This is a genomic window from Mesorhizobium sp. WSM4312, assembly GCF_002294875.1.
In the GTDB taxonomy this organism is placed as follows: Bacteria; Pseudomonadota; Alphaproteobacteria; order Rhizobiales; family Rhizobiaceae; genus Mesorhizobium.
Genome location: NZ_NSFU01000015.1, coordinates 171,413 through 214,026 on the forward strand (window position 1 = coordinate 171,413; position 42,614 = coordinate 214,026).

A 42,614-nucleotide genomic window follows, 5' to 3' on the forward strand; every position below is an offset into this window, starting at 1 on the left:
GCAGGTGGAAGTCGCGGTGGCGGAATTGGCGGAGATCGTGCGGGAGGTCGTTCCCTCCGATTCGCGAGACGCGGAAAGGCTGCAGGACGTGGCCGGGCTGCTTCGCCGCGAACCCGGCGCGTTTGCCAAGTTGCGGGCGACGGGCGAGGCCGTTCGGCACGTACGCGATCACCATGAGACCGGTGCCGCTGTCGTCACGCGGCTGGCCACGAGCTTCGATGCGGCCGCGGCTATTTCGGAAGCAGCGAGTGTCCAGCTCGCATCGCTCGGCGATGACGGAAGGCTGTTGGCCATGACCGAGGACGTCGCTGCATGGCTCAAGGAGCAGGACTTCACTGGAACCGACCGGGATATTCTGGACATTGGTTGCGGCATCGGCCGTTTCGAGCGCGCGCTTTCCAAATCATTCAATCGGATAGTCGGCATCGATATATCCTCACGGATGATTTCCATCGCCTCCGAACGATGCGCCGCGCTGGGCAATGTCGAGTTGCGGCAAACCTCCGGTCTCGATCTGACCGAATTCGACGATGGTAGTTTCGATTGCGTGCTGGCGGTCGACAGCTTTCCCTATCTGGTTCTGGCCGGCATGGCCGAGCGGCACTTCGATGAGATCGCACGCGTCCTGAAACGGTCGGGCTGGCTGGCCCTTCTGAACTATTCCTATCGCGGATCTCTTTTTTTGGACCGCGCCGACATCGGCCGTCTGGCGGAAACTCACCAATTGCGGGTTGTCATCAACGGCGAGAAGCCATTCCGGTCATGGGATGGAGACGCATTCCTGCTCGCTCGCCGCGGTGGAACATTACCGCGCGCCGCCAGTTCCGACGTCGAACCAAGAGGCTGAAGACCGTCACCGACCCGAAGAGGAAACTATGGCATCCGGCAAGCGCAAGGGAACCGGGCTGACGCGATGACCGTACCAAAGACAAGGTCGGAGAAAACGTGATTCGCCAATCGCGACAAAAAACAGCAAAGCAAAGTGCGCGGACCTGATGGCAATCGCCTCAAGTCCGACCAATATGAGGACCATGCCGCGAACTAATTGCCTGAGGATTGAACGCTGTCACATCGCATTTTGGCCCCCAGCGATATCAGGCCAAGGGAATAAACCTGTGCAAGGGCCACTGGCAATCATGCCGGCGGCAGACATCCCCTTGTAATCTCGGGCATTTGTCGCCACACTGAGTTCAAGGAACCGCTCTTATCAAGAGAATTCGGATGTCTCGTTCGAGGGATGATATGATCGACTCCCAGTTTGGTCTGGCCATGGATCGAGAGATCGCTTCTCTCCTCGATGCCATAGAGCGGGAAAGCATTCCAGACCGGCTGACCAGGCTGGCAATGGAGCTGCAAAACGCGCTGATCGAGAAGCGTCGACGTGACCTGAAGAACTGACTATCTGCGGCTGTCCATACCGAGTTGCCCATCGGATAGATGATTTCGTCTTTCCATCAATGTCTGCAGCGAACTCTCCCCAAGCAACTCGAGAATATTGGCGCGCGCGCGGTTCAGCCGACTTTTGACCGTCCCTACCGCGCAGCCGCATATCTCGGCCGCTTCCTCATAGCTTACTCCCAGAACGCCAATCAGCATCAGAACCTCGCGTTGGTGCTCCGGTAGCTTTTGGATGGCGCAATGCACTTCCCTGCTCTGAACGCTCCATTCCTGGGTGGCTTCCAAAAACGGCCTGGATGACGCGCAGTCGAGCAGGCCTGGCGCTTCCCGGGCGGCAATCTTGATCCGCGTATAATACGTATTGCGCATGATGGTGAAGAGCCACGACTTCATGCGTGTGCCAGGTTCGAACTTGTCGATATTGGCGAGACCCTTGGTCAGCGTCTCCTGTACCAGATCGTCGGCATCGTCGGGCACGCGACAGAAGGTACGTGCGAAAGCCCGCATGGCCGGTATGAGCCCAACTATGGAAACTTCATTGGTTTCCTGATCGGCCGAAATGTAGCCTTCGGATGACAAGGGTCCAGCTCCCCGAAGAAGAGTGTACGAATGCAGCCCCTGCTAAATGCATGGAAGTTTGGTTCGTTCCTCGCATGCGAGACAACTCTGCAGAAATTCGGCGTGGATCGAAACAGCTATCATCCTGTCGGGAGGACGCCTACCTAAGAGGCGAGGTCTCCTCGAATATGGGTGCGCTGCGCACAAAGCCGCCTCCCTGGCGTCGATGTCGACTGGACGATAACGGCCGAGCCTGTATGCGACCACCAATTTTTCCTCGGCGGCGCATAGGCTGAAGCCCCACGCCGCCACCTTAGCGGTGACGCTGAAGCTCCTCCGCCGGCCCTCGGGTCATGTGGCTGCCCGGTTGGCGGTGGAGGTTCCGATGAGAAACCTCTCCTACCGCTCGCATCCAAGTTGAGGCGAGTTATGTCAGGTGAAATGACCATCAACGACGACCCTCGTGGGCGCGGTCGACAGATCGACAATTGGGACTCCCCGCTCGCATTCGCCGGGGTGGGAGGCTTCCTGACCGATTCTGTCGCCCTTGCCGATCTCAACCACAAAAGGCGGATTGCTCAAGATGGGGACCACGAGCATCAAATTTACCTTGCGTAGACGTCGCAGCTAGCGGCCACGCGGGCGGTCACATGGACTGCCTTTAGCGCGATCAGGTGCCGACACTGACCCTCTCGGCTTGGGCGAGCATCTCCACAAATCGCGTCACCTTGGGCGGCCGGAAGCGGGCGGCCGGATACACAGCATGGATGCCGCCGGAGGGTAGGTTCCACGCGGGTAAAACGGGCACCAGCCGGCCGGCCGCGAGGTGGTCGCCAAGGGCAAAGTCTGGAAGGATGGACATTCCGCCGCCGGCCAGGGTCGCCTCCAGCACGGCCGGGGTGGCGTTGATTGTCAGCCCAAGCTTCATCCGCACTGTGCGCCGATCGTGTTCACCTCGCGTGAAACGCCATACGAGCGGCTCTTTCAGCGCGACATTCGCGATGAAGGGCAACTCGGATAGATCCTCGGGTTCGGCGGGCGATAGGCTCCTCGCCAGATCAGGCACCGCCACGAGAATCTGCTGAAAGGAACCGATCCTGCGTGCCTGAAGACTCGAATCCACCAGCCAGCCCGCGCGGATCGACAGATCGATCTGGTTCGCAATCAGATCGATCCTGATGTCCGAAAGCATCAGTTCGACACGACATGCCGGATAGGTGCGACAAAACCGGGCTGCAAGCGGCGCGATGGTGGTTGTGCCATAATCGTTCGGCGCAGTGACCCGCAGAACTCCCATTGGCTGAGCGTTTGTTTGGGCTAGCTCGTTGAAGGCCGCCTCGGCCTCCCGCAGAATCATGGCGCATCGCGCGTGAAGCTGCCGGCCTGCCTCGGTCGGCTCAACCCGCCGCGTCGTGCGAAGCAGAAGGCTTGTCTTGAGTTCCTGTTCAAGTCGCGCCACCTGCTGGCTCACGACAGTCTTGGTAATGCCGAGACGCTCCGCCGCTCGGGTGAAGGAAGCTGCCTCCACCACCGCGGCGAAGTAGGCCAGCCTATTGAGATTGATCGTTTCCATGGTCGTCGCTCCGCAGGATTGTGTGTCTATAGCTTACATTGAATCCAACTCGTCGGGATTTATCGACCAATCAAGACAATGCATCTTTTGCGCATTGAGTTCAGCCGCCGGCTGATCTGCCCAGCATTCGAAGGGTCCCCGCATGACGACGGCGAAAATGTTTCCGGCTATCGGCCACCTCTATGAGGCCCGCTTTGGCGAACTCGCGTTTCATTTAAAGTTCGATAGCGACGGGGAAACCATGCGGTTTGCCCCTGAGCAAATGGACAACTTCGCCAAGGCGGAGGCAGTGACCTATCGGGCAATCCCCATTCGGCAGGGCGTGTTCATGGTGACCTGGATTGAGGCTGACGGGACGACCGTGACCCACGTCGAGGATTTCGAGAATGGGGTCATCCATACCAACATCACCAAGCCCGATCGCAGCTTCCTCAATTTGTCCGGCACTTGGGCCCGGTTGACGTAGTCCTGGCCTCGAGCGCGCAGACCGATTTCTTTGCCCATCACAAAAGGAGTTTCAAAATGCTCACCAGGAGACAGATCATGAAAACTTCCGCTGCCATCGCCGCGGCCGCTTTTGCTCCCGCCGATCTAGGCCGCGCAAGCGGGACCGGACTCGTCTGGAAGCACTTTCCCGCCGGCTCGAACGGCTTCTTCCGCGCTCCAGTCCTGCTGTCGGGATCATCCGAAGCGTTGCTGATCGACGGCGGCTTCAGCTATCCGGACGGGCGTTTCCTGGCAGACGCAATAAAGGCCAACGGCAAGAAGCTGACGGCAATTTATGTCAGCCAATCGGACCCTGACTATTACTTCAGCCTGAAGCCGATCCGTGAGGCTTTTCCAGATGCGAAGGTCATTGCGGCCTCGGAAACGGTGGCGGCAATTAAAGGCTCGGTCGACAAGAAGCTCGCCGTCTGGGGCCCGCAGCTCAAGGAGAATGGCCCGCAGGTACTGGCCGATATCGTCATGCCTGAAGCTTTTGATGGTCCATCGCTGACAGTCGACGGCGAAACGGTTGAGATCGTTGCGGCTGCAGGTCTTGCCAACCGTCGATATCTGTGGGCGCCTTCGATCAACGCGGTTTTCGGCGGCGTACTGATCTTTGCCGGCGTGCATGTGTGGACGGCGGACACCCCGACCAGGGAATTGCGTGCAGCCTGGATCGACAATCTCGACAAGATCGCCGCCAGGAAGCCCGCTGTCGTCGTGCCAGGGCACCTGATGCCGGAGTCTGCTACCGATATCTCGGCCATAGAGCACACAAAGACCTACCTGCAGGCCTTCGAGGAAGAGTTGGCCAAGGCTGCCGACGCCGCCGCGCTGAAGGCCGCCATGGAGGCCCGCTTTCCGAACCTCGGCATGGGCGTCGCTCTCGACATCGGCTCGAAGGTTGCCAAAGGCGAGATGAAGTGGGGCTGAGGTGAGATGCAATCTCGAGCGGCCGGAGAATGTGGGAATTCCGGCCGCTTGCTTTGACCCTCGCCCGCCCGGAAGGCGCCGCTTCTAAAGCGGCTGATTGATGCGTTCTCGCCGTTGCGGCGAATATAGTTAGCATGTTAAGTTCCTGGCCGTTGCATCGGCGCTGCCGTTGCATCGCAAATCCCGCATCAAGACGGGAGACGAAATGAAGATGGAGGAGACTATGCTCGACCACCACGTGAGCATCGCCGACGGCGAGGCTTTCCTGTCCGCTTCGCGGATGCTGTTCGGCCCTATCACGCAGCGCTTCTCGCGCGGCGAGGCGCCCTCCCTGCCGAAGCTGATCTCGGTCGATCTGGGCTCCTGCCGGCTCTCGGAAATCAGGGCGAAGTCCCACCTAGTCGTCAACGACCGCGCTTTTTGGCGCAGCTTCGATCCGGACGCGATCAAGATCCTGATGCAGCTCAAGGGCCGCAGCCGCTTTGAGCAGCAGCAGACGGCGATAGATCTCGGGCCGCGCGCGGCGATCATCTACGATCCGGTGCGAGCCTATTCGTTGCAGAACCTCTCCGATGTCGATCAGCTCATCCTGCAGGTACCGCGCTCGACCTTTGGCGACGAGACGCTGGCGCGCCTTTCGGTGCCGGTGCCGCTGCCTGGCGAGGGCGACAGCCTGACTCATATCGTGTCCGGTCTGATGCAGATGGCGATTGGCGAGGCACACAAGCTCGACGAAGCCGGCTGCCGCCGCGTCGGCGAAAGCCTGATTCAGCTCGTCAACGGGCTGATACAGGCGAAGCCCATGGCGCCGGCGTTCCGCCGCTCGCCGCTGGAAGCGCTGCGCGAGCGCATCGTCGCCTATATTGACGCCAACCTGGCGCGCAGCAATCTCTCGGCCGAGGACATAGCCCGCCACATGGGCTGCTCCCGCCGCTACCTGCACCGCGCCTTCGAAGGCGAAGGCATGACACTGGAACGTTTCGTCTGGGACAGGCGGCTGGAGCGCAGCAAGGAGGAGCTTTTGTCCCCTGCCCGCGCCTCGGCCTCGATTTCGGAAATCGCCTTCGCCTGTGGGTTCAATTCCAGCGCGCATTTTTCAAGGGCGTTCAAGAGCAAGTATGATGTCGCGCCGAGGGAACTGAGGGAGAGGTTAAGGACGGCGGTGCATTAGGCGCGTGGGTCTGAACGGCGGAGTTCGGGCGCTGCATTCATCGGGAAGCTTATCGCCTACGCCAGCTTTGCCTTGCCCGCAAAGCTGCGCATCAGCCCCTTCGGTAAAAACAGCATCGCCAGGATGATGGTCAGCCCCGAGACCACCGGGTGATAGTCCGGCACCACAATGCGCGCGAGGTCGAAGACGGCGTACATGACCAGCGCGCCGAGGATGGGGCCGAGCAGCGTGCCGGTGCCGCCGACCACCGTCATCATCAGCGGCAGCAGCATCCAGTCGAGATCGAAGACCGAGTCCGGGCCGACATGGAAAATGTAAAAGGTGTAGAGGCTGCCGGCGACGCCGGCGATGAAGGCGCTGCCGGCGAAGGCCGCCACCTTGACCTTCAGCACATCGATGCCGTTGGCCGACGCCGCCATCTCGTCGTCGCGCACCGCGATCAGCGCCAGCCCATAACGTGAGCGCATCAGAGCGCGGATGGCGAGCGCGGTGCCGACCATCAGCCCGAGCGCGACCCAGTAATGCGGACGCAGCGTGTCGAACAGGCCGGCGGGCGCGACGATGCCGAAGGCGCTGCCGGTGAAGTCGCCGCCATTGACGAACAGCACCTTGACGATCTCACCGAAGCCGAGCGTGCCCAGTGCGAAATAGTCGCCGCGCAGCTTGGACAGCAGCGGCACGCCGATGATGGCCGCTGCAAGGGCCGCCACCACGCCGCCCAGCGCCATCGTCACCGGATCGAAATAATAGATGCCGGGGTGCGTGTCATAGAGCGAGCCCCAGATATAGTTGCCGGTCCACAGGATGGCGGTGGTGTAGGCGCCCAGCCCGAAGAAGGCGTGGCTACCGAGGCTGATCTGGCCGCCGTAACCGGCAACAAGGTTCCAGCTCTGCGCCATGATGGCGTAGAGGAAGACGAAGAACAGGAACGAGAAATAATAGGCGTCGACAGCACCTGGCAGGAGCGGCAGCAGCGCGAGCGCCGCGACGACCACAATAGCGATCCATTTGAAGGCTTTGATCATCTCTCAAGCCTTCTTGTAGGGCCGGCTGAACAGGCCTTCCGGCTTGAACATCAGCACGGCCAGGAACACGCCGTAGGCGATGGCGTTGGTCCAGCCCCCGGAAATGAAGAACTGGACGTAGGCTTCGATCAGGCCGAGCAGGATGCCGCCGGCGAGCGCACCGGTGACGTTGCCGATGCCGCCCAGTGCCAGCGCCACCAGCGCCTTCAGGCTGAAGATGAAACCGGCGAAGGGGTTGAACGGGAAGGTGGTGGCGACGGCCACACCGGCTGCGCCCGCCAGCGAAATGCCGATGGCGAAGGCAATGGCGTTGACGCGGTGCGGGCTGATGCCCATCAGCGTCGCCGCGTCCATGTCTTCCGAAGCGGCGCGCACCGCCTTGCCGACAATGGTCTTGCGCAGGAAGAGCATCACCAGCCCGGTGCCGGCAAGCGCGATCAGGAAACCCATCGTGCGGGTGAACGAGGTGCGGACGCCCAGCAGCTCGATGCCGGTCGCCGTATAGCTCGTCACCACGCCGGCGGTGTTGCCGCCCCAGACCACGGTCATCAGGTTCTGCACCAGGAACATCAGGCCGACGGCGATCAGCAGCGAAACGTTGCGGTCTTCCTCGGCAGCCGCCTTGCGGAACAGGCCCTGATACATCAGCCAGCCGACACCGAGCCCGACCGGCACGACAATGAGCAGCGACAGGAACGGGTCGATGCCGAGACCGTAGAACAGCGCCCGCACGAAATAGGCGGCCAAAATGATCATCGCGCCCTGGGCGAGGAAAATCAGCCGCATGGTGCCGAAGATGAGGCTGAGGCCCACGGCGGCGACACCGTACATGGCGCCGCCGAGCGCGCCGTTGAGCGAGAGCTGGAGCAGGATGTCGGGAGGGGGCAATTTGAACATCTGATCTACTCCAACACGCCCATATAGGCTTTCTGGATTTCGGGATCGGCGATCAGCTCGGCGCCGGTGCCTTGCATGGCGAGCGAGCCGGTCTGGAGCACGAAGGCATAGTCGGCGACCTTCAGGGCCTGGTGGATGTTCTGCTCGACGAGCAGGATGGTGACGCCCTGAGCGTGTAAGGTCTGGATGAGCGAAAACATCTGCTGCACGACCAGCGGGCTGAGACCCAGCGACGGTTCGTCAAGGATGAGCAGCGACGGCTCCGACATCGTGGCCCGCGCGATCGCCAGCATCTGCTGCTCGCCGCCGGAGAGCGAACCGGCCTTCTGATGGACGCGCTCCTTGAGGCGCGGAAACAGCGCATAGGCCTTGTCGAGCAATACCTTGGTGCGCGGCCGCGCCTTGGGCTGGAAGGCGCCGAGTTCAAGATTTTCTAGCACAGTCATCTGGCGGAACAGGCCGCGGCCTTCCGGCACATGCGCGATGCCCATGGAGGCAATCTCCTGCGGCGCCTTGCCGACCAGCGATTGGCCGGCCAGCCTGATATCGCCGCTTTTCGGCTTGAGCAGGCCGGAGACGGTCCTGAGCAGCGTCGTCTTGCCGGCGCCATTGGCGCCGACGATGGCGACAATGGTGCCGGGGTCGACATGGAGCGAGACGCCCCACAGCGCGCCGACGTCGCCATAGGCGACCTGGAGATCGCTTACTTCAAGCAGCCGGTTCGCCAAGATAGGCCTCTATGACTTTGCGGTTCTGGGTGACTTCGCGCGGCGTGCCGTCGGCGATCTTTTCGCCATGGTCGAGGACGATAACGCGGCTGCATACTTTCATGATGGCGTCGACCTTGTGCTCGACCCAGAGCATCGAAAGACCAAGCTCGGCGCGCACGCGGCGAATGACGTCGACCATGCGCTTGATCTCGGTCGGGTTGAGGCCCGCCATCGGCTCGTCGAGGAGCAGCAGCGCTGGGTCTGAGGCAACCGCGCGCGCGATCTCCAGCATGCGGCGGTCGGAAAGTGTCATATGCGCAGTGCGCATGTCGCGCCGGGCGGTGAGGCCGACCAGTTCGAGCGCGGCATTCGCCGCCTCGGTCGCATGCTTGACGCGGCCCCCTGCCCCGTAGACGGCGCCGACCATGACGTTCTCGAAGGCGGTCATGGTCAGGAAGGTGCGCACCAGCTGGAAGGTGCGGGCGATGCCAAGCCTGGAGATGCGGTGCGGTGCGATACCGGTGATGTCGTTGCCGCGAAACAGCACCCGCCCTTGCGTCGGCGCATAGATGGCGGTGATGACGTTGAACAGCGTCGATTTGCCAGCGCCGTTGGGGCCGATCAGCCCGATCAGTTCGTTGCGGCCGACGGCGATGTCGACATTGTTGAGCACGACGAGCCCGCCGAACCGCTTCTGGACCGCCTCGAGGCGAAGCAGGGTTTCGTTAGGCTGCATCGTGTTTCCGTTTCTCCGGTGAGCGCAATTGGGTGTGGGAAGCTGCCAGGATACGCGAGGCCCTGTGGCCAGCCCTGTCTCTCCGTCACTATGCGGGGAGAAAAGCCCAGCGGGGCAATGAGGGGCAGCGCCAACGTTCGTAGGGGTGCCTCCCCTTGCGAACGCCCTGCCCCCGCCTGTCAGCGCTTGTCCCAGGCCGGGGCCGGCTTGTAGGTCCAGGTGCCGTCCGGATAGATGAGCTGGTGCTTGCCCTGCCACCATTGCGTGGCGACGCTCGGGATCAGCGCGAAGCCGGTCTCGTCGAACTTCAGGTCGCCGACCACGGTGTCCTTGAACTCCTGGCCGAAGATCGCGTCGTGGATCGCCGCGGCATCGGTGCTGCCGGCCTTCTCGATCGACTGCGCCAACACTTGCGCATTGGCATAGAAGGCGCCGACGGTGACGGAGTCCTTCTTGTACTCGGCCTCGTAGCGTTCGCCGAGTTCCTTGGCGCCCTTGTAGGGGTAGCTCGCCGACCAGAAGCCGTCGGTCATGATGTAGTCGGAGTCCGGTCCCAGCGCTTCATGGAATTCGCCGGTCCAGGTGCCTTTCCAGCCGTGGAAATATGGCACGGAGAAGCCGAGTTCCTTCATTTGCCTGAGCAGCGTGATGGTGTCGGCGGGCGAGCCGAAGACCAGCATGGCGTCGACATCGGCGGCCTTGAGCTTGGTGATCAGCGCCGAATAGTCGGTGGCGCCGATCGCCCAGGGATCGTCGACGGCAAAGCTGTAGCCGTATTTCTTCGCCGCCGCCTGGAAGGCGCCGCCAAAGCCCTTGCCGTCAGGCGAATCTTCGGTGACCAGGGCCGGGTGCTTCGGCTTCTCGCCGGCTGGCAGTTTGTCCCATACCTCGAACGGCACCTCGGCGCCGGGACCAGGATGGAAAAAGAAAAGCGCCGAGTATTTGAGCTTCAACGGCTGCCATTCGAACGGGAAGGCCGTCGTGATCATGTAGAACTTCTTGTACTTCTCGGCGACGATGGCGCCGGCGATGTTCATCGGCCCGGAATGGGTCGACAGCAGCGCATCGACCTTCTGCACCTTGATCAGGTTCTCCAGGGCTGACGCCACCTTGCCTTCAGAGCTTTCGTCGTCGGCGACGACGAGGCGCACCGGCAGCTTCTTGCCGGCGGACTTGACCATGATGCCGCCGGCCTTGTTGATGTCGGCGACCGCCTGCTCATAGGCCCATTTCTGTTCCTTGCCGTCGCCGGCCAGCGGCCCGGTCAGCGAGATCGGCGCGCCGATGACGATTTCGGTGTCGCCGGCATTGGCGGCGACCGTGCCGGCGGCACTGAGCGCGGTGGACAGCAACAGGCCGGCCAGCATTCCCTTCAAAGTGATTTCCATTCCATCCTCCCAGGTTCATCGGGCCAACGCATCAGGGCGAGGCCCGCATTCACAGCGCCAATGCTTCAGCCCATCGCGGCTGCCACCAGCTTGGTGTCGGTGAACTGCTCGAAGCTGACGGCCTTGCCGTCCTGCATTTCCCAGACATGAACGACGCGCGCCGACATCGCTTTGCCTGTCTTTTTGTAGATGCCCGAATAGGTGCCGATGCCGACGATGGTGCTGCCGCCGTCGACCAGTTTGTCGACCTTCAGGGCATAGCCCTCCCACTCCTCTCCGATACGCTTGAAGACGCCTGATATGATGGCGTCGCCACCGACATAAGTTCCGGCATAAGGGAAGCCCGCCATTTCGGTCCAAGCCGTCTTGTCGGTGACTGGCGCCATCATCGCCGCCAGATCTTTGGCGTCGGAGCCGGCATAGTGCGCCTTGATGACCTCGTAATTCCTGCTCATACTACTCACCTGTTTGCTTAGACGGGCGCCTTGCCCGGGCCGTAGACGGTTGTGGATTTCTTCTCGATGAAGGCGCCGGCCGGCTTGTTCTCGATCTTGCCCTGGCTGGTGACGCCAAGGAATTTGCCGGTCGAGCGCATCGTCTCCCAATTGTAGAAGAACAGCGAGGCGACCGGGATGATGAACTCGCGGAAGCCGAAGACGTAGAGACCTTCGGCGAACTTCCAGGTGGTGGCGAGATCGACATCGCCATGGCCGCGCTGGACGCCGACGAGGTTCTGCCAGGCATAGCGTTCAGAGCTCAGATAGATGTGCTCGTAGACGTGGTTGGGGCTGTATGTGTAGTGCGCGGTCAGACCGATCAGATCGCGGGTCGGCGCGGGTTCGGTACCGGCAGGCGGAACCGAGGGATCGCCAAGCACACCTGCAGAATAGACCTGCGCGACGCGCGGCTCGCCGGGCGCCTCGCCAGGCTCACGCACCCGCTCGCGCACCGAAAGCACACGCCGCGTTCCGATGTCGATGATGAAGGCCTCATCTTCCGTCAGCCGCGTGGCGAAAACCATGTTGATGAAGAAGACCTGTGGCGCCACTTCCAGCGCCTCGTACCAGTCGGCACCGGCATCGCTGCCTTCGCTCCAGGCCACGGTATCGGCCGATGTGAAGGCGAGGTCGATGACGCGGCCGGTGTTCAGCGTGATCTTGAAGGTCTGGCCGCGCAACGCGTCCGTCGTCGGCAGACGGTTGGTGGCGATGCCGGCGGCGAAATCGTCGAAGTGCTTCCAGTCGGCAGGTCTGTTCTGGTCGTTCATCGCCATCTCCAAATCAATCGACAAAAGCAAGCGTTGGCAGGTCAACGACGGTGGCGCCGCCGTCGATGGTCAGGATCGAACCGTTCATCATCGCCGCCTCGCCTGAAGCAACGAAGCAGATGACGTTGGACACTTCTTCTGGCGTCGCCGGGCGGCCGAGCGGCACATCCCTGGTGACCATGCGATAGGCTTCCTCGATAGAGTCGAGGCCGTGTTTTTCGACGACGACCTGCATCTGCTCGTCGGCCATGTCGGTCGCCACCCAGCCGGGGCAGATGATGTTGGTGCGCACGCCCTGGCGGCCATAGTCGCGCGCCAGCGATTTGCCGAGGCCGACGCAGGCGTGCTTCATGGTGACGTAGCCGGCCGCCGCCGGGCCGGCGAACAGGCCGGCGATCGAGGCGACGACGACGATGTTTCCCTTCTGCGCGATCAGGTCCGGCAGGCACTCGCGGGCACAGACGAAAGTGGTGTCGAGGTTGAGACGCGTCGCCAGCGCCCAGGTCTCGTCGCTCATCGATACAGTCGGGCCGACGCCGTGGCCGCCGGCATTGGCGACGAGAATGTCGACCGGACCGAATTTGTCATGCACTTGCGCAAGGGCCGCGCGCACGGATTTGGCGTCGGCGGCATCGCCCTGCACAACCAGCCCGCCAATATCCCTGACAACGGCTTCGAGCGGTTCGCGCCGCCGGCCCATCAGCACCACCCTGGCGCCGTCTGCTGCCATGCGCCGGGCGACGGCCGCGCCGATGCCGGTGCCGCCGCCGGTGATGAGTGCCGTCTTGCCGGAAAATCTCATTGGTCCATCCCGAGTGGTGCTGTCGCGCCGGCTAAAGGCCGGTGTTGGCCATGTGCCGATCTTCTCTGAGGATATTGCGCCGAAGCCGTTCCGCAGTCTTGTCCGAGCGGGAACTTTGTTTTGACTGAACGCGCACTTCAGAACCACCTGGCGAAGCGCCGCGCGACATCTGAGCCGCGCGGCGGCCACCACAGGTCCGCCGACTGCAGTGATCTACTTCTTGATCGCTTCCAGATCGATGGCAATGTCTACTTCAGGCCCAAGGCCGAACCCGTCGGCGGCCTTGGCCATCGGGAAGTCCGCGGTGCTCAGTTTGCCGGTGGCGCTGAAGGCCGCCTTGGTCAGTGTCGCATCCCACGGCGCCGGGGCCTCGTTGAGCAGCTTGACGTCGAGCGTGACTTCCTTGCTGACGCCGCTGATGGTGAGGTTGCCGGTGACCTTGCCGGTCTTATCGTCGATCTTCTCGACCTTGGTGCTTTCGAAGGAGATCGTCGGGAATTCGGCTGCGTTGAAGAAATCGGGCCCCTTCAGGTCGCTGTCGCGCTGATCGAAAGCGGTGTGGATGGCGCCGACGTCGAGCTCTGCCTTGACGCTGCTCTTGGTGACGTCAGCCTTGTCCATTACGATCGCGCCCTTGACCGCGTCGAACTGGCCGTGCGCGACGCTGTAAATGCCGTGCTTGATGGTGAAGGAGACCCAGGCGTGCTGGCCGTCGATCTCGTAATTGTCGGCATAGGCGGCCGATGCCAGCATGGAGGCGCCAGCAAAAGCGAGCGCGGCAATCAATCTCTTCGTACTCATATATCTCTCCCTATTTGTGGTTGTTGAAGCGGCTCAGGAAAAGCCAAGAGCGGCCCCGTGCGGCGCCCAGACGATCGCCGTCACGATGGCCAGCATCGCCGGAAGGGCGATCACGAGACCGGCAATCAGCGGCCGCAAGGGCCGTGCGCCGGGAAGGAGGCCTTGCAGCCGGTCGCCCACGAGCACGGCGGCGAGCAGCGGCAAGGATGATAGGATGAGGGCCAAGGGATTAGCCTTGGGGGCGAGCAGTGCCACCTGGATCAGCACCGTGACGGCAGCGTAGAGCAGCAGGAATTCCACGCCTTTGCTCCAAGCGGAGGCTGCGCCACCGCGCAAAGTCGCGAGATACTTGACAAGGCACCAGCCGCCGGTCAGCGCGGCGAGCGAGCCGAGCAATTGCCCGGTGACGATCGATGCGCCAAGCACCGAGACGATGGCGCCGGAGAGCGACATGGATAGGGCGGCAGCCGGCGCCAGGAACGGCTCCTCGGCCGAAGGCGATGGCGAGGATGGCCGCGCCATGAGCATCGCCGCACCGATGAGCGCCAGCAGGGCAACGGCGAGTGCTGCGATCATCTGCAGGTCGAGCGAGCCGGCGGCAATGCGACGCCAGCCGAGCCAGAGGAATGCTGCCGCCAGGGCAACAACGGCGAGAACGCTTGCCGTCCGGCCTGCCAGGATCCGCTCAGGCAGGATACAGATGACGGTGCCGGCAAAGGCGAGATAGACCAGCTTCTGGCTGGCGGCAACCGGCGGCATGACGGGCGGGCCGAGCGTATCCCAATAGAAGAACAGGAGCAGTGCGGCCCAGAGCAGCGTGAGCACCGGCGATGACGCCGGCACGGCAAACCGTGAAAGCAGGGCCAGGACGATGCCGAACAATAGCGGCAGTGCCGCAGTAATGACCATCGCATTGCCGAGAATCGCGCTCAACCGCCGCCGCCTCCAAGACCGATCAAGAACGTACCAGCGTGGCCGATCTCGTTGTCCAATCTTGATTGGTCAAAGGCGAGCCGTCTTGTCCGAGCGGGAACTTTGTTTTGACTGAAAGCGCACTCACGCCCACAGCGGCTTGAAGCGCGTCGGCACGCTCCATAACCCTCTCAAGACTGTTCATCGGATTTTCGAGGAGGAATGGCGTGAACGAGAGAACCGTGCCGCCGATCAGCACCGCCGCCGCCGCATTCCTGTCGCGCTCGCACCGGCCCTTCATCAATGGCCATTTCGTCGACGGCCTCGCCGGCGACGGTCTCGCTGTTGACGATTCCGCCTCGGGCGAGATCGTCGCGCATGTGCCCGAAAGTGGCCCCGAACTCGTCGACCAGGCGGTGCGCGCTGCCCGGGCAGCGCTCGAAGGCCCATGGGCCTCGATGCGGCCGGTCGACCGCCAGAACCTGATGCTGAGGCTTGCCGACGCGGTCGAGGCCGACGCCGATCTTCTCGCCGAGATCGAGAGTATCGAGAACGGCAAGTCGCTCGGCGTCGCCCGCATGCTCAGCGCCGGCGGCACGGTCGACTGGCTGCGCTACTATGCCGGCTGGGCGACCAAGATCGAGGGCTCGACCTTCCAGGTCTCGATTCCGGTGCCCCCCGGCGCCAAGCACCATGCGATGACCGTCATGGAGCCGGTCGGCGTCGTCGGTGCCATCGTGCCGTGGAATTTTCCGCTGCTGATCGGCATGTGGAAGATCGCCCCGGCGCTCGCCTGCGGCTGCACGGTCGTCTTGAAGCCGCCGCAGGAAACGCCGCTTGGCCTGCTCAGGCTCGCTGAGCTGATCGAGGCGGTCGGCTTCCCGCCCGGCGTCGTCAACATCGTCACCGGCAGCGGCTCCGTCACCGGCGAAGCGCTGATCCGCCATCCCGGCATCGACAAGCTCACCTTCACCGGCTCGACGGAAGTGGGAAAACGCGTCGGCCACGCCGCGGTCGACCGTGTCGCGCGGTTCACGCTAGAGCTCGGCTCGAAGTCGCCGATGATCCTGTTGTCCGACATGGAAGACGGCATCGAGCTGCTGCTGGCCGGGCTCGGCATGTTCTTCAACCAGGGCCAGGTCTGCACCTCGGCGGCGAGATTGTTGATCGAGAAGTCGATCTATGATCGCACGCTGGCGCGGTTGGCCGAGATCGCCGACGGCATGACGATAGGCGCCGGCCGCGACGCAGAGGCACAGATCAACCCGCTGGTCTCGGCCAAGCATCGCAACAGCGTCCAGGGCTTTGTCGAGCGCAGCCTTGCGGCAGGCGTCGAACGCGTGAGTGGCGCGCGGGCGGTTCCGGCCAAGGGACACTATGTGGCGCCGACTATCCTGCATCACGTCCGGCCCGACATGGAGATCGTGCGCGAAGAGGTGTTCGGACCGGTGGTGGTGGCAATGCCGGTCGCCGATCTCGATGAGGCTATCCGCATTGCCAACGACACGCGCTATGGGCTGTCGGCCTCGATCTGGACCCGCGACATGGGCAAAGCGATGACCGCCATCCACGGCCTCAAGGCCGGCACGGTATGGGTCAACTCGCACAACACGCTCGACCCCGCGGCCCCCTTCGGCGGCTTCAAACAGTCCGGCATCGGCCGCGAGCATGGCCGTGCGGCGATCGAGGGCTACCTCGAGGCCAAAACCGCCATCATGCGCTACGCCTGACCAGATGGCCGAGGTTTATGACTACATCGTTGCCGGCGCCGGATCCGCCGGCTGCACCGTGGCGAACCGGCTGGTCGCGGCGGGCAAGCGCGTACTCATCGTCGAGGCGGGTCCGGCCGACAACACGCGCTTCATCGACATGCCCGCCACCTTCGCCAAGGTGATCGGCACGGCGCGAAGTTGGATCTACCAGTCGGAGCCGGAGCCGAGCGTCGGCGGCCGCTCGCTGCCGATCCCACAAGGACGCACGCTCGGCGGCGGCTCGTCGATCAACGCCATGCTCTACATAAGGGGTCAGCCGGAGGACTATGACGGCTGGCGCGATCTCGGCTGCCCGGGCTGGGGCTGGGACGACGTGCTGCCGGTCTACAAGCGGCTGGAGCGCAACGAAAGGCTGGCCGGCGAACGGCATGGCATAGACGGTCCGCTGCCGGTTTCGGATGCGCGCTACCGGCATCCGCTGTCGCTCGCCTATGTGCGAGCCGCGCAGCAGGCCGGCTATCGCTTCAATGACGACTTCAACGGCGAGCGGCAGGAGGGCGTCGGGTTTTACCAGACGACGACCGCAAACGGTGAAAGGCAGTCGGCAGCGAAAGTGTTTTTGCGGCCACTTGCCGGCAATGCCAATCTCAAAATAGTCACAGATGCGCTGGTGACCGGGCTGACGCTGGAGAATGGCGCGGCGACCGGCCTGACCTACACAACGCCGGACGGGCAGAGCCATACAGCTTCCGCGAAGGCCGAAGTCATCCTGGCCGCCGGTGCGCTTGCCACGCCGAAGCTGATGATGCTGTCCGGCCTCGGGCCGGCGGCGCATCTCGCGGAAATGGGCATACCAGTCATCCGTGATATGCCGGCGATCGGCCAGGATCTGCAGGATCATGTCGCGGCCCCGCTCTACGCGCTGACCCGCAAGCCTGTCTCGCTGCTCGGCGAGGATCGCGGCTTCAAAGCGCTTCGGCACGGCATCGAATATCTCATGTTCCGGCGAGGTCTGCTCACCTCCAACGTGGTCGAAAGCGGCGGCTTCTTCGACACCGACGGCGACGGCCGGCCCGATGTGCAGTTCCATGTACTGCCGGTGATGATCGAAAGCGCCGAGCACGGCTCAATCGAACGCCACGGCATGGAGCTAAACCCATGCGTGCTGAGGCCGAAATCGCGCGGCTCGGTGCTGCTGCGCTCGCGCGATTCAAGCGATCCGATCCGCTTCACCACCGGCTTCCTTTCGCACACCGACGATCTAGCTTTGCTGCTCGCCGGCATGAAGGTCGCGCGCGCCATCGTGCGCCAGCCGGCGCTGCGCGAGGTCGTTGCCGAGGAGCTCGCGCCCGGCCATGCCGACGATCTCGGCGACGCGGCAATAGTCGACCACATCATCCGCCACGCCAAGACGGTCTATCACCCCTGCGGCACCTGTCGGATGGGAACGGACGATCAGGCTGTGGTCGATCCGCAGCTTCGCGTGCGCGGTGTGCCGCGCCTGCGCGTCGCGGATGCATCGATCATGCCCAGGCTGACCAGCGGCAACACCAACGCGCCAGCAATCATGATCGGCGACCGCTGCGCCGATTTCATACTGGGCGAGAACTAGTGCGCCCTCCCTCTTAAGAATTGTTAGCCGCTGTACGCGAATGATCCGTGTCGGTCATTGCCGCGGCGAGCGGCTATCGATGGCAGCTCCAATCAGTCGACCGCGCTGGGCGGCTTTGGCAGGTGAGGCGCGGCTCGCGCGCGCCCGAAGTGTGGCGGGACAAGACCAGTGACATGATCGGTTTGACCGATTTCGATCTGCCTGCTCCCGAACTTGCGCACAAATTTCGCCTTCATCAAGCAGATCGTCCTTAGCAGTGGACGAACGATGATGGACGAAGAGGAGTGGGATGCGTCAAGCGAGCTCGTTCTTCCAGGTTGCGATCCGACCAGGTCTTCAACTCGCCCAGCGTGTGGTTGGCAAAAAATGGCCAACCGGCTCGACGCGATGTCGACTCCCGCGCAGTAGCCTTGGCGCCATTTTCACAGAACTCAAGCGGATGTGGTTGAGAAGACTTTGCCCAGGCGCAGCTGACGCACATCTATCCTTCAGGCTTGTTCTGGCTCGAAAGGAGCTTTGGGTCCGCAAGACGACATGTTCTCTCGCGTTAATCGCTGCGACTGATTTCGCCGACCTCCAGCCGCCAGCGGGTCCCTCATATGGTCGGCATTTCCGCCTCGCTCGCGTAGACGACGCTCGGTCTCGCATCATTCTTTGACGTGCCGAACATCCAATCGCCGACCATTCAGTCTTGCCCCGGCAATATAGAACTTAGCACCTGTCGGACAGTTCCCCCGATGACGCCCATCTCTTCGGGGTCGCCCTTGGCGAGGGACGAGGTCAGGTTCCTGATCTGGTCAAAAGTGAAGTGCGGGGGGAGTGGCGGCACTTCTGGATCGGTTTTGACCTCGAGGACGACCGGGCGATCGGATGCGAGGGCTTCGTCCCAGGCTCCGCCAAGTTCTTCGGGGCGATCGACGAACAGCCCCTTCAGCCCGATCAGGTCCGCAAAGCGATGATAGGGCACGTCGGGAATTTGCTGCGAGGCCTCGAATTTCGGGTCGCCTTCCATGACACGCTGTTCCCACGTCACCTGGTTGAGATCCTGATTGTTGAAAACGCAGATGACAAGGCGGCTGTCCGCCCAGTTCTTCCAGTATTTCGCGACGGTGATCAGCTCCGCCATGTTGTTCATCTGCATGGCGCCGTCGCCGACAAGGCCGACGACCGCTCGGTGCGAATAGGCGAATTTCGCGGCAATCGCATAGGGAACCGCCGCGCCCATGGACGCCAGACCGCCTGACAGCGAGGCGCTCATGCCGTGTCTGATCTTGATGTCGCGTGCATACCAGTTGGCGCAGGATCCGGAGTCGCTGGTCAGGATGACATTGTCGGGCAATCGCGACGACAGTTCCCATGCGACCAACTGCGGGTTGACTGGGTCGGCCTTGACATGCGCCCGGCTCTCGAGGAGCTTCCACCAAGAGACCGTGTCCTTTGCGATCTGCTTGCGCCATGTGTCCTTCTTCTGCTTCAGCAGCGGCAGCAAGGCCTCGAGTGTTTCGGCAGCTTCGCCGACGAGATTGACGTCCATCGGATAGCGCAGCGACATCATGCCTGGTTCGAGGTCGATCTGGACGCCTTTGGCTTGGCCTTCCTTTGGCAGAAACTCGGCGTAGGGAAAGCCCGAGCCGATCATCAGCAACGTGTCGCAGTCGCGCATGAGGTTCCAGGACGGCTCGGTGCCCAGCAGTCCAATCGATCCGGTTACCCATGGAAGGGAATCTGGCAAGACCGCCTTGCCCAGCAATGCCTTGGCGGCACCGGCGCCCAGCCGGTCTGCAACCTCGATCACCTGCTGCGTCGCGCCGAGAGCGCCAGCGCCAACCAACATGGCTATCCGCTTCCCGGCGTTGAGAACATCCGCTGCTTTCTTCAGGTCATCGGCGTGCGGTGCTACCGTTGGGGGTCGATAGCCTACTCCGGAATGTAGGGTGCCGTGGGCCCGCGGTGGCTCTTCATAGCCCATCTCCTGGAGATCATTCGGCAAGATAAGCGCCGTGACCGTCCGGTGCGCCAGCGCAATGCGAATGGCGCGGTCGACAAGGTGGCGCAGTTGCGCGGGGGCCGAGGCCTGGTGCACGAACGCTCCCGCCACGTCCTTGAAAAGCGCCGCAAGATCGACCTCCTGCTGATAGTGACCGCCGATGGCGCTGCGTGCCTGCTGTCCGACGATGGCCAGGACCGGCTGGTGGTCCATACGGGCATCATAGAGACCCGTAAGCAGATGCGTCGCACCGGGGCCGGCCGTCGCTATGCATACGCCCAGTTCGCCGGAGAATTTTGCATAGGCGCAGGCCATAAAGGCTGCCATTTCCTCATGCCGAGCTTGGATAAATTCGATCTTGCCCCTCGCACGGTTGAGGGCACCGAAAACTCCGTTGATCCCGTCTCCTGGATATCCGAACATCCGGCGCACGCCCCATTCATGGAGTCGCGAAACGACGAAATCACCAACGGTACGGGACATGGCAGCGGCCTTTTTTGACGAATGCGAACAACAATAAACTGACGATGTCCGCTCATGTTCCGTTCGTTCGGCGGTGCCGCCAGCAAAACCGGTAGAAGGCGCCGCCAGCGCGCGTTTCCCTCTGCCCGCTGTCCTACGCCGCCGCAGGCGCTGCGGGCCGACCCCGAGCGAAGTGCCGCCATTCTCGGGCGCATTCCAGCGGGGCGGTGGGGCGAGCCGTCGGACATTGGCGATGCCGCCGTCTTCCTGCTGGCACGGGCTTCCGACTATATGCATGGCGCCGCGGTTCCGGTGGATGGCGGCTGGCTGGCGCGCTGAGGAGAGGACATGACCAAGACCAAGATCTTCGCGCATGCCGGCGAGGGCGCCTGGACGCCGACGGCAGACGGCAACAGGCGGCGCGTTCTCCTCTCCACCGATGAGCTGATGCTGGTTGAATTCGGCTTCGACAAGGGTGGCGTCGGCGCCTTGCATTCGCACCCGCATGTCCAGTCAAGCTATGTCGCCGAGGGCCGTTTCGAGGTGACCATCGACGGGCGGACGGAAATTCTCGAGGCCGGCGGCAGCTTCATCGTGCCGTCCGGTCTGGTGCATGGCGTCAAGGCGCTGGAAGCGGGACGGCTGGTCGACAGCTTTACGCCGCACCGTGCCGATTTTCTCAACTGATCGAAAACAATGGCGCGCCTGGCGGATTTCAGGCGTCACCAACAGCTGTAATAGCGCAGCGGCATAGGTCGGCGGTGTTCCTACCGGATCGAGTTATTGAATGCTCGCAAAGCCACAGGGTCATCGGCTGCGTTCCCAAAAACCATGCACGTACCGTTGTCGCAGATGGTCCAGCCCTCGCCTGTCGCTCCCGATGCAGCAAGCACGAGCCGGGGAAGTGCTTTCCTGTCGGGCGCATAGACCCACCAACCCTTCTCAAACCGCGACCCTTCTGGCGGGTCCATCCCGGCGCCAGAGCCTTGGATGCGCGCCTCGACGATTTGCAATCCAGCAGATGTCGCCCGCCACTTTTCTTCCCAGGGGTCTTTTCCACCGAATGCGTCCATGACAACGTGAAGGTGGCACCGACGAGCACCGTGATTTTGCCGGCAGCAAGGATGCAAAGGCTCATCGGTCCACGGTTCCGACGGCTATCCGGGTGCGATACCAATGTTGGCCGAAGAAGGTCACGGCGAGCGCAAACCCTAGCTGATCCGATATCGGGACCGCCGCAACCAGCGCAAACGCCGCAGCCGTTGCGAGAAGTCTTTCCCACCAAGCGATGTGAGTTTTGAGGAAGCCCACGACCGCAGCGCCCCAAAGCGAGATGGCAAGAGCTGTCTTGAACACGATATAGACAACGGCGGGATAGAAGCCTATTTCGTTGGCCAAAGCTCCGCCGGGCTGCAGCATCAGAGCCGGCGTGTAGACCGCCATAAAGGGAATCACGAAACCGGCGGCAGCGACCTTGATAGCCTCAATCGAAATCTTTAGCCCGCTTTCCTTCGCGATGGGTGCCGCAGCAAAACAGGCAAGTGCCACTGGCGGTGTAAGGTCGGCCATAATTCCGAAATAGAAAACGAACATGTGACTGACGAGTAGCGGAATACCCAGCGCCAGCAATGCCGGTCCGGCGATCGTCGACGTGATGATATAGTTGGGGATCGTCGGAATGCCCATGCCAAGAACGAGGCAGGTGATCATCGTCAATATCAACGATAGGATCAAGCTATCGCGGCCGACCGAGACGATGTAGTCGCCGAATGTGTTAGCGATACCGGTCAATGTCATAGTGCCCACGATTATGCCGACAATGGCACAGGCGATACCAACCGGAAGCGCAGACTTAGCGCCCTGAGCAAGTGCATCGCGACAGGCATTAAGCGTGTCCATGCCGCCCTTGACAAACAAGTTGACGAAGATGAGCGCTCCGGCCGTCACCAGCACGATGCCGATGCCGAACTTGAAGAAACTGGCAGCCGCGACGCCGAGCAGGATCCAGAATATGACACCAAACGCCTGTGAAGGCAGGCCAAGTGCAACTGAACCGCCGAGGATCAGCAGCGCAGTCATCGCGAAGCCAATGGTGCCCGCATAAAGCGGCGTGTAGCCGGAAAACAACAGATAGACGAGCGCTGCCAGCGGCAGGATCAGGAACCAGCGTTCTCTAAGCGCGGCAAGTGGTGACGGCAGTTGCGAACGCGGCAGCCCCATCAGGCCGGCGCGACCCGCTTCGAGATGAACCATCCAGAAGGCCGACGCGAAATAGAGTACGGCTGGAATGATCGCCGCCTGCACCACCTCACGATACTCGATACCGAGGGTCTCGGCCATTATGAAGGCGACGGCGCCCATCACCGGCGGCATGATCTGGCCACCCATCGAAGCGGTCGCCTCGACGCCGCCGGCGAAGGCGGCACGATAGCCGAACCGTTTCATCAATGTCGAACTTCCAGCCTTGCTTGCGGCAGATTGCCAGCGCGCGCGGTATGCTGGGTTGCTCCATGGTCCGACCTTTCACCACTCACGCAGAAGCGTGAGCAGGTCCTCCGAGGATGGCGTTGCGGTAGCGCCCGCCCTTGCCGCGCTCGACCCGTAGCAGCATGCGCTCGCTATCGACGTCGGCGACCTTCAGCGTCGACACCTCCGCCACACGCAGGCCCGCGCCATAGGCGACTGATAATGCGGCTGGTGCTTGAGACACGTGGTGGCGTTGAGCAGCCGGGCCACCTCGTCGCGGCTGAGCACCACGGGCAGGTTGCGCGGATGCGCCAGCCGGACAAGCCTTCGCGCCAGGTCCGGGGGGTCGAGCGTGTGGGTGAAGAAGAAGCGCAGTGCCGACACGATGCCGTTCATGGTCGGCACCGGAACGCCGTCGTCGTGCTGCTCGATCTGGAACCGGCGCAGGTCGTCGGCGGTAGCAGCGTCTGGTGAACGCCCGAGGAATGTCGCCAGGCGTCCGATGTCGCGAAGGTAGTTGCGCTGCGTCTCGCGTGAGAAACGCCGCATGTTCATGTCGTCGATCAGCCGTTGGCGCAACGGGCTGATCGGAGCTTCGAGAACTGAATGGGGCATGGTCAGGCTCCTTGTTGAAGAAGCCCGTCATGCTCTGCCCCCGCCGGACCACGCTCAACGCGAGCGCAACGACCGGTTCTTGATCTTTACCTCAACCGCTCGCGCCCTCCCGCGTAGCGGGTTCGTTCTGCGGCTCCATTCCGGTCCAAGCAGGGCAACGGATGCATTGAATCAGCTTCGCCGCTGCTTAAATGCGTACATCATTGGGAATGCCGAGCTCAGGCGGAATTTCCACCTATCGTCAATGTCCAGATTTCCGGGCCAGGCTCTTTTGCAACCAAAACATCCCGGAGACGTTGTGTTTCGGTCAGCAATCAGGAGGAGGATGCCGTGAACGGAATAATCTATCTTGTTGGCCTCGTCGTGATCGTTTTGTTCATTCTGTCATTTCTTGGACTTCGGTAAGATCATGGCCAAAATAGCCCCAACGGAAAGCGCCGCAGTGCCCCCAAAAGTGGCTACATCGTCCTATCTTGAGTGGGGAGGCATATTTGGCGGGGGTGTAATCGCTTGCGCCGTTTCGGTGGTTCTTCTGCAATTCGGGTCGAGCGTTGGTTTGGCGCTGGGTTCTCCGACTCTTCCCAACGGTGGCGCCTCCTGGAATGTGCTGGTGGCCGGGCTGTGGGTAGTTATCGTTGCTATAGCAAGTTCCGCAGCCGGCGGTTATGTAGCTGGACGAATGCGCACGCGCTGGGAAGATAGCAACGAAAGTGAAAGCGAATTCCGCGATGGCATACACGGCATCGCAGTCTGGGCCCTAGCGACACTTGGAGCCGCGTTTTTCTTGGCGATGATTGGTGGACACGGCGCGGCCGCCGTGGTCAATCGCCCTGACGCGCCACTCAACGAAAGTACGGTGCGCCTTTCAGCCCACATAACTGCCATTTTTAGCTTCGCGACTGCTGCAGGCTCAGCGCTTGGCGCTGCGGCAGCATGGTTTGCAGCGATTACCGGGGGTGAACACCGCGATGAGGGAATCGCTTTTCACCACGTCGTACCGGTTTTCTTGCGCAAGCGTTAGTGGGCAACAATGCACTCGCCCGGCCGGCAAAGCCAACCGCAGCTGTTCCAAGATCCGTTGGAGAGTGTGGCCAAGCTTGTCCAAAACCGGACGGGCTGGATACGGCGCCCAATCTGCCGGTCAGCATTGGGCCGCCAAGTTGGCCATTGAACTTATCATGACCGCCGTCCAGAAGCGGACATCCGAGCCGCTAGCCGCAATGGCACCTTCGCGCCCAACAGCGGTCATCCTCCCCCTGATGATGCACCCGCTTCTATTGGTTTCAAGCATCGGAGCGGGCGTAGACAGGCTGCTACGCGCGTTACCCGGGCCGCGGCCTCGAACTCGGTGCGGGGCTTATTTGGCGAAGCGGCTTCGGAATTCGGTAGTGGTGTTGCTGTGTGGGAAGGTTTCGGCCGGGATCGGGACGCCGAGAAAGGCGCAAAGGTTCGGCCAGCCTTCGGCCACCTGATAGACCAGCAGGCGCGACGGCGGGAAAGCCGAGATCACTTCGGCGTTGTGGGCTTCGAGCACTTCGATAGCATGGGTTTCGTCGTAGAGACGACCGCCGAAAATTTTCGTCTCTATGACGGCCCTGCCAAAACTTTGCGGGTCGGAGGTCTCGCCCATGGTGTTGAAGATCGTGGCGCGTGCGCTCCTGTACCAGTCCTCGGGGTTGCGAACGGTGAGGATGAGCTTGGCGTCGGGGAAATTTTCAGCGAGTTCGCGCCAGAAATAGGCCGTCGGCCAGTCGACTGCCGACTTGTAACCGACATAGACGACGTCCCAATCCACCGGCTCGCCACGCCCGGCGGCGCGGATCAGGTCGCGGTGCTCTGGGTTAGAGTTGACGTCCTCCATGTATGGCACGATCCGAACCCGAGCATTTCAAGCGCCAAGTTCAGAGTGTGCGTGCCGGTGCGGCCGAACCCAGCCCCGATACGATAACGCGCTGAATCTGACATTCCGGAGGACGCGCGAGTTTCTCGCGTAGAGTGTCGACGTTTGAACCGGGGGTCGGGACAAAACGGCCTCCCGCTACCACTTCAAACCCACTATCGTGTCCGACGGCCGATTTTGACGTTTCGGCCAGTGTCACGGTTCTCGGACGCATCGCCGATGCGCTCGGAATGGGGCTCGAAGCTCTCATTCGTAAATCGCAGAGCGGTCATTAAGATTAGGGGCCGCGCATAGCCGCTCGCGAGCGCGCCTCAAAACAGGCGCCGTAGCGAACGAGCGGCGGCTTTGCGCACTGAGCAGCCGTATTTGACGGCCGTTGCTAGGTGGCGGGATTTGAGATCCATCCGAGAAAGGTTGAATGCATTGCCGACGGGATGGCCGAGCTGCCGGGCTGCCCGCGCTCGAAAGTCGTACCCGGGCGGCTCTCGTTTAATTCGAGTTGCAGACCCCCCTGCCCTCAACAGGCACGGCTGACGTCGGCGCAGACAGTTGTGGTATCTCATGGCGCATGGAACACGCGGATCGACGGGGATTTTGTGAAGGGCGAAGCTGACGGCGCGACAGCTTCGCTGGCCCTGTTCCAGTGCACGGTGTCGGCGCTCGGTTACTGATTTGGCCTTAAAGGTGAGCCCTGGCAGGCCACCCTGCGCAGATTTTTGCGAAAAACGCGCAAGGTAAGTGGCATCACCATAGGGCGCGAGCATCGGATCGGTCCATTTTTCGAGAGTGGCGTCGGCATCGAGTTCGAGAGCGCGTTTCACCGCTTTTTGGGCGTGATGCTGGCACCCGGCGTCAGGGAAGGTTCCATAGCGTCGACTGCTCAGGTTGACAAAAGGGACCCCGTCGATCTAAGTTCGCGTTAGTGGCTACTAACGCGAAATATTGGGCAGCGCTCGGTGACCCCACACGGCGCACGATCTTCGAACTGCTGGTCGACCAGCCCAGTTCGGTCAGCGGGCTGGCCAATGCGCTGCCCGTGACAAGGCCGGCGGTCTCGCAACACCTGAGGGTCCTCAAGGATGCCGGGCTGGTCGCCGACACGCGCTCCGGCAAGGAACGCATCTACCGGATTGATCCGGATGGCCTCGCGGCCTTTCGGGCAGAGATCGACCAGTTCTGGGTGAAGACGCTCGCGGGCTACAAGCTGGCCGTCGAGGAACCGACTAAGGACGAGACATGATCAAGCAACCAGGGCCCGCTCCCGTTAGGCATTCCGTGGTCGTCGAAGCGACAATCGCGCGCGCCTTCAAAGTGTTCACCGAGGATTTCGGCAGCTTCAAACCGCGCGAGCACAATCTGCTCGCGGTACCTATCGCCGAGACGATCTTCGAGCGTCGGGTCGGCGGTCACGTCTACGATCGCGGCGTGGACGGCAGCGAGTGCCGCTGGGCCCGCGTACTGGCCTACGATCCACCTCACCGGCTGGTTCTGAGCTGGGACATCAGCCCTCGATGGCAGATCGAGACCAACCTGAACAAGACCAGCGAATGGGAAGTCCGGTTCACGGCCGAGACAGAAAAAAGAACCCTGGTTGAGATCGAACATCGGAATTTCGAACGCCACGGCGAAGGCTGGGAAGGTGTGCGCGGTGGAGTTGATAGCGATCAGGGCTGGCCGCTGTACCTGCAGCGGTTCCAAGACCTTTTCACCGTCGAGCGGCCTGACAACGCAGCCGGTTAAGGGGCGTGACCCGGAAGCTCGGTTGGACCCACCGCGATTCTTGGGAGTGGAGACAAAATGGAAGTCTATTGGTTAAGCATCCTCGGCGTGCTCACCCTCTGTTTGCTGTCGGTGGTGTTGGCAATCTATTCTGGTTCGTCAAAGGGATTTGCGGGGGCACTTTCCGGGCCGGTGATCCCGGCAGACGACGAAAATCTGCTCTATAGGATCGATCGCGTCCACATGAATTCGGTCGAGGCACTGGCGCCCTTTGTCGTGCCCGCGGTGCTAGCGATGATGGTTGGCGTCAAACCGACCATTTTGGCGGCGCTTGTGGGCGCCCACCTGGGGATACGCCTGCTCCATCTGGGAGTCTACTTGCGTGGCGGAAATGCCGCTAAGGGAGGCAGCATCAGGACGATCCTGTACGTCTCTGGCGCACTCGTCACCCTTCTTCTCCTACTTGTGACTGGATGGGCAGCACTCAATTGACACGTTGGTGTCACGACTCCGCACATTGCTTTTCAGCAGAGACTTAGAAGCTGGTCTCGTGCGATGCGTGGCCCTGGCCCATCCATTCACCCTAGCGTTCACCGCCAGCAATGCCTGCTTGCAGGAGTTGGCAAAGCCGGTCCCAACCCCATGAGGCACAAAGCCTGCACTCGAAGCACGAGGGCGACGTCGCCGTGATGGCCAATATGCACACCGCGATGTCCGCCAAACGACCGTTTGCTAAACATCGCCCAACACCAACTCCGAGCCGCATATTCTGTCGTTGGCGTGTCCAGGAAACGTGTCGGAATTTCAACTGTCCGGCAACAAGCTGACAGGTCGCTTTTGGCCAAGGCCAGACGTTGAAGAGCACGCTGCGAGCCCAGTGTTTGCCAGCGGATGCACTGCGCACCTTGTAGATTCCAACATGAAATCAATATCTTAATATCAAATCGCACATTGTAGCAAAAGCGCGCAATGTGCAGCAAGGGGCGAAAAACCCAGAGAATACAACCGACCGACCGCCGTATGTGCGGTCTTTTATCTTGCCATCTAAATCGGTCGTACTTTGCGAGACTTGCTATCTATCGTCGTTCCTCCTCTATGCTACGATAATACACTATTCTATGCTCTATGTCACGATCCGTATTCTGGCGTCGACCCCCGATGCGCCGTGCAGTCTTCCGCGATCTGCGACGGGGTCTGCCAGTTGCATGAAAGCAGCACTGGAACCGTCGTGGCGTACTTTTCCATCGGACTGGGGGGCAGCGTCACAGGCAATCCGGCGCGGTCCGGCCGTCTCGCGATCGGCGCGGCCGCAGGAAAGATAGCGTGCGTTCCGTCGTTCCTGGTCTGCATCGGTCCTCATCCGCTGGAGCGGATCTCTTGTGTCAGGTGGCGCCCGTCAGCGTGTCGGCGTCATGCGTTTCAATTTCCGTTGCACCGCTCATCGATGCGCCCCAGCGGCCTGCGATCCTTGCGATGAGCGCGCCGGGCGACATCTCTCCGGGTCGCCGCGGAATCGCCGACATAGAACGCTCCGTCGGTCAGCTTGCGCGCCACGGCGACACAGGCCTTGCGGTGGCATGATCGTTTGGCGATCGCCCGGCCCCAGCTCTTGACCTTGTCCGAGCCCTCGAAGCGCGTCATCAGCCCCGATGCCGCCTCGTAAAGCGAGCGTCGCACATCAGCATCGCCAGCCTCCGATATTCGGCCCTGAACGTCGATCGAGGTGCCCGACTGCCAGCGCCGCGAGGTCAGTCCGAAGTAGGCCGCGACGTCGCGTGAGCGACGGAAGCGCGACGGATCGTCGATCGCCGTCATGAACGAAAGTGCTGTGATGGGGCCGACACCGGGGATTGCCATGAAGCGTCGGCACAGTTCGCTGCGTGCCACCATTTTCACGACCAGATCGTGCAGCCGGCAATACTGTCTCCACGTCGCTGCGCGCGCCGCCAGCATGGCGTCCATCAGCTCGGACGACAGCGGATCGTCCGCCACCGCGGTGCGCACCGCCTGCTCGAAAGCCCCCTCGCCCGACCTGCCCAGTCGGATGCCGAATGCCTTCAGTGGATGGCGGATGGCGTTCTCCAGGTCGCGGAACTTGGCTTTCAGATTGCGCCGGTGCGTCTGCAGAAGCTTCGTGCGGTAGCAGCTTTCCGACTTGATATGGGCCTGCCGGAACCAGCCGGTGCGCATGATGTGGGCGATTCCGAGCGCATCGGCCTTGTCGGTTTTGTTGCGCTGCGCCGACATTGCGGCGCGCACGTGCCGCGTCTCCAGGCAGACGGCCGGAAGGCCGAGTTTCTTGAGTTCCGGATGCAGCCAGGACAGCGTCTTGAGATAGACGCCATTGGCTATCGCCTCGTCGGTCATCTCGAGCTTTTGCCGACACCACGCGTCACGCGTGAATCCCGCGCCGCTGGTCGTCTCGAGGTTCCAGGTCTTGCCGTGGCATCGTCGGTGAACTTGACGAACACATGCAGCGGCGCCGTCGACAGCGTGACATTGAGGCCGAGCCGCTACCCGAGAGTGACGAACAGCGCCGGCATCGAGACACAATTGCCTTTCCGGGTCGCGAGGTAGTTGACCAGCGACTGAGAGCCGGGCTTTTGGCCATAGGAATCGGACAGGTCGTATTCGAACGGCCGGCTATTGTTCCAGCAGCCGCCCTCGTAGAGGAAGGTGCGCAGAGCCTTCATCTTCTCCATGCTGGTCGAGGCAGCTTCGGGCCGAAGTGTCGCGATCATTTTTTGACCGTAACGAGCATGCTGTCGATCTCGGCAAGGCGGCAACATCATCGGTCGAGGGATCGACGAACTTGTCGATCGCCAGCTTTGCCCGGCCAAAGTCCATCCCGGCTGCGGGCGCATCAAGCAGGGTGCGGACAAAGTTGGCCGGGTTCGGCGCGGCAGCCCCTTGCGCGTCCGAGGGGCGAAGGCCCGCCAGCACCATCACGCGCGCGTTTCGACGGATGACCAGAACCTCGATCTGCACCGCGACGCGTTGATACGCGCGGGCTGCACCAAGATCTCCGCCCCCGCCTTCATCACCTCGACGCTCTATGAGGCTGACGGCCAGACCAAGGAGATCAACTACGCCAACGGGGTGAAGACGGCCTTCGTCTATTCGCGGACCCGGCGCAGCGCCTGGTGCCCCGGCTCCTCGTGCCAGAACACCTGGCGCAAGTCGCTGGTCGACCAACTGCCCACAGTAGGAGCAGGCGTAGAAATTGTCCTCCACCCGTGCCGGCTCGGCGCCATGTCGCTTGCCGGGAATAGGCGGTCCAAGATCGGGAAGGTTCGTGCATGCCGGTTCGAACGATCCGCCTGGGTGAAAGTTCCTGGGCTCAGCAGGGAACATTTTCTGCTTTCCTGAGTTATGGCGCCGGAAGTCAAGGGTTGTGACCCTGTCCCCGAAGCTTCCAAGCCCGTCTCGGGTGGTTGGGTGCGAGACGGGCTGTTCGCAGAAGGGAACCTTAAGAGACGTCCCGAGCGCGCGCAGAACCGACTTCCTTCATTTGGATTTCAACCGAAGTCCTAGGGCGGGCGTTCGAGCATCTCCATAGCTATTGGCGCACGCTGACCCGCGATGTCGCCGACACGTTCGTGATTGAATCGGCATCCCCCGTGACGAGGCCGCCGCCATCGATGCGGACGGTAACTTTACCATCCTCCTTGTCGACCCGGGTGGCAAATCCCCTGACTTCTATTTTCTGACCTGCTGTGGCCTTTGCCGGCGAGTCGACCGCAAGTGGGAAGTTGTAACTCGGAAGGCTTACGCTCGACACGCCGCTCTCCATCACTTTCAGGATGGTGGCTGTCAACGTGATCTCGTCTCCAACTTTCGGCGCTCGCGACATACGGTGCCTCATGTTGCGGCGAGTGAGACATTCAACTTAGCTAAAATGTTCTGGAACTATTTTAGCGCAAGCTAATTGAATCGCGTGTTTGCGAGTCCTGGGTATGCGTCTGAAATTCATCAAGCCGATGGAGCCTGAACTGGTCGATACCCCGCCGCAAAGCGCGGACTGGATCCACGAGATCAATACGACGGGTACAGGACCCAGATCATCAAGGATGATGATGGGATCCGGCTGATCACGAAGGATGGCTACGACTGGACGGGCCGTTATATCCAGCTTGCTGGCGAGGCAGAGGCGATCGAAGCGAAAGACTTCATCATCGACGGCGAGACGATCACCATCAATGAGGCGGGCCTGTCCGACTTCCACGCACTGCAATCAGCCGTCACCAGCCGCAAGCCATCCAGCGACCTGTATCTGGCGGCGTTCGATCTTCTACACCTCAACGGGCACGATTTGCGCGACATGCCGGTGGAAGACCGCCGTGACATCCTCCAGGCGCTGATCCCGACCGGTGGCCGCATCCAGTTCAGCGAAGCAATGCCGGGGCGACACACGCACCTACGCTCTTGCGAAGCGTGACATGATTGCGGGACTTAGACGGCTCTTAAGGGAAAGAAAAAGCTGTCTTCAGCGATCATCGACAATTGCCGATACGTTCCCTGCTCGTCGTAAATACTCCGATGACGAGCTCCTAGACGGCATTCGTAGGCTGCATGCCACGTTCGGGCACGTCACAATCGCCCTAATCAATGCTGATCCAGAGCTCCCTATGTATCGTGATTTCGTAGAGCGATTTGGCTCTATCATCAGAGCGTATGGATTGGCAGGTTTCCCAACTACCAGAGCAGGAGCGGTTTCGGCAGCGCTGAAAAGGCAAGACTTCAAAAAAGGGCTACGTAAGCCTTGGATTACGACTCTATCCAACACAAAACCCTAATATCTGCGCAACACAACAACCTAATAACCACGCAGCGTAGAAGCCGCCATTCTCAACTTCCAACGCGCAAGAGGGCGTATCGTGATAAGCAAGGCGCGGCGCCCCTCAACTGAGATGAAAGCATGTGCGGACGTTACACCCGATATCTAACATGGTCGGAAATCCACCGGCTCTACCGCCTGACGGCGCCGGCGGAAATCGGCCGCAATGATCAGCCGCGCTACAACATCGCGCCGACAGAGGACGTTCCTTTCGTCACCGCCGGTGATAACGGCAGCCACCGATTGCGCGAGGGGCGCTGGTGGCTCGTCCCGTTCTGGGCAAAGGAGATGCCCAGGGCGGCCATGTTCAACGCCAGGATTGAAGGCATCGATACCGCACCGGCTTTCCGGGACGCCTTCAAGTCGAAACGCTGCCTGATCCCGGCCGATGGCTTCTACGAATGGACGATCTCGCCGGCCGACGGCAAGAAGGATCCTTGGCACATCTACCTGCCGGGCCACGCGCCTTTTTCGTTCGCCGGGCTCTGGGCGTACAACACCAATCTCGATGTCACCAGCTGCACAATCATCACCCAGCCGGCCGGCGAGCCGATGAAGAATCTGCACGACCGGCAGCCGGTCATTCTCGACCAGGCCTATTACGACGCATGGCTCGACCCGTCGACGCCGAAGGAATACCTGAAAGACATTCTCAGCCACGATATCGGCAGTCAGTTGCAATTCAACCGTGTCGGGCGCGACGTCAATTCGACCGTCATCAACAAGCAACCGAACGACCACCCCGCCCTAGTCGGACCGATCAATCCGCTATGAGTGACGAACCGATCAGGCTCGCCGCAGACGCTACCGTTCACGGCGAGGGAAAGGGGCCTTGAGCCCCCGGCCGAAAACTTCCAGGTTCACCTGAGAATGTCCCTCAACGACATGTATCCGCCCCATGCGCTTAGCCCGAGGAACATTGAAAGCAGCGCTACAATGGCGCCCTTTTGGCGGATGGAAGTCGATCGCTGCCAGCCCTCGAAGCATATCCAAGTCCCGTATGTCGCGATCAAAACGCACCCTACAAAGAGCCCCACAAGTATGCTTTTGGGATAGACAGGACGTAGCAGAAGGCTTGCAATGACAATCGCGTAAGAGGCTAAAGCGATTGGCGACAGATAAGGCTTTAGATCAGGATGCATCGGTCACGAATAGCACGCGTTGATTGCAGTCGAGTTAAGCGATGGCTTTAGATCGGATCGCGTGGCATACGGCAGTGCATCGGCGAGCTGGACGGATCGAAATCACGTCTGCGAGTTTGACGAGTGCGGGAAGCCCGCACCGTTCGGATTTGCAAACCCCAGACAACCATCGCGCCCAGCCGAAGACGATGTAGCGTGGTTCTGCCACGGGCATCGCGAACACGGCGACAGATATTTGGCGGGGGCGAGATGATTAGTCGACCAAGAGAAGCGGACGATTATCCAGACCGAGTCATCGACTGCCAGGAGGCAATGGAGCCCGGCTTCCAAGCCATCGTTGATTGCATGCTGGAGGCCGGATGGTCGCGCGGCGAAACGCTGCGGTCATTGAAGCGGCTGATCGCGGCGGACAACATGACCAGAAAGAGAACGCTAGGACGGAAACACAGCTTGCCATTGCTCGGGCCATGATGCGGTCCGGAAAGTCTTCTAGGGAGGCGACGGCTTTTTGGCGGGCGGCCGGCGCCTTTTAACCGGAGCTGACTTCTCCGCCGAAAGACGGAGCTCCCGCAACCGCGCCGTCTTTGCATTTCGTGCTTTCGTTTCGGCTTCGACTAATAGTTTAGCCTCTCGATCAGCGCGCTCAAAGCGCTCTTTGTCTACCAGTCTTCGGGTCACGAGAGCCTCCCTTGGCTAACTGACCTATGAAATTATCGCTCGTTAGAATTGTTCCTTTCGCTGGCCTTCCCGCAGCCAATTTCGTGACCGCCGCGACGATGTCGAGCGCTCCAGCAGGCTTGACTTACCCATCTTCCGCCAGCGAGACATCCAGGTCCCGCCTGATCAACTCTTCGTCTTCAAGCACAAGGACCAGGGACGACGCCCATTGGGCGCGCTTCGCTGGCCTCGCGAGCGTGTCAATAGAAAGCCCGTCGCGGCTAAAGCGACGGGCTTTCTCATCGGAGCGGGTGCACCCCAGGAGGATCGACCACTTGGTTAAAAATTCCCGGACGTGAAATTCGTTCGACAATGGCACACGGATTCTCTTCGCATCTAAACCGGTTATATGAGATAATCCTAATAAGGCTCGCTTTAAGGCGACGGCCATGTCGTTACCGCTTTGCTGTGAAGTCTATTGCCCCGCTGACCTGGACATGCTCCAGCGCGTGTTTGACCGGCTGTGCGAGGAACGCCGGCTAGCAAAGACTGGGAACAACGCGAAGACCTGGCTGCCGAAGTCTTCCAAATTTTTGATGATGGGACGCAGGAAGAGGTGGGCTTGTGGCGGGCCTTTCAAAGCGCCGCGTCGCCAAGAGCGCATAGTTCAGTTTTCAAACTGTGAGGGGTGCTGCCACCATGATCGTCGCGCAGATGATAAACGATTTCGTGACGCTGCTGCATCCCGGTGCCGTTTGCGATAGGTGTATTGCCGAAGCCTTGCGCCTCAGTTCTCACGCGCACGCCGCGCAAACCACTGAGGCGTTGGGGACCACTTCGGATTTTGCCCGATATCGTGGACGCTGCGTCATATGCGACAGCGAACGGACAGTGACAATTGCCCGCGAACCTAAAGGCCAGATGCGCCCAGCCAATATAGGAGCCGCGCTTGCAGGGCAATTGAGCCGCGAGGAACCTCTGCTGGTCAATGAAGTTGGGGTTCAAGCGCTACGGTGAAGCCCATGACCACGAAATACCATATCGACGAAATGCAGGGCGAAAAGTTGCTGGCCCTGCACATTGCGCACGGATCGACTGCCTTGGAGGCCATTAACAAGGTCACCGCCGGGCCGTTCGTAATTCGAACCGTGCAGGCTCATTGGTTCCGCGTGGTGGATCAGGGACGGCGGGCGGTTTTCAAATTCTCGGTCGAACGAGATTAATTTAGCATCCGCTAATCCTTGCCGCTTTCGGATGCCGCACCAGAATCCTTGCATTCAGCATCAAGGTCGGCGACGAGGTGGCAATAATGGCGACGGTGCTTAAGCGCGTCACCGAAGACCGCGTAAGCGTCTCGATCCCGAGCTACAATTTCCCCCATTCGATTATCGATCCTGAAGACATTGAAGGGACAGCCGTCCCCGCCGCTATTGACCTCCCGAGCACCTTAAGGTCGCGCATCGGACGGGATGTTGAACTCCTTGCAACGATTGGAGAACCCTTATGCGAACTAAAATTATTTTTGCAGCGTTTTCGCTGCTTGCTGGCCCCGCATCAGCAGCCGACCACCTCTTCACCGCCACATCGGCAGGCGGTTTGACGACCTCAAGCCAACCCTTCCATAACGGCAAAAACAACAGCGCTCCGACCGCCGATACGGTGCCCGGCCAGGGTAGTCCGCTGTCCGGTGCCGAGCAACATACCGTGTCGGCCACCGACACGCAGACAGGTGCTTCGCTCAGGACAATGCCGTCGGCGGCGACCACGGGCAAGACTGCGCCGTCTGCCAACGCCCACTGACATTCGCTGCACCTCCCGAGCGCTCTCTGGGCGGCACCCATAGATCATCATGGGTGTCTCCCAAGAAGGCGGATAAATGGAGCTAAGCAAGACTGTACCGCCCTGGCGTCAGTTGTCACGCGGCCGAGCGCGGGGCGCGTTTCCTGCCCGATGGACTGGCTGCAACTTGGACTGCTCTGCGGCGCAGGCTTGTGTAAGCGATGTTCTCAAGCCAGGGCTTTTTAGCTCGGCCGCCCGGATATAGGCCCAAGGCAGCAGGGCGTCGATCTGGCTGTTGGGGTGGCCGTTGACGATCCTGGTGAGTACGTCGGCGAGATAGCCGAGCGGCTCGACACAGCTAGTTTGCAGGTTTCGACCAGGGAGGCGTTGACTGCCCAGTGCTTGGCGCCCCCGTCCGAGCCTGCAAAGAGGGCGTTTTTGCGATTGAGAGCAATCGGACGGATGGAGCGCTCGACCACGTTGCTGTCGATCTCAGTGCGGCCATCGTCAAGGAAGCGCGAGAGGCCTCCCCAACGGCGCGGACCCTGCGGCGGCCGGTTCATAGAAGCGCCGGCGCACATGCGTCCAGCAGAATGCGAGCGTTACCCCGCTCTTGTCGGCGAGCACGCGATAGCCGCCATATCCATCAACCTGCAGGATGCCGTGAAGCCTGCCAGATGGGCGATCGGACGCTCCGCCTTGCGGTCGGGCGCGTAGACATAGGCGACGCCGGGCGGATCGGCTCCGTCGCATGGCCGATCGTCTTGGGCATAGGCCCAGAGCTGGCCGGTCTTCGTTTTGCCGCGGCCGGGATCGAGCACGGGCGCCGTCGTCTCATCGGCAAACGGTTTCGGCGAAGCCTTCAGCTTGCCAAGCAGCCGCGCGTGCAGGCCGGGACGTCGAGGGAGGAACCATCCACCGGAGGCGCCTCGAAGTTGATCCTCACCATCTGATTCTCTCCTGGTAGCTAATTCAAACGTTATGTCTCAACTTTACTTTCGAAACCATACAACATGTCCGGCATCAGGCATTAGCTCTCCGACAGTTGGGCCGACCGTAGCCCATACAGAATGAGAAACGAAACACTTCGTAGTTGCACTTCTGGGACGCCCCAAAGCCAACTCAACGTCCTGCGAGGACGACGTCGTCCACCTCGTGGCACGGCAGATTGCCGATCTCTCGCATGAACTGGCAAGCGTCGGCGAGCGCGAGAGGAGCTTCCGGGTGCCGCATGCCTGCGGCGACCAGGTGCGCAATGGCGGCTCGGGACCCGATCCGCGCGAGCTGCCACCCAAGGGGCTTCGCACCCGGGACATCTACCTTTCCTTATGCCGCACTCGGCATAAGGGGATGTATCCGGGCCTGAAACTACGCCGATTCCCTAACGGCAATCCAGGAATGAAAGCTCGGCATAATGGCGCGCAGGGAAGATGCAATTCGGCCGAAGCGGACCTTTAGGTCGAGTCCTGTTGGTCAAAAATGACATCTACTTTTTGGAGAGTAGCGCTTCGATCAGGGAGTAGGTCGCCTTCACGCGGGCTTCGTTTGGGTAGTTCTTGTTAGCGAGCACAACCACGCCGATGTCCTCGCTTGGCACCATAGCGATGTAACCGCCAAACCCGTTCGTCGAGCCGGTCTTATTCAGGATCACATTCTTCTGGGGAGGAAGCGATGGGCTGATTCTTTCGGCTGGCTGTGGCTTCATGATGAAATCATAGCCATTGCCAGACTTCATTGTCTGCAGGTCGATGGGCCATGGGTACTGCTCCCAAACCATATCCTGGGTGAAAAAAGCAGTTTTGTACTGACCTTCATGGGTTCTCGCGACCGCCTTGCGCAATTCGTCGGGGGCCTTCCCGTGACCCAGCTCCACATCAAGAACTGTTAGCATGTCTCGGACGCTCGACTTCACGCCATAGGCCTCCGAGTCCAAAACCCCAGGGCTCACCCGAATTGGCGCATTGGTCTTTCGGTCATAGCCGAAAGCGTACTGGCTCATGTCACTCTTAGGAACGTCTATCCACGTATGGCGGAGCCCGAACGCAGGGAAGAGCACGCCCTCCACGGCTTGCTTGTAGTTTGAGCCCATGGCTTTGCCAGATATGTAGCCGAGCATCCCAATGCTAACGTTAGAGTAGCTTCGAGTTCCCGGTTGCGGCGGCTGCCAATCCATCAGCCAGCTCACCAACCCATCTACATTCGAAACGTTGTCCGGCACCTGCAATGGTAGTCCGCCCGAATGGTGTGTTGCCAAATCCATGAGTGTAAGCTTGTCGCCAATTGAACATCCGTCGACACAGACGTGATGTGCCACCGTATCACTGAGGCTTAGCTTTCCGCGTTCTTCGGCCAACGCCGCAAGCGTGGCGTTGAAAATTTTGCTTATCGAGCCAAGCTCAAACAGCGTATCAGGGGTGGCCGGACGGTTGTCGGCCCGCGATGCCAACCCGACCGCAAAAAACTCATGTTTGCCGTTCCTGGTAACTCCAACGACGAGTCCGGGAATATCGTATTCCTTTACCACGGGTTCGAATGAAGCCTGCGCCTTCTCAGCAAACCCGTCGGCCTTCGCAATAGAGCCACTTGAGGTGAGTACCGCGATCGAAAACGCAACGAGGTACGAACACTTATCCATTCTATTGCTCCATATCGACATTCCCCAATAGGGTCTCGCTGGGATACAGTGATTGTTGGGGCAAAGTTGTGGCGCGCGGGCCCACCTGGCACTGGCCTTGGTATATAGGAGGTGGCATGTCATGACATCGCGGCTTTCAACGAGACGTAATTACTTCTGCATCGATCGAAGCTCGTCGCCAAACGTCAGTAACTTGTCGCCAACCCTGAACCGGCCAGACGATTGTTCCTTGAACGGCTCGATTTTGGCTAGATGTTCGGACCCGCCATGCGATGGATTGGATTTAGCCTGAACCTTTGCGGCTGCTCAGTCCAGATTTTGCAAATATGCTCGAAGGGGGTTAGGCAGCTAAGGATCTTCAGGCGTTTGGCGAAATTGTAGGCGTCGAGGAATGTTGCCCGGGGGGGGCACGCAGCTGATCATGGTTTTCATAGTAGTAGCGTCGCACGGTGGCTTCCTTGATCGTGCGGTTCATCCTTTCGACCTGACCATTCGTCCACGGATGGTTCGGCTCCGCAGACGGTGCTCCATATCGTTGCGGGCGCAGGCCACGTCGAAGGAATGGGCTCGGAAGATTTCCCTGCGCTCGATTGTTGCGCGGATGGCGCGCGGCCGCATGTTGCCATGCAGCAATCCTCTGTTATAGAGGATACATTCGATAGGACGCGATGTAATCACGGGTGCTCTTCCGGCCGCCAATCCGTCGGGCAATCTTGAAAGCCCGTTGATACTCGCGGACCTTCATAGTTACCTTTGATACCATCGACGGGGACAAGCATGTCCAATCTGACGCGAGCATATCGCGCTGGTGCTAGACCAGCCTTTCATGAGTGAGCGTTCAGTTCTTGCGGTGGGTATAATCCTGCTTACCGCTTCAATGGTGGCGATAATCTCGCGGCGCCTCCGTCTGCCTTATAGCGTTGGTCTTGTTTCTGCAGGTATAGCGCTCGGGTTTTTTCCTGGCGTCGCTGAATTCCCGCTAAGCCGAGATCTGATCTTCACCGTGTTCCTGCCGCCCCTCATTTTCCAAGCGGCGCTCGAGATCGAGTGGCGCCATTTTCGTGTTAACCTGCCCGTGAGTGCGTTGCTTGCGTTCCCCGGGGTGGCGATTGCGGCAGTGGTGGTTACCGTCGCCATGCATCTGGCGCTGGGTTGGAGTTGGATCGGAGCCGGATTGTTCGGAGTTCTGATAGCCGCCACGGATCCAGTATCCGTTCTGGCGGCCTTCAAAGAGATGAAGGTCCAGCCACGTCTGGGGCTGCTTGTCGAATCGGAAAGCCTACTGAACGACGGAGCCGCAGCAGTCGGCTTCACTATCCTGCTGGCAGCCGCAACGGGCGCGGGCGCGACGCCCTTAGCCGTCGTCGGGTCCTTCGCATGGACCGTTGCGGGTGGTGTCGTCGTTGGGACTCTGACATCAGCCCTCTTGCTTCTCATCGCTGGCCGGACCGAAGACCACCTGGTCGAGATCACGCTCACGACGATTGCTGCCTACGGCTCCTTTTTGGTCGCGGAGAATTTTAGCATGTCGGGCGTCCTCGCCACGCTTACAGCTGGCCTTCTTGTCGGGAATGTCGGCTGGAGAGGCGCAATTTCCACCGCCGGACGACCGCATGTTTTAGCCTTCTGGGAATATGCGGCTTTTCTAGCGAATTCGATCATATTCATCTTGATCGGTGGACACGAAGCGCAACAGCCTCTTGGGATATTCGTTGGCAGCTCAGCGCTCGCTATTGTCGTCGTGCTGATCGGCCGGGCTGCCGCGATCTATCCGCTTTGTGGGCTAGTGGCTCCGACGCGGCTGAGAGTGGACCTGAGATATCAGCACCTACTGGTATGGGGCGGGCTACGTGGGGCTCTCGCACTCGCCTTGGCGCTAGCGCTCCCGTCCGATATTCGCGAGCGGGGCGAAATCATTGTAGTGGCGTTCGCCGTCGTCGCCTTCTCGATTTTTGTCCAGGGATTGACGATGCCCTGGTTGGCTCGGCGCTTGGCGATCGCTCAACAGGCGACAGAAACTTGAGACTCCAGCTTGGCGAGGAGAGTTTGGCGCTAGATTTTTGACTTGAAAGTCGGCCAGCCAAGGATTCCCTCCCCACAACCGATCTTCCAAGCGCCCCACGGTTCGCGAAGTGTTTCCAGATGCAATTGTTCGTGAGAGGTGGTATTTAGGGGTAAGGCGGGCTGCTTCCTCGCCCAGGCCCGGTTGTGCACTGTGTCCCCGTCAAAGCCATGGCCGCCGGGCCGTCCTAACATCCATTTGAATTGCTATCGAGGTCGTTGCACTGGTTCTGTTTCGATCATCGCGAACACGGCGACAGCTATTTGGCGGGGGCGAGATGATAAGTCGACCAAGGGAAGAGAACGATTATCGAAACCGCGTCATCGACTGCCAGGATGCGATGGAGCCCGGCTTCCAAGCCATCGTCGACTGCATGCTGGAGGCGGGGTGGTCGCGGGGCGAAACGCTGCGGTCATTGAAGCGGCTGATCGCGGGGGACAACATGACCCAGAAAGAGAATGCTAGGACGGAACACAGCTTGCCATTGCCAGGGCCATGATGCGCGCGGGTAAGCCGTCTTAGGTAATCACAACTCGGTAAAAATCGTACATTCATTTTCAATTGAAATGAGATGACGGGAGAGTAGGATTACTCTTCGCCCGGCTTCCTCAAATGGCCGGCACGGCCCGGCTAGTCGCCCTGTGTCAACCTGAAGGCTGGCCGGGCCGTCTTGACAATCCTAGCGACGGAGCGAAAGCGAGACGAGTTCAGCCTCGTCTAGATGCAGGCCATATAGTTTGCGATAATCCGCGATGCGATCGAATCGAGGGTGTCCGGTGACCGTTGCTCAAGTTTCAGCTTGTCGAAAACCCTGCCGAGAAGTGCCAATTCGGTTTCGTCGAATCTACCGGCGTCAGGCGCCTTTCGCCGGATTGGCATGATATTCCTCCCCACAGTCCTGGAGGGAAGCATGCCGCAAATCTCTCGTCCGGCGCTTCGGTGATCTGGCTAAACTCCACCTCCAAAAAAATCGGCCTGCTCATCAGGCCCGGCTTGACCATCCGTAGCTTCCCCTACGGCTTTTTGGCGGGCGGCCGGCGCCTTTGAACCGGAGCTGACCTCCGTCGGCTGTGCCGAAAGACGGAGTTCCCGCAACCGTGCCGTCTTTGCATTGCATGCTCTCGTCTCTGCTTCGACGAATAGCTTAGCCTCTCGATCAGCGCGCTCGAAGCGCTCTTTGTCCATCAGTCGTCGGGTCAAGAGCGCCTCCCATGGCTGACTGACCTATGCAATCATCGCTCGCTAAAATTGTTCCTTCCGTAGTCTCGGGCGTCAGGCGGGATCGACCACTTGGTTGCAAATTCCCACCTGCCTTGGCGCGCCGGTGGCACCAGCCTGCCTGACATGAAGCCTCCTTGACGTTTATGCGGCAAGGAGCAAAAAGCGGCGGAAGATCCCGGGAGCAACAGTTCGGCTGTCGACCAGACTGTCCGGCAGATCCTCGACCCTATTAGCACCCGCGCCATGTCGGTGGGCGACGTCCTGCCCACCGAACGGGAACTTGGCGAACTGTTCGGCGCGAGCCGCAACACGATCCGCGAAGCGCTGCGCTCCATCCGCACCTATTGCCTTATCGATCCCAAGCCGCGTGTCGGCGCGGTGCTGGCGGACCGCCAGAATGTCGCGACCCAGAATTTCTTCGCCGCGCAGATGGATATTTCGAGGACCTCGTTTCACGACATACAGGGGTCCCGCCGCATCATCGAGGTGAGCATTGACGACCACATCATCCTCAATGCCAGCGCCGCTGAACTCGACGCCCTGGACGAGGTCAACGGCCTGATCGAAACCAGCAAGGATGTCCAGAAAGCCGCGCAGCGCGATTTCGACTTCCACCTGGCGCTGATGAAGCTCGCCGGCAACCGCATGCTGGTGCAGACCTACCATTTTCTGTCGCCGGTCATCCTGCACATCATGACAACCGGCAAATCGATCCGGCCGGTGCTGAAAGAAACGCGCCACGCCCATGCCGAGATCATTGCCGCGCTTCACGCGCGCGACCGCATTGCCTATAGCTATTTGATGAGCCGGCATCTCGACTTCGGGCTGCGCTTCGTTCCCGACGACCTCCAAAACGCACGGACCTCGCCGGCAATGCCAGGCCCGACTTCTTCCAAGGATTTGCACAATGTCTGACTTTGAAAACAAGGTGGCATTGGTGACGGGGACGACCGGCATCGCGCTCGCCACCGCGAGGCGGCTGGCGCAGGGAGGTGCGGCGATCGTCGCCTGCGGCATCGACAGGGCCGCCAATGCCGCCATGCAGGAAAGCCTTGCCAAGGCCGGAGCGGATGCGCTGGTGCAAACGGTCGACGTGTCCGTTACCGATCAGGTTCGCGACGCGGTAGTCGCCGGCGTCGTGAAATTCGGCG

General features: G+C 60.9%; 41 protein-coding genes, 9 pseudogenes and 1 other annotated feature (1 of these 51 cut by a window edge). Of the genes and pseudogenes, 25 read left to right on the forward strand and 25 right to left on the reverse strand.

The features are described from left to right. Together CK228_RS25115 and CK228_RS35405 are read left to right on the forward strand one after the other, a co-directional pair. A protein-coding gene (locus CK228_RS25115) for a class I SAM-dependent methyltransferase (RefSeq protein WP_179296044.1) crosses the window boundary here: on the forward strand, nucleotides 1-847 show its 3' portion. It extends 119 nt beyond the left edge of the window; only the last 847 of its 966 coding nucleotides appear in the window; its start codon lies beyond the left edge, outside the window; the stop codon is at nucleotides 845-847. Nucleotides 848-1,242: 395 nt separating this feature from the next. Continuing rightward, nucleotides 1,243-1,398, forward strand: a complete 156-nt coding sequence (locus tag CK228_RS35405) for a hypothetical protein (protein ID WP_179296030.1) — start codon at nucleotides 1,243-1,245, stop codon at nucleotides 1,396-1,398. Here the strand turns inward: CK228_RS35405 and CK228_RS25130 are convergent, their stop codons facing one another. From CK228_RS25130 to CK228_RS25135, 3 genes are all read right to left on the reverse strand, one after another. Further along, nucleotides 1,399-1,905 carry a sigma-70 family RNA polymerase sigma factor gene (locus tag CK228_RS25130; RefSeq protein WP_095789664.1) on the reverse strand — a complete coding sequence of 169 codons (507 nt, stop codon included), beginning with the start codon at nucleotides 1,903-1,905 and terminating at the stop codon, nucleotides 1,399-1,401. Between the two features lie 483 nt (nucleotides 1,906-2,388). Next, nucleotides 2,389-2,556, reverse strand: coding sequence for a hypothetical protein (locus tag CK228_RS35410; protein ID WP_179296045.1), 168 nt, complete (start codon nucleotides 2,554-2,556; stop codon nucleotides 2,389-2,391). 70 nt (nucleotides 2,557-2,626) lie between these two features. After that, a complete protein-coding gene (locus CK228_RS25135; RefSeq protein WP_095789618.1) occupies nucleotides 2,627-3,529 on the reverse strand; it encodes a LysR family transcriptional regulator in 903 nt (300 codons plus the stop codon). Between the two features lie 142 nt (nucleotides 3,530-3,671). Between CK228_RS25135 and CK228_RS25140 the strand changes: the two genes are divergently transcribed. The 3 genes from CK228_RS25140 (at nucleotide 3,672) to CK228_RS25150 (ending at nucleotide 6,119) form a co-directional block, all read left to right on the forward strand. Continuing rightward, a complete protein-coding gene (locus CK228_RS25140) occupies nucleotides 3,672-3,995 on the forward strand; it encodes a hypothetical protein (RefSeq protein WP_095789619.1) in 324 nt (107 codons plus the stop codon). Between the two features lie 56 nt (nucleotides 3,996-4,051). After that, nucleotides 4,052-4,948, forward strand: a complete 897-nt coding sequence (locus tag CK228_RS25145; protein ID WP_179296046.1) for an MBL fold metallo-hydrolase — start codon at nucleotides 4,052-4,054, stop codon at nucleotides 4,946-4,948. Between the two features lie 223 nt (nucleotides 4,949-5,171). Beyond that, complete coding sequence (locus CK228_RS25150) at nucleotides 5,172-6,119, forward strand: helix-turn-helix domain-containing protein (RefSeq protein WP_179296047.1); 948 nt, start codon at nucleotides 5,172-5,174, stop codon at nucleotides 6,117-6,119. Nucleotides 6,120-6,175: 56 nt separating this feature from the next. Here CK228_RS25150 and CK228_RS25155 read toward each other — a convergent pair whose 3' ends face one another. The 10 genes from CK228_RS25155 to CK228_RS25200 form a co-directional block, all read right to left on the reverse strand. Then, nucleotides 6,176-7,144: a branched-chain amino acid ABC transporter permease gene (locus tag CK228_RS25155; RefSeq protein ID WP_095789621.1), complete on the reverse strand. Its 969-nt coding sequence runs from the start codon at nucleotides 7,142-7,144 to the stop codon at nucleotides 6,176-6,178. Nucleotides 7,145-7,147: 3 nt separating this feature from the next. Then, nucleotides 7,148-8,041, reverse strand: a complete 894-nt coding sequence (locus CK228_RS25160) for a branched-chain amino acid ABC transporter permease (protein ID WP_095789622.1) — start codon at nucleotides 8,039-8,041, stop codon at nucleotides 7,148-7,150. Between the two features lie 5 nt (nucleotides 8,042-8,046). After that, nucleotides 8,047-8,757: an ABC transporter ATP-binding protein gene (locus CK228_RS25165; RefSeq protein ID WP_095789666.1), complete on the reverse strand. Its 711-nt coding sequence runs from the start codon at nucleotides 8,755-8,757 to the stop codon at nucleotides 8,047-8,049. Further along, on the reverse strand, nucleotides 8,750-9,487 hold the full coding sequence (locus tag CK228_RS25170) for an ABC transporter ATP-binding protein (protein WP_095789623.1): 738 nt from the start codon (nucleotides 9,485-9,487) through the stop codon (nucleotides 8,750-8,752). Before CK228_RS25170 ends, CK228_RS25165 begins: the two co-directional genes overlap by 8 nt. Before the next feature lie 179 nt (nucleotides 9,488-9,666). After that, the gene (locus CK228_RS25175; protein WP_095789624.1) at nucleotides 9,667-10,875 is read right to left on the reverse strand and encodes an amino acid ABC transporter substrate-binding protein; all 1,209 of its coding nucleotides are present in this window, start codon (nucleotides 10,873-10,875) and stop codon (nucleotides 9,667-9,669) included. Nucleotides 10,876-10,940: 65 nt separating this feature from the next. Next, nucleotides 10,941-11,330, reverse strand: a complete 390-nt coding sequence (locus tag CK228_RS25180) for a nuclear transport factor 2 family protein (RefSeq protein ID WP_095789625.1) — start codon at nucleotides 11,328-11,330, stop codon at nucleotides 10,941-10,943. Between the two features lie 17 nt (nucleotides 11,331-11,347). After that, a complete protein-coding gene (locus CK228_RS25185) occupies nucleotides 11,348-12,142 on the reverse strand; it encodes a MoaF C-terminal domain-containing protein (RefSeq protein ID WP_095789667.1) in 795 nt (264 codons plus the stop codon). A 13-nt stretch (nucleotides 12,143-12,155) separates the two neighbouring features. After that, complete coding sequence (locus CK228_RS25190) at nucleotides 12,156-12,944, reverse strand: SDR family oxidoreductase (protein WP_095789626.1); 789 nt, start codon at nucleotides 12,942-12,944, stop codon at nucleotides 12,156-12,158. Nucleotides 12,945-13,157: 213 nt separating this feature from the next. Next, a complete protein-coding gene (locus CK228_RS25195) occupies nucleotides 13,158-13,745 on the reverse strand; it encodes a YceI family protein (RefSeq protein WP_095789627.1) in 588 nt (195 codons plus the stop codon). Nucleotides 13,746-13,778: 33 nt separating this feature from the next. Then, complete coding sequence (locus CK228_RS25200; protein ID WP_095789628.1) at nucleotides 13,779-14,678, reverse strand: hypothetical protein; 900 nt, start codon at nucleotides 14,676-14,678, stop codon at nucleotides 13,779-13,781. Nucleotides 14,679-14,884: 206 nt separating this feature from the next. Between CK228_RS25200 and CK228_RS25205 the strand changes: the two genes are divergently transcribed. Beyond that, nucleotides 14,885-16,387, forward strand: coding sequence for an aldehyde dehydrogenase family protein (locus tag CK228_RS25205; RefSeq protein ID WP_095789629.1), 1,503 nt, complete (start codon nucleotides 14,885-14,887; stop codon nucleotides 16,385-16,387). Nucleotides 16,388-16,391: 4 nt separating this feature from the next. After that, on the forward strand, nucleotides 16,392-17,981 hold the full coding sequence (locus tag CK228_RS25210) for a GMC family oxidoreductase N-terminal domain-containing protein (protein WP_095789630.1): 1,590 nt from the start codon (nucleotides 16,392-16,394) through the stop codon (nucleotides 17,979-17,981). 685 nt (nucleotides 17,982-18,666) lie between these two features. Here CK228_RS25210 and CK228_RS25220 read toward each other — a convergent pair. Next, nucleotides 18,667-20,451, reverse strand: a complete 1,785-nt coding sequence (locus tag CK228_RS25220; protein ID WP_095789632.1) for a thiamine pyrophosphate-requiring protein — start codon at nucleotides 20,449-20,451, stop codon at nucleotides 18,667-18,669. 144 nt (nucleotides 20,452-20,595) lie between these two features. Between CK228_RS25220 and CK228_RS25225 the strand changes: the two are divergent. Both CK228_RS25225 and CK228_RS25230 read left to right on the forward strand, forming a co-directional pair. Beyond that, nucleotides 20,596-20,769: pseudogene (locus CK228_RS25225) on the forward strand (SDR family oxidoreductase); the annotation flags it as partial. 9 nt (nucleotides 20,770-20,778) lie between these two features. After that, nucleotides 20,779-21,117 carry a cupin domain-containing protein gene (locus CK228_RS25230; RefSeq protein WP_095789633.1) on the forward strand — a complete coding sequence of 113 codons (339 nt, stop codon included), beginning with the start codon at nucleotides 20,779-20,781 and terminating at the stop codon, nucleotides 21,115-21,117. Between the two features lie 80 nt (nucleotides 21,118-21,197). On the opposite strand, the pseudogene CK228_RS25235 reads toward CK228_RS25230, so the two are convergent. From CK228_RS25235 to CK228_RS25245, 4 genes and pseudogenes are all read right to left on the reverse strand, one after another. After that, nucleotides 21,198-21,568 (reverse strand): annotated as a pseudogene (locus CK228_RS25235) (DUF1850 domain-containing protein). Continuing rightward, a pseudogene (locus CK228_RS25240) lies at nucleotides 21,565-22,878 on the reverse strand (TRAP transporter fused permease subunit); the annotation flags it as partial. The pseudogenes CK228_RS25240 and CK228_RS25235, both read right to left, overlap by 4 nt. 82 nt (nucleotides 22,879-22,960) lie before the next feature. Then, nucleotides 22,961-23,140 (reverse strand): tyrosine-type recombinase/integrase, encoded by a 180-nt coding sequence (locus CK228_RS36470; RefSeq protein WP_348629237.1) that lies wholly within the window; start codon nucleotides 23,138-23,140, stop codon nucleotides 22,961-22,963. Further along, complete coding sequence (locus CK228_RS25245; RefSeq protein ID WP_245437884.1) at nucleotides 23,068-23,511, reverse strand: phage integrase N-terminal SAM-like domain-containing protein; 444 nt, start codon at nucleotides 23,509-23,511, stop codon at nucleotides 23,068-23,070. The genes CK228_RS36470 and CK228_RS25245 overlap by 73 nt, the downstream gene beginning before the upstream one ends. A gap of 409 nt (nucleotides 23,512-23,920) precedes the next feature. Here CK228_RS25245 and CK228_RS34935 point away from each other — a divergent pair, with 409 nt between their 5' ends. Beyond that, nucleotides 23,921-24,532, forward strand: a complete 612-nt coding sequence (locus tag CK228_RS34935; protein ID WP_143750623.1) for a hypothetical protein — start codon at nucleotides 23,921-23,923, stop codon at nucleotides 24,530-24,532. A gap of 336 nt (nucleotides 24,533-24,868) precedes the next feature. Here CK228_RS34935 and CK228_RS25255 read toward each other — a convergent pair whose 3' ends face one another. Continuing rightward, nucleotides 24,869-25,372 (reverse strand): sulfotransferase family protein, encoded by a 504-nt coding sequence (locus CK228_RS25255; RefSeq protein ID WP_179296048.1) that lies wholly within the window; start codon nucleotides 25,370-25,372, stop codon nucleotides 24,869-24,871. A 961-nt stretch (nucleotides 25,373-26,333) separates the two neighbouring features. Here CK228_RS25255 and CK228_RS25265 point away from each other — a divergent pair. From CK228_RS25265 to CK228_RS25275, 3 genes are read left to right on the forward strand one after another with little or no spacing between them, the layout of a single operon-like run. Further along, the gene (locus tag CK228_RS25265; RefSeq protein ID WP_095789636.1) at nucleotides 26,334-26,651 is read left to right on the forward strand and encodes a metalloregulator ArsR/SmtB family transcription factor; all 318 of its coding nucleotides are present in this window, start codon (nucleotides 26,334-26,336) and stop codon (nucleotides 26,649-26,651) included. Further along, nucleotides 26,648-27,151, forward strand: a complete 504-nt coding sequence (locus CK228_RS25270; RefSeq protein ID WP_095789637.1) for an SRPBCC family protein — start codon at nucleotides 26,648-26,650, stop codon at nucleotides 27,149-27,151. The genes CK228_RS25265 and CK228_RS25270 overlap by 4 nt, the downstream gene beginning before the upstream one ends. 57 nt (nucleotides 27,152-27,208) lie before the next feature. Further along, a complete protein-coding gene (locus tag CK228_RS25275; RefSeq protein ID WP_095789638.1) occupies nucleotides 27,209-27,622 on the forward strand; it encodes an MAPEG family protein in 414 nt (137 codons plus the stop codon). A 927-nt stretch (nucleotides 27,623-28,549) separates the two neighbouring features. Here the strand turns inward: CK228_RS25275 and CK228_RS25280 are convergent. Then, nucleotides 28,550-29,458, reverse strand: a pseudogene (locus CK228_RS25280) (IS110 family transposase); the annotation flags it as partial. Between the two features lie 185 nt (nucleotides 29,459-29,643). Beyond that, nucleotides 29,644-29,871 carry a hypothetical protein gene (locus CK228_RS35420; RefSeq protein WP_179296050.1) on the reverse strand — a complete coding sequence of 76 codons (228 nt, stop codon included), beginning with the start codon at nucleotides 29,869-29,871 and terminating at the stop codon, nucleotides 29,644-29,646. A 169-nt stretch (nucleotides 29,872-30,040) separates the two neighbouring features. Between CK228_RS35420 and CK228_RS35425 the strand changes: the two genes are divergently transcribed. Beyond that, a complete protein-coding gene (locus tag CK228_RS35425) occupies nucleotides 30,041-30,499 on the forward strand; it encodes a hypothetical protein (RefSeq protein WP_179296051.1) in 459 nt (152 codons plus the stop codon). Between the two features lie 190 nt (nucleotides 30,500-30,689). On the opposite strand, the gene CK228_RS25290 is transcribed toward CK228_RS35425, so the two are convergent. Next, a complete protein-coding gene (locus CK228_RS25290; protein ID WP_245438109.1) occupies nucleotides 30,690-30,947 on the reverse strand; it encodes a hypothetical protein in 258 nt (85 codons plus the stop codon). Nucleotides 30,948-31,220: 273 nt separating this feature from the next. Here CK228_RS25290 and CK228_RS35940 point away from each other — a divergent pair, with 273 nt between their 5' ends. The 6 genes and pseudogenes from CK228_RS35940 to CK228_RS35430 all read left to right on the forward strand — a co-directional run bounded on the left by CK228_RS35940 (nucleotide 31,221) and on the right by CK228_RS35430 (nucleotide 35,566). Then, complete coding sequence (locus tag CK228_RS35940; protein WP_245438112.1) at nucleotides 31,221-31,568, forward strand: hypothetical protein; 348 nt, start codon at nucleotides 31,221-31,223, stop codon at nucleotides 31,566-31,568. Nucleotides 31,569-32,048: 480 nt separating this feature from the next. Next, entirely contained in the window at nucleotides 32,049-32,741 is a 693-nt protein-coding gene (locus CK228_RS25300; RefSeq protein WP_095789640.1) for an SOS response-associated peptidase, read from the forward strand. 617 nt (nucleotides 32,742-33,358) lie between these two features. Further along, nucleotides 33,359-33,642 (forward strand): annotated as a pseudogene (locus tag CK228_RS36475) (hypothetical protein). An 823-nt stretch (nucleotides 33,643-34,465) separates the two neighbouring features. Next, the gene (locus CK228_RS34940; RefSeq protein ID WP_143750624.1) at nucleotides 34,466-34,783 is read left to right on the forward strand and encodes a hypothetical protein; all 318 of its coding nucleotides are present in this window, start codon (nucleotides 34,466-34,468) and stop codon (nucleotides 34,781-34,783) included. Between the two features lie 5 nt (nucleotides 34,784-34,788). Continuing rightward, complete coding sequence (locus CK228_RS25325) at nucleotides 34,789-34,989, forward strand: hypothetical protein (RefSeq protein ID WP_095789644.1); 201 nt, start codon at nucleotides 34,789-34,791, stop codon at nucleotides 34,987-34,989. A gap of 280 nt (nucleotides 34,990-35,269) precedes the next feature. After that, complete coding sequence (locus tag CK228_RS35430; protein ID WP_179296052.1) at nucleotides 35,270-35,566, forward strand: hypothetical protein; 297 nt, start codon at nucleotides 35,270-35,272, stop codon at nucleotides 35,564-35,566. A 108-nt stretch (nucleotides 35,567-35,674) separates the two neighbouring features. Here the strand turns inward: CK228_RS35430 and CK228_RS25335 are convergent. The 3 genes and pseudogenes from CK228_RS25335 to CK228_RS35945 form a co-directional block, all read right to left on the reverse strand. Continuing rightward, nucleotides 35,675-36,435, reverse strand: a pseudogene (locus tag CK228_RS25335) (transposase); the annotation flags it as partial. A gap of 596 nt (nucleotides 36,436-37,031) precedes the next feature. Continuing rightward, nucleotides 37,032-38,180 (reverse strand): class C beta-lactamase, encoded by a 1,149-nt coding sequence (gene ampC / locus CK228_RS25345; RefSeq protein ID WP_095789645.1) that lies wholly within the window; start codon nucleotides 38,178-38,180, stop codon nucleotides 37,032-37,034. A 248-nt stretch (nucleotides 38,181-38,428) separates the two neighbouring features. Beyond that, a pseudogene (locus tag CK228_RS35945) lies at nucleotides 38,429-38,708 on the reverse strand (integrase core domain-containing protein); the annotation flags it as partial. A gap of 130 nt (nucleotides 38,709-38,838) precedes the next feature. Then, nucleotides 38,839-38,893: a sequence feature (sul1 is cis-regulatory element that is thought to sense ions involved in sulfur or methionine metabolism; They are found in Alphaproteobacteria), on the forward strand. 113 nt (nucleotides 38,894-39,006) lie between these two features. Between CK228_RS35945 and CK228_RS25350 the strand changes: the two are divergent. From CK228_RS25350 to CK228_RS25370, 5 genes and pseudogenes are all read left to right on the forward strand, one after another. Further along, complete coding sequence (locus tag CK228_RS25350) at nucleotides 39,007-40,203, forward strand: cation:proton antiporter (RefSeq protein ID WP_095789646.1); 1,197 nt, start codon at nucleotides 39,007-39,009, stop codon at nucleotides 40,201-40,203. A gap of 316 nt (nucleotides 40,204-40,519) precedes the next feature. Then, nucleotides 40,520-40,764, forward strand: a pseudogene (locus tag CK228_RS36480) (hypothetical protein). A 909-nt stretch (nucleotides 40,765-41,673) separates the two neighbouring features. Beyond that, nucleotides 41,674-41,829: pseudogene (locus CK228_RS36360) on the forward strand (GntR family transcriptional regulator); the annotation flags it as partial. A 12-nt stretch (nucleotides 41,830-41,841) separates the two neighbouring features. Continuing rightward, nucleotides 41,842-42,378 (forward strand): FCD domain-containing protein, encoded by a 537-nt coding sequence (locus tag CK228_RS25365; protein WP_348629239.1) that lies wholly within the window; start codon nucleotides 41,842-41,844, stop codon nucleotides 42,376-42,378. After that, nucleotides 42,371-42,614: SDR family NAD(P)-dependent oxidoreductase (locus CK228_RS25370; protein ID WP_143750626.1), on the forward strand; the 244-nt coding region annotated here is incomplete at its 3' end. The genes CK228_RS25365 and CK228_RS25370, both read left to right, overlap by 8 nt.

Coding starts and splice junctions, on each gene's coding strand:
- CK228_RS25150 (WP_179296047.1), top strand. CDS start 5,172: ATGCTCGACCACCACGTGAGCATCGCCGACGGCGAGGCTTTCCTGTCC.
- CK228_RS35430 (WP_179296052.1), top strand. CDS start 35,270: ATGCGAACTAAAATTATTTTTGCAGCGTTTTCGCTGCTTGCTGGCCCC.
- CK228_RS25145 (WP_179296046.1), top strand. CDS start 4,052: ATGCTCACCAGGAGACAGATCATGAAAACTTCCGCTGCCATCGCCGCG.
- CK228_RS25300 (WP_095789640.1), top strand. CDS start 32,049: ATGTGCGGACGTTACACCCGATATCTAACATGGTCGGAAATCCACCGG.
- CK228_RS25180 (WP_095789625.1), bottom strand. CDS start 11,330: ATGAGCAGGAATTACGAGGTCATCAAGGCGCACTATGCCGGCTCCGAC.
- CK228_RS25275 (WP_095789638.1), top strand. CDS start 27,209: ATGGAAGTCTATTGGTTAAGCATCCTCGGCGTGCTCACCCTCTGTTTG.
- CK228_RS34935 (WP_143750623.1), top strand. CDS start 23,921: ATGGCCAAAATAGCCCCAACGGAAAGCGCCGCAGTGCCCCCAAAAGTG.
- CK228_RS25245 (WP_245437884.1), bottom strand. CDS start 23,511: ATGCCCCATTCAGTTCTCGAAGCTCCGATCAGCCCGTTGCGCCAACGG.
- CK228_RS25270 (WP_095789637.1), top strand. CDS start 26,648: ATGATCAAGCAACCAGGGCCCGCTCCCGTTAGGCATTCCGTGGTCGTC.
- CK228_RS25130 (WP_095789664.1), bottom strand. CDS start 1,905: ATGCGGGCTTTCGCACGTACCTTCTGTCGCGTGCCCGACGATGCCGAC.
- CK228_RS25185 (WP_095789667.1), bottom strand. CDS start 12,142: ATGAACGACCAGAACAGACCTGCCGACTGGAAGCACTTCGACGATTTC.
- CK228_RS25195 (WP_095789627.1), bottom strand. CDS start 13,745: ATGAGTACGAAGAGATTGATTGCCGCGCTCGCTTTTGCTGGCGCCTCC.
- CK228_RS34940 (WP_143750624.1), top strand. CDS start 34,466: ATGATCGTCGCGCAGATGATAAACGATTTCGTGACGCTGCTGCATCCC.
- CK228_RS35420 (WP_179296050.1), bottom strand. CDS start 29,871: ATGATCGCGACACTTCGGCCCGAAGCTGCCTCGACCAGCATGGAGAAG.
- CK228_RS25170 (WP_095789623.1), bottom strand. CDS start 9,487: ATGCAGCCTAACGAAACCCTGCTTCGCCTCGAGGCGGTCCAGAAGCGG.
- CK228_RS25155 (WP_095789621.1), bottom strand. CDS start 7,144: ATGATCAAAGCCTTCAAATGGATCGCTATTGTGGTCGTCGCGGCGCTC.
- ampC (WP_095789645.1), bottom strand. CDS start 38,180: ATGGATAAGTGTTCGTACCTCGTTGCGTTTTCGATCGCGGTACTCACC.
- CK228_RS25325 (WP_095789644.1), top strand. CDS start 34,789: ATGACCACGAAATACCATATCGACGAAATGCAGGGCGAAAAGTTGCTG.
- CK228_RS35405 (WP_179296030.1), top strand. CDS start 1,243: ATGATCGACTCCCAGTTTGGTCTGGCCATGGATCGAGAGATCGCTTCT.
- CK228_RS25190 (WP_095789626.1), bottom strand. CDS start 12,944: ATGAGATTTTCCGGCAAGACGGCACTCATCACCGGCGGCGGCACCGGC.
- CK228_RS25140 (WP_095789619.1), top strand. CDS start 3,672: ATGACGACGGCGAAAATGTTTCCGGCTATCGGCCACCTCTATGAGGCC.
- CK228_RS25350 (WP_095789646.1), top strand. CDS start 39,007: ATGAGTGAGCGTTCAGTTCTTGCGGTGGGTATAATCCTGCTTACCGCT.
- CK228_RS25220 (WP_095789632.1), bottom strand. CDS start 20,451: ATGTCCCGTACCGTTGGTGATTTCGTCGTTTCGCGACTCCATGAATGG.
- CK228_RS25160 (WP_095789622.1), bottom strand. CDS start 8,041: ATGTTCAAATTGCCCCCTCCCGACATCCTGCTCCAGCTCTCGCTCAAC.
- CK228_RS25175 (WP_095789624.1), bottom strand. CDS start 10,875: ATGGAAATCACTTTGAAGGGAATGCTGGCCGGCCTGTTGCTGTCCACC.
- CK228_RS25230 (WP_095789633.1), top strand. CDS start 20,779: ATGACCAAGACCAAGATCTTCGCGCATGCCGGCGAGGGCGCCTGGACG.
- CK228_RS25210 (WP_095789630.1), top strand. CDS start 16,392: ATGGCCGAGGTTTATGACTACATCGTTGCCGGCGCCGGATCCGCCGGC.
- CK228_RS25135 (WP_095789618.1), bottom strand. CDS start 3,529: ATGGAAACGATCAATCTCAATAGGCTGGCCTACTTCGCCGCGGTGGTG.
- CK228_RS35410 (WP_179296045.1), bottom strand. CDS start 2,556: ATGCTCGTGGTCCCCATCTTGAGCAATCCGCCTTTTGTGGTTGAGATC.
- CK228_RS25255 (WP_179296048.1), bottom strand. CDS start 25,372: ATGGAGGACGTCAACTCTAACCCAGAGCACCGCGACCTGATCCGCGCC.